Source organism: Pseudomonas sp. AU11447, assembly GCF_001672555.2.
Taxonomy (GTDB): domain Bacteria; phylum Pseudomonadota; class Gammaproteobacteria; order Pseudomonadales; family Pseudomonadaceae; genus Pseudomonas; species Pseudomonas nitroreducens.
In genome coordinates this window covers 57,672-111,685 of record NZ_LZDG02000047.1, presented here as the reverse complement: position 1 = coordinate 111,685, position 54,014 = coordinate 57,672, and the positions used below count along the sequence as shown (strand labels likewise).

Sequence of the window (54,014 nt, the reverse complement as noted above, 5' to 3'; positions counted from 1 at the left end):
CCACCACTGGATCGACGGCTTGATCTCATCGAGCTTCTTGAACGCACGGTCCACGCCCTCTTTCGTCGCCAGCACCTTGTACAGGTCTTCCTTCTTCACGCCGTCGGCCAGCAGGGCGATCTCCAGGGTGTACTTGGCGCCCTTGCGCAGCGAACGCTTGCCGGGGAATTTCTTGGTATCCCAGAAGTCCGTCCAGCCGGTGGGACCGTTGGCGAAGCGCTTGCCGTCGTAGACCATGGCCATCGACCAGACCAGCAGGCCGGCGCCACAGTCGGAGATGGTGCCGGGCACGTAGTCCTCGGCCTTGCCGAGAATCGCCGGGTCGAGCTGCTCGAACAGGCCGTCCTCGCAGCCGCGCAGCAGCTCCGGGCCTTCCACCTGGACGACATCCCAGTTGACGCTGCCGGTGTCGACCATGGCCTTGATCTTGCCCATTTCGCCGTTGTACTCGCCGGCGATCACCTTCATGCCTTCCTTCTTCTCGAAGGGTTTGTAGAAGGCTTCGGTCTGTACATCTTTGCTGGTGCCACCGAAGGAGATCACGGTCAGGTCAGCAGCCATGGCGCCGGACGCCACGCCCATGAGCAGGGCTCCCAGAATCGGGTTCTTCATTTCCACCTCTTGGCTTTGTTGTTGGCAGATTGCTTAAGCACGCAGGCGCCCGGCCTCTGCGGACCGGGGCACGATAACAGGGTCAGGTGCGATAGACGGCCTCACCATCCTCGATCAGGCGCAGCGCCGATTCCCAGGCCAGCAGGTGCAGGCCGTCGACCAGCGCTTCTTCTTCCTGCACGGCAACGCGTTCGCATACCGCGGGCGCCGGGTAGCGCAACTGGCGACCGCCGGCCAGGGCCTGGACCTGCGCCTGGCAGGCGCGCTCGAGGAAGTAGATCTGGTTGAAGGCTTCGGCGATGCAGCGCCCGGTGGCCAGCAGGCCGTGGTTGCGCAGGATCATCACCATGTGGCTGCCCAGGTCGTTGACCAGGCGCGAGCGCTCGTCCGGGTCCAGGGCGATGCCTTCGTAGTCGTGGTAGCCCAGGCGATTGTAGAACTTCAGCGCGTGCTGGCTGATCGGCAGCAGGCCGTCTTCCTGGGCGGACACCGCGATGCCGGCGGCGGTGTGGGTATGGATCACGCAGGCCACGTCTTCGCGGGCAGCGTGTACCGCGGAATGGATGTTGAAGCCGGCACGATTGACGCTTTTCGGGCCGAAGCGTGGATCGATGACATCGCCTGCATGGTCGACCTTGACCAGGTCGGAGGCGCGCATTTCGTGGAACAGCACGCCGTAGCGATTGATCAGGTAGTGGCCCGGCTCGCCCGGCACTCGTGCGGAGATATGGGTGTCGATGTGGTCGGTCCAGCGGAAGTGCGCGATCAGGCGATACAGCGCGGCGAGGTCGCAGCGGGCCTGCCACTCTTCGGCGGAAATACTCGACGGATCGATGTTGTAAGCTGTGTCACGCATGACGGGTGGTCCTTGTTGTTCTGTCAGGCTGTGCGGCGAATTGCCGCCGTCTGGGACCGAGTGTGCTGGGCGCGCCCCGCCCGCACCATGCACAGGCACCCTGCAGAATTTGCAGTGCTGTTATGGTCCACCGACCTGTACAGATCCTTCCTCACAAGAATCGGACCCTCGGATGCTGTTGCTCGACCCCACCTCGGACACTCCCCTGGTCACCCAGATCGTCGACGGCATCGCCCAGGCCATCGACGAGCAGCGCCTGCGTGCAGGCGCCAAGCTGCCCTCGATCCGCAAGTTCGCCCAGGCCAACGGCGTCAGCCACTTCACCGTGGTCGAGGCCTACGACCGGCTGGTGGCGCGCGGCTGCCTGAACGCGGTGCCCAATGCCGGCTTCTACGTGCGCGGCCCGGCGCTCGAGGACAGCGCCAGCGCCGAGGCACCGACGGAATTCGACTTCGACGCGCACCTGCTGCTGCACAAGGTCTTCCAGCCGCTGGGGATGGAGATTCGCCCCGGCGTCGGCCTGCTGCCGGAACACTGGCTGGATGGCGAAGGCCTGCAGCGCGGTTTGCGCAGCCTGGCGCGGGAAGAGCCGACGCAGTTCGGCAACTACGGCCACAGCAAGGGCAACCTGAAGCTGCGCGGCAAGCTCGCCGACCGCATGGGCGACGCCGGTGTCGCCGCCAATCCCGAACAGATCCTGCTGACCGCCGGCGCCAGCCAGGCGCTGGACCTCACCGTGCGCTACCTGGTGCAGCGCGGCGACCCGGTGCTGGTGGACGAACCCGGCTACCACAACCTGTTCCTCAACCTGCGCCTGCAAGGTGCGCAACTGCTCGGCGTGCCGCGCAGCGCCGATGGACTGGATCTCGACGGCCTCGAGCAACTGGCCCGCGAGCACCGGCCCAAGGTCTACTTCACCCAGGCGCGCCTGCAGAGCCCCACCGGCGGGAGCCTGTCCCTGGCCGCCGCACACCGCCTGCTGCAACTGGCGGAAAAGTACGACTTCCTCATCGTCGAGAACGATATCTACGCCGACCTCGACCCGGCCGGCCAGATGCTGCTGGCCAACCTCGACCAGTTGGCGCGGGTGATCTACATCGGCAGCCTGTCAAAAGTCATTGCACCCGCACTGCGCACCGGTTTCATCGCCGCCCACCCGGAGCTGATCGAAGAGCTGGTGCCGCTGAAGATGGTCAGCGGCCTGACCAGCTCGGAACTCACCGAAACGCTGGCCCTGGACATCCTCCTGCAAGGCCGCCACCGCAAGCACGTACGGCAGTTGCGCGACCAGCTTGGCGAAGCCCACGACAGCGTGGCGCGGCGCCTGGAAGCGGCCGGCCTGGAAGTCTTCCACGAACCCCGCGCCGGGCTGTTCCTCTGGGCCCGGCATCGCGCGGTGGACGACGCCACCTTGCTCGCCAGCCGCGCCAAGGAAGCGAAGATCCTGCTGTTCCCCGGCCAGCTGTTCATGCCCGATGGCCGCAGCGTACCGTGGATGCGCTTCAACGTGGCGCACTCCCTGGATGAGCGGCTGTATGCTTTTCTTTCCCAGCAGGGCTGAAGGCGGTCACAAAAAACACGGACGCCGAGTCCAAGGAAGAAGAGCCGGAATTTCCCCGGCCACGTCAGGAGGACACCGTGAAATTCCCAGCCATCGAACCCGAGCAACTGCAACGCGCCCAGCAGGGTGAACCCGCTGCCCTCGACGCACTGCTGCTGGCCTTGCAGGCGCCGGTCTACAACCTCGCCCTGCGCATGCTCGGCCGCCGCGAAGACGCCCAGGACGCCAGCCAGGAAATCCTCCTGCGCATCACCACCCACCTCGCCAGCTTCCGTGGCGACAGCCAGTTCTCCACCTGGGCCTTCCGCATCGCCAGCAATGCGCTGCTGACCGCGCGCACCAAGGTCCGCGAGACGCCCACCGTGTCGCTGGAAGCCCTGGCGGAGAAGCTCGACCTCGGCCTGCGCCTGGCCGAGGCCAATGAGCGCCCGCTGGAGCCAGCGGACAAGCTGGCCGCCGAACGCATCGCGCTGGCCTGCACCCAGGGCATGCTGATGTGCCTGGAGCGTGAACAGCGCCTGGCCTACGTGCTGGACATCGCCTTCGGCCTGGATTCGGAAACCGCCGCCGCCGTGCTGGAGGTCGAACCGGCGACCTACCGCAAGCGCCTGTCACGGGCGCGCCAGCGGCTGGACGACTTCATGCAACAGCATTGCGGGCTGGTGAATCCCCAGGCGCCCTGCTCCTGCGAGCGACAGGCGCTGGCCCTGCCGGCCGGCGTGAACGACACCCGCAAGGCCGAAAGCGAACTGCTCGCCCTCACCCGCCTGGCCGACGCCGCGGCGGTATTCCGCGCGCACCCGGATTACCAGGTGCCACAACGGGTGATCGAAACCGTGCGCGCCGTGCTGCAGCAGCACACCGGAGGCTGGCAATGAACGCTTTCGCCGATCTGGGCTATCCCGAGGGTTTCCAGCCGCTGCAACGGCGCAATCCGCTGCTGGACCTGCTCGGTCCCTTCCTGGTGCGTGGCGAAGGCGATTCGCTGGAGCTTGGCCTGCTGCTGGACGAACGCCACACCAACAGCCGCGGCGGCGTGCATGGCGGCATTCTCGCTACCCTGGCGGACATCGGCATGGGCTACGCCATGGCCTTCTCCAGCCAACCACCACAGCCGCTGGTCACCGCCAGCCTGACCTTGGACTACGTTTCCAGCGCCCAGGTCGGCGACTGGCTGAGCATCCGCCTGCTGCACAGCCGGCGCGGCAGGCAGATGGCCTTCGCCAATGCGCTGCTGTCGGTGGGTGACAAGGTGGTGGCGCAGGCCAGCGCGGTGTTCGCGGTGCCGGCGCAGCGCTGAGCCGCCGGATATCGCCGCAAATATCGCCAGAGTCCGCGCAAGGCCTTAGACTTGCCGCCCATCAGCAACCGCCAGCAAGAGATCACTATGGGCGCCCAGTGGAAAGCCAAACATAAAGAAGTCGCCGCCAACGCCAAGGGCCGCGTGTTCGGCAAACTGTCGAAGGAAATCATGATCGCCGCGCGCAATGGCGCCGACCCGGACATGAACCCGAAACTGCGTCTGGTCGTCGAGCAGGCGAAAAAGGCCTCGATGCCCCGCGACACCCTGGAGCGCGCGATCAAGAAGGGCGCCGGCCTGCTGGACGGCGCCGCCACCTTCGAGCGCGTGGTCTACGAAGGCTTCGCGCCGCACCGCGTGCCGGTGATCGTCGAGTGCCTGACCGACAACGTGAACCGCACCATCGCGGAAATCCGCGTGCTGTTCCGCAAGGGCCAGCTGGGCGCTTCCGGCTCGGTAGCCTGGGACTTCGATTACCTGGGCCTGGTCGAGGCCACCCCGGCCAGCGCTGACGCCGACCCTGAACTGGCTGCCATCGAAGCCGGCGCCCAGGACTTCGAGCCGGGCGAGGAAGACGGCGACACCCTGTTCCTCACTGACTCCACCGACCTTGACGCCGTCTGCCGCGCCCTGCCCGAGCACGGCTTCACCGTCGCCTCGGCCAAACTCGGCTACAAGGCGAAGAACCCGGTGAGCCTGTCTGGCGCGGAACTGGAGGAAGTCGAAGCCTTCCTCGACGCCCTGGACGGCAACGACGACGTGCAGAACCTTTACGTCGGCCTGGCGTAACGCAGAACGGGCGGCCCATTGGCCGCCCGTTTTCTTTGTAGACCGCGCATCCCGTAAGGCGGATAACGCCCCAAGCGTTATCCGCCGTCCTGCATACGGCGGACAAATCGTACCGATTCATGCGCCCTACGCTTTCCGTCCCATCAACACTTCCTGGCTGCTCTCAGCCTTCTCCCGCAGGAAGTCCCAAGTCGTGCGCATCCGCGCGATGTCCTTGAGCTCCGTGGGCATCAGCATCCAGAACGTCCGCACGAACTCGATCTCGCCAGCCAGCACCGGCTGCAGCGACGGGTCTTCGCTCGCCGCGAACGCCGGCAGGATCGCCAGACCCGCGCCCTCCGCCACCGCCCGCTGCTGAGCAAGGATGCTGGTGCAGCGCAGCGCCATGTGCAGCGGCCGGCCGATCTCGTCGAGGTATTGCAATTCCTTGCTGTACAGCAGGTCGTCGACATAGCCCACCAGCGCGTGCTCGCGCAGGTCGTCGCGCGTGCGAATCGGCCCGCGTTCGGCCAGGTAGTCCTTCGAGGCGTAGAGCCGCAGCACGTAGTCAGTCAACCGGGTGATCAGGTAAGGACCGCGACCAGGCCGCTCCAGGGTGATCACGATGTCCGCCTCGTGGCGCGACAGCTGTAGCGCACGCGGCACCGCCAGCAAATCGACGCCCAGGTGCGGGTGGCGCTGGTTCAGCTCCACCAGCTGCGAGGTCAGCAACGTCGAACCGTAGCCCTCGGTAGCGCCGATGCGCACCTTGCCGGAGAGATTGTCCTCGGTGCCGGCCAGGCGTTTCTCGATCACCTTGCAGGCGCTTTCCATTGCCTCGGCCTGGGGCAACAAACCATGTCCGGCTTCGGTCAGCCGATAGCCGGCAGGTTCACGCACCAGCAATTGTGCGCCGATGCTTTTCTCCAGTGCCTGCAGGCGGCGGGCCACCGTGGTGTGGTCCACGCCCAGGCGCCGCGCCGCTACCGTGAGTTTGCCGGCACGAGAGAGTTCGAGGAAAAACCGCAGATTGTCCCAGTCCATGCGCGCTCCTGTGTGCGCTCTCCATCTGCAAAAATGCAGACCATACTTGCACATCACCTCATTGAGCACATCAAAAATGCACTGTTAGGATCGGACCACACAAGAACAAAGCCTTCAGGCTGGGAGAACCACGATGACTGCACCTGCCGTCCCGACCGTCAAACTCTTCCTCGACGGCAAGCCCGTCGAGTCCACCACCTCCGAATGGCGCGACGTGATCAACCCCGCCACCCAGGAAGTCCTCGCCCGCGTGCCCTTCGCCACGCCCGAGGAAGTCGAGCGCGCGGTGGCCAGCGCCAAGGCCGCGTTCAAGACCTGGAAGAAGACCCCCATCGGCGCCCGCGCACGGATCTTCCTCAAGTACCAGCAACTGATCCGCGAGAACATGAAGGAGCTGGCGGCCATCCTTACCGCCGAACAGGGCAAGACCCTGCCCGACGCTGAAGGCGACGTGTTCCGCGGTCTGGAGGTGGTCGAGCACGCCTCGGCCATCGGCAACCTGCAACTGGGCGAGCTGGCCAACAACGTGGCCGGCGGCGTGGATACCTTCACCATTCTCCAGCCCATCGGCGTGTGCGCCGGCATCACCCCCTTCAACTTCCCGGCGATGATCCCGCTGTGGATGTTCCCGATGGCCATCGCCACCGGCAACACCTTCGTCCTCAAGCCCTCCGAACAGGACCCGATGGTGACCATGCGCCTGGTCGAACTGGCCCATGAGGCCGGCGTGCCGCCGGGTGTACTGAACGTCATCCATGGCGGCCCGGACGTGGTGAACGCCATCTGCGATCACCCGGACATCAAGGCCGTCTCCTTCGTTGGTTCGACCCGTGTCGGCACCCACGTCTACAACCGCGCCTCGCAGGCCGGCAAGCGCGTGCAGTGCATGATGGGTGCGAAGAACCACGCCGTGGTGCTGCCCGACGCCAATAAGGAACAGACGCTGAACGCCATTGCCGGCGCAGCCTTCGGCGCCGCCGGGCAACGCTGCATGGCAGTCTCGGTGGCGATCCTGGTGGGCGAAGCCAACGAGTGGATTCCCGACCTGGTGGCCAAGGCCAAGACCCTGAAAGTGAGTGGCGGCACCGAGGCCAACACCGACGTCGGCCCGCTGGTTTCCTGCGCGGCACTGGACCGCGTCAGCGGTCTGATCGAGCGCGGCACCCAGGAAGGCGCCACGCTGGAACTGGACGGCCGCAATCCGCAGGTGGCCGGCTACGGCAAGGGCAACTTCGTCGGCCCGACCGTGTTTTCCGGCGTTACCCCGCAGATGACCATCTACCGCGAGGAAATCTTCGGCCCGGTGCTCTGCGTGGTCTCCGTGAAGACCTTCGACGAGGCCATCGAGTTGATCAACGCCAACCCCAACGGCAACGGCACCGCGCTGTTCACCCGCTCCGGTGCGGCCGCACGGCACTTCAAGGAGGAAATCGACGTCGGTCAGGTGGGGATCAACGTGCCGATCCCGGTGCCGGTACCGCTGTTCTCCTTCACCGGCTCGCGCGGCTCCAAGCTCGGCGACCTCGGCCCATACGGCAAGCAGGTGGTGCAGTTCTACACCCAGACCAAGACCGTCACCGAACGCTGGTTCGACGAGAATGAGGTCGGTGGTGCGGTGAACACCACCATCAATCTGAAGTAAGACTGCCCGCCCGCCTGCCCCGAGCCGGCCCGGACTTCAGCAGGGATGCTGGTCCGGATTCGGCACCACGCGGGCGGGCACCCTTTCCGGCGCTCCGACCACGGAGCGCTTCCAGCACAAGAAGAAGAGGAAATCCCCATGCGCATCGGTTTCATCGGACTCGGCAACATGGGCGGGCCCATGGCCGCCAACCTGCTCAAGGCCGGCTTCGACCTGAGCGTCTTCGATCTTTCCGCCAAGGCCGTGGAAGCCGCCGTAGCCTTGGGCGCACGCGCGCTCGGCTCGCCAGCCGAAGTAGCTCGCGACGACGTCGAGGTGATCATCACCATGCTGCCGGCCGCCGCCCATGTGAAGCAGGTGTTCCTCGGCGACGATGGCCTGCTAGCCAACGTGCAATCCGGCGTGTTGCTGATCGATTCGTCCACCATCGACCCGCTGAACGCCCGCGAGGTCTCCGCCGCCGCCCTCGCCCACGGCAACCCCATGCTCGATGCGCCGGTTTCCGGCGGTACGGCTGGCGCCGCAGCGGGCACCCTGACCTTCATGGTCGGCGGCGAGCAGGCCGATTTCGAACGCGCGCGCCCGGTGCTGGCCGCCATGGGCAAGAACATCGTGCACTGCGGCGGCGCCGGCAACGGCCAGGTGGCCAAGGTGGCGAACAACCTGCTGCTGGGTATCTCCATGATCGGCGTGGCGGAAGCCATGTCCCTGGGCGTGAAGCTGGGCATGGACGCCGAAGTGCTGGCCGGCATCATCAACACCTCCAGCGGCCGCTGCTGGGCCTCGGAGATCAACAACCCGCTCACCGGAGCCCCGGCGGCGCGCGGTTACAGTGGCGGCTTCGGCACCGACCTGATGCTCAAGGACCTAGGCCTGGCCAGCGAGGCCGCGCGACAGATCCGCCAGCCGGTGCTGCTCGGTGCGCTGGCCCAGCAACTGTTCCAGACCTTCAGCAACCAGGGCAACGGCCAACTGGACTTCTCGGCGATCGTGAAGCTGTACCAACAGGGCTAGGTCCGCCAGGGCGTTCCGCTTTTCTGTAGGAGCGAGCTTGCTCGCGAACCTCTTCGCTACGAGGCCGGTTCGCGAGCAGGCTCGCCCCTACAAAGGTCCCACTCCGCGACACGTCGCCCGAGCCTTCATCTCGGCTATCATGCGCGCTCCGCCCCACCGGATGCCGCCGCATGATCCTCCGCCCGCAAACCCCGACTCTCTGGGTCCTGCTGTTCTCGCTCAAGGGCTCGATTATCCCGGCCATCTGGCGCAAGGTGCTCTACACGGTGCTGCTGAGCTCCCTGGTGGTGGCCACCCACGGCACGCTCTACCACTACAAGGTGATCATCACCTCTACGCCGTTCACGCTCTGGGGCCTGACGCTGGCGATCTTCCTCGGCTTTCGTAACAACGTCGCCTACCAGCGCTTCTGGGAGGCACGCACGCTCTGGGGCGAGCTGCTGATCGTGACGCGCAACCTGGCGCGGCAGACCCGTTCGCTGCTGCCCGACCTCGATGCCGATAGCCGCCGCCAACTGTGCAAGCCGCTGATCGCCTTCGGCTACACCCTGCGCGACCAGCTGCGCGGCACCGAACAAGGCGACGACGTGAAACGTGTGCTGGGCGACGACGCCGCAGCATTCGCCCATCGCCGCAACCCGGCAAACGCCCTGCTGGCAGACCTTGGCCAGCGCTTCGCCGACCAGGGCCGCGCGGCGGGCGCCAGCGACATCACTCTGGCCGCCATCGACCAGCAGATGACCCGCCTGTCGTACGTGCTGGGCGGCTGCGAGCGGATCAGCAACACGCCGATTCCCTATCCCTACATCCTGATGCTGCACCGCATCGTGCACGTCTACTGCTTCCTGCTGCCTTTCTGCCTGGTGGACAGCATCGGCTGGTTCACTCCGCTGGCCGTCTGCGTGCTGGCCTACACCTTCTTCGGCCTGGATGCCCTGGGCGACCAGATCGCCGACCCGTTCGATACCCAACCCAACGACCTGCCGCTGGACGCCATGAGCCGCAACCTGGAAATCACCGTGCTGGAAATCCTCGGTGAAACCGACCTGCCCGAACCGCTGAAACCGGTGGACGGCCTGCTGCTCTGAGCCAGCCCTGAGGACCCGAGAATGAGTCACCTGAAAGACGTACCGCTGAACAAGGCCTACCTGCTGCTCAACCACGGCCCGAGCACCATCGTCACCTGCGAGCACCAGGGCACGGCCAACGTCATGGCCGCCGCCTGGGTCATGCCGTTGGACTTCGACCCGCCCAAGCTGATGCTGGTGCTCGACCGCAACACCTGGTCACGTCATCTGGTGGAAGGCTCCGGCGCTTTCGTCATCCAGCTGCCAACGCGCCAGCAGGCCGAGCTGACCCTGGCGGTGGGGTCGAGCAACGGCGGCGAGGGCAACAAGTTCGAGCAACTGGACATTGGCGTTTCGCGCGCGAAGCAGGTCGACGCACCGGTGGTCGACGACTGTGTCGCCTACCTGGAATGCAAGGTGATCAGCGAGCCGCACAACCAGGAGAAATACGACCTGTTCATCGCCGAGGTGGTCGCCGCCTACGCCGATGAGCGCGCCTTCTCCAACGGTCGCTGGCATTTCCCCAGCGACGAACTGCGCACCATTCATTACCAGGCCGGCGGCGCCTTCTTCGCCACTGGCGAGGCGTTCCAGGTCAGCCGGGGCTGACCGGCTGCCAGGCGGCCGGCGCCGAACCCAGCTCAGAGGCCGGCAACTCCCAGAAAAGCGGCGAACCGGCGACCTGCAACGGCGGGCGCAGGCGGCGCGCATGGCCCCAGGGAGTGGCCTCGATGCCCGGCGCCAGATCGGCTGCGGTTTCCGCACCCAGCTCCGCCTGGTTCGGCGGCGCGGCACCCGCCTCCAGCAGGAACTGCGCTGTCCGCGCCAGCGACAGCCGCCAACGGCTACCCCGGCCGCTGCGCCGGCGCTCGGCCAGCCCACGCAAGGCGGCGGCGGCAATCAGGTAGCCGGTCGCGTGATCGAGCGCCTGAACGGGCAAAGGTACGGGCTTTTCCTCGCCACGCCACACGCGCCCAGCTTCGGCAATGCCGCTGCTCATCTGCACCAGGCTGTCGAAGCCGCGTCTTTCGCACCATGGGCCGGACCAGCCATAGGCATTCAGGCTGACGTCCACCAGCCCCGGCGCGATGGTGCGGCGCACGTCGGCACCGAAACCCAGGCGTTCCAGGGCATCGGCCCGATAGCCGTGGACCAGAACGTCGGCGCTGGCGAGCAGCGCCTGGAAACGCTCGCGACCTGCCGGCTGGCGCAGGTCCAGCCGCGCGCAATGCTTGCCCAGGGTGACTTCCGGCACCACGCCGGGCTCATCCCAGTCAGGCGGGTCGATGCGCAGTACCTCGGCACCGAAGCCGGCGAGGAATCGGGTGGCAACCGGGCCGGCCAGTACACGGGTCAGATCCAGCACCCGCAGGCCGGCCAGCGGGCGTTCGCGGTCGATCTCGATGTCCAGGGAGGGTCCGGACACCAGTTGGATATCGCGCAACACGATAGGCTCGCGAGCCACGGCGATGCCTTGCGGGTGCTGTTTCCAGGCATCCCACGAGCGCATCTCGGCCGCGCAGCCGCCCTCCCTGACGATCGCCAGTTCCAGCTCGCCCGCCGCCCAACCGGCCACGGCGCTGGCGACCTGATCGCGCTGATTCTCGACGCCGAGGACTCGAAGTGCGGCGGCGCGGTGGTGCGGCGCATTGGTGTGCAGGCGAATCCAGCCGTCGCGTGTGCGGTAGTTACCGGCAATGGCATCCCAGAGGTCGGGCACTGTCCAGCCCTGAGGCCGCAAGGAGGTGGAGAACCAGAAGGAGGCCAAACGGCGGTCCACGACCATGGAGGTCGCCGTGCCACCTTCCGGCTCCAGCCACTCGCCCAGTGCCAGCCCGGCGCTGGCGATGCTGGCGGCGGCCAGTTCGGTGACGAAGAATGCCGAAGGCAGGGAGCCTTCGCTGCGAGGGGCCAGGTGACTCAGCCGTTCGGCCTGGCCACCGAGGGCTGTCCAAAGTCGTTCCGCTAGAACCCGCTGCATCTCTATCTCCGCCTTTCCGTGGAGCTTCACCTTAGCCGCAGAGCGTCTGGCGGGCGAGCCGACCTTGGTCGACAGGCAATAAAAAGCCCGCAATCAAGCGGGCTTTTCGATGGGGAGCTAATCCCTTAGCTGGTTTTCATCCTCTGCCCCTGGGTGTGAAAAAAACGTGAAGAGCGGGACAGCCGAAACATTTTGTCGGAGATCGGATTTCTCGAAGCTGATGCTCAGCTCGAATAGTCCAGCGCGGTCCAGACGCGGCTGAGTCCATCGCTGATCCGGCAGCCCGAAAGGTCGTCCGCTTCGCCACGCGGGGACAGCCGCACGGTGGAGTCGCCCTCACCTTCGGTCAACCATTGCAGGCGACCGCAGTTGGGCGTGTCGATCACGTAGCTGGCAGCGATCGCCGAGCGCTCCTTCGGCAGACGGATGGCATCGCGTACCGTGCCGCGCTCCTCGATGCGCTTGCCGTCAGCCACCAGAACGGCCCAGGCCTCCTTGCCCTCGATGATGAGGTAGGCGCCATTGGCGCGCGGGACATCCGCCTGGGGTTGGGCGCAACCCGCAAGCATCGCCACACCGGCACAAAGCATCAGTTTCTGCAGCATCGCCATCGCTCCTGTTCGTCGAGCAATGCCCGCCAGGCCACTGGCGACGGGCACTTCAAGGTTTCTGTCAGACCGCGAGAGGGATACTAGGAGAAAATACTGTTCATGCATACAGTATTTTGCGAAAATTTTTTAAACCTCGACGAAAGGCCATAGTCCATTGGCTACGTCGATCACCTCGAATCACAGGGCATGGGCCTGAAACCCATTGAGGAGCAAGCGATGGTGAGTATCCATCAGCTGAAGTACACCGTGAACCACATGGCCATCGAGGAAGTCAGCGAAGCCGTGGCGGAACTGCTGTTGGAGGGGTTGGTCACAGAGGGCAAGACGCCTTTCAGCCGTACCCACTTCAACGTGTGCTTCGCGGAAATCGAGGCCCTGATGCAGCGCGCCGGCTATCACCGTCCGCTGGATGTGGTGGGTTACCAGGGCCAGGCCTACGCCATGTTCGACCCCAGCCGCTGGGATGCCGTGGAGGTGCTGCGCTGGCTGAAGGAGTACGTCGAGGAATCGAAAGCGCTCAGCACTGCCTGAGTGCGCTGGCATTTTCGCAAGTTGCGGTTGCGGGAGCAGCGACTTGCGAAGGCCTATCAGGCGCACTAATGTCCCATGCACTTTTTCCCGCTTGCCGAATCAAGGACGATTCCATGAGCGACTCCTCCTCCGACGACAGCTGGCTCTGGGCCTACCGCAAACTACGTAGCTGGGATGTGGGCCGGGTCAGCTCGGCGTTTCTCGCCACACTCTTCCATTGGCGCGGCGATACCGGGCTGTTCTACAGCCACGGCGGCCTGCGCAAATCCCGCCTGACGCGCGACGACCTGGTCGACTGACCCGGCTCACTGCTGCTGATAATTGCCGTTGCCTCGCGGATAGACCGTGCCATTGGGATATTCGATGCTCTGTCGGATGCCGCCGCTGCCCTGGTCGATGATGACCGTGTTCGAACGCGTCTCGCCGTAGCCACTGGGCACCCGCACGCCACCATAGCTGTCATTGCGTTGCCAGCTGGACGAGCTGTCTACGCTACCGCTTGCCCCCGGGCTGACATAGATGCGCTGGATCACCGGCGGCGACTGCTGCCATTGCGTCTGGTTCTGATAGCGCGGCGCACTTTGCGATTGCGCCTCCTGCCGGGTGAACGTCTGCGCGAAGGCTGGCATCGCCAATGCGAGGCAGGCAATGGCCGCCAAGGTTCTGCGCTCAATCATGATGATCATCCCGGATGACGGAAAGGTTCAGCTTACCAAGCCTTGCTCATCTCGAGCAGGCCGCACAGACAGATAATTTTAATATTTGTATATCAATAGCTTGTAAGAATATTTTGATGTCATATCTCTGATATATGCCCCGCAAGATGCACGGCAGGTGCGGCCGCCATCCGCAGCAGGGGAAAACTCATCAAAACATCGTGATAGCGCTTGTTCTTAAAGTGACTTATAGAAATTAATTTTCTTTAAAATCATGGCGTTATGGTTCATTTATGAAGCACGTTGAAAGGATTGGAAGCTCCATTGCCAAGCGTTCCCAGTCGCCGTAAGCCCTGCGCACCACGTCGGGGCGTTTCTCGTCACGCGACAGCCTTGCCATTCCATTGCCATGATTGGCAATTCTTTCTCAATCAGTAAGATGCAGCGACTTTCGTAAGGAATGCCTCATGTTCGGACGCTGCCTGGCCCTGCTGCTGATCCTCGCTGTTCCCACCGTTGCCTCTGCTGCCGCCCCACGCACCTTCGAGGAAGCCAAGAAGGTCGGACGCAAGCTGTACGCCCGCCAATCGGTGGAGTTCTATTGCGGCTGCCGCTACAACGGCACCAAGGTCGACCTGAAGAGCTGCGGCTACACCCCGCGCAAGAATGCCAACCGCGCCTCGCGCATCGAGTGGGAGCACATCGTTCCCGCCTGGGTGATCGGCCACCAGCGCCAATGCTGGCAGAGCGGCGGGCGGAAGAACTGCTCGCGCAATGACCGGGTGTACCAGAAGGCCGAGGCAGACCTGCACAACCTCGTGCCGAGCATCGGCGAGGTGAACGGCGACCGCGCCAACTACAGCTTCGGCTGGCTGCAGCAAAAGCCCTCGCAGTACGGCGCCTGCCCGATGGTGGTGGACTTCAAGGCACGCAAGGCCATGCCCCGCCCGCAGATTCGCGGCATGATCGCCCGCACCTACTTCTATATGAGCGACCGCTACGGCCTGAAGCTCTCCAACCAGGACCGCCAGCTGTTTACCGCCTGGAGCAAGCAGTACCCGGTGGAAGCCTGGGAGCGCCAGCGCAACCAGATGGTCGGCTGCGTGATGGGCTGGGGCAATCCCTACGTCGGCCCGATCGAGAGCGATCGCTGTCCGGCGCCGAAAGTGGCCAGGCGCTGAAGCCTGGCGACAGCCGCAGATACCCGCAGTAGACTCCGACGGCCGTCCACCGTGACGAGCTCACCTTCATCTGTCTGGAGTACGCAGCATGTCCCTCTCGATCTACCAGGCTTCCGTTCCCGTCTTCATCCGCATGCTCGGCAATCTCTCGGCGATTCTCGCCAAGGCCGCCACCCATGCCGAAGCCAAGTCCATCGACCCTTCCGTCCTGATCAACGCCCGTCTCGCCCCGGACATGTTCGCCCTGGGACGCCAGGTGCAGATAGCCTCCGACTCCGCCAAAGGCGCCGGCGCGCGCCTGGCCGGTGTCGAGGTGCCGAGCTTCGCCGATGACGAAACCACCTTCGCAGAGCTGCAAACGCGCATCGCGAAGACCATCGACTTCCTCAAGTCCCTGAAGCCCGAGCAATTCGAAGGCGCCGAAAACCGCACCATCGAGTTGAAGCTGCGCACTCGCGAAGTCAGCTTCAAGGGCTCGGACTTCCTGCTCGGGTTCGTCAACCCGAACTTCTATTTCCACATCACCACGGCCTACGACATTCTCCGCCACAACGGCGTGGAAGTCGGCAAGATGGATTATCTGGGCGGCGTCTGACCGCCTTGGGCGCCGGCATCCCGGCGCCTTTTCAGCCGCGCGGCAGGGGCAACGTGGTGGTGGACTTGATCTCCGAGAGCGCCACGATGGAGTTGATCTCCTGCACGCCCGGCACCTGGGACAGTCGCTCGAAGAAGAAGCGCTCGTAAGCCTCCACATCCTCCGTCACGATGCGCAGCATGAAGTCGACCGCGCCCATCAGGACGTGGCACTCCAGCACCTCGGGGAACTCCTGCATGGCCTGCGCAAAATCCGTCAGGTGATTGCGCCCATGGGCGTTGAGTTTCACCTGGGCGAATATCTGGGTGTTCAGGCCGATCTTCTTGCGATCCAGCAGAGTCACCTGCTTGCGGATCACACCCTCGTCCTTCAAACGCTGGATTCGGCGCCAGCACGGCGATTGCGACAGGCCGATGCGCTCAGCGATCTCGGCCGTCGAAAGCGTTGCCTCCTCCTGCAGTAACTCGAGGATCCTGCGGTCTTGGGCATCCAGCGTTATGGGCATATACAAATCTCAAATATCAGCAAGAAAGACTTATTAATGCACAAATAAGTCATCCATTGCAGAAATCAGGCAAATAATTCCTCTGGCGCGCCCGCAGAATATTCTTCACCTCTCCTGCATCGGCCAGCCGCCATGACGCTCCCCGCACTCCAACTCGTCGAACTCCCCCCGCCCCCACAAGACCGCCCCGTCCCCACCGAAGTGGCCGCCGACGTGCGCTATCTGATTCGCGCCGAGATCGATGCCGACATTCTCTGTCGCCTGCTGAACCAGTTTGCACTGCAGGGCCACGTGCCGGCCGAGGTGGAATCCTCCCGCCGGGAAGACTGGCTGGACATCGCCCTGCGCGTGAACACGCTGCCGCGCTATCGCGCCGAGGTGATCGCCCAGCGCATGCGCGGGATGGTCAGCGTGTGCTCGGTGGACCTGCATGTGCAGGGAGCAGAAACTGTCCTTTCAGCGACATAAGCTGACTTTCTGGCGTTAGCCGGTACATCCTCGCAGGCTTAGAGTGCGAACCTGACCTTCGTGGTCTTTCACACACAACAACGATGAGAGATGTGCCCATGGCTCGCCCACGCCTGCTCCCCGACAACTTCACCCTGGCGCTGATCGCCACCGTGACCGTTGCCAGCCTGCTGCCCTGCGAAGGCACCGCTGCCGTGATTTTCGGCTGGATCACCAACCTGGGCATCGCGCTGCTGTTCTTCCTTCACGGTGCCAAGCTGTCGCGCCAGGCGATCATTGCCGGCGCCACCCACTGGCGGCTGCACCTGCTGATATTCTCCTGCACCTTCATCCTCTTTCCCCTGCTCGGCCTGGCGCTCAAGCCCGCACTGTCGCCCCTGGTAACTCCGGACCTGTACCTGGGCATGCTCTATCTCTGCGCCCTGCCCGCCACCGTGCAATCGGCTATCGCCTTCACGTCGCTGGCACGGGGCAATATCCCGGCGGCTATCTGCAGCGCATCGGCCTCCAGCCTGCTGGGCGTCTTCGTCACGCCGCTGCTCGTGCAGTTGCTGATCGGCGCCCATGGCGATACCGGAATGTCGACGCTGGACGCCATCGGCAAGATCACCCTGCAACTGCTGGTGCCCTTCATTGCCGGCCAACTGCTGCGCCCGTGGATCGGCGCCTGGGTGGAGCGGAACAAGCCGGTCCTGCGCTACGTGGACCAGGGATCGATCCTGCTGGTGGTCTACACCGCCTTCAGCGCCGCCGTCATTCAGGGCCTGTGGCACCAGGTTCCGCTTCCGGCGCTGGCCGGCCTGGTCGTGGCCTGCTGCGTGCTGCTGGCACTGGCGCTGGTCGCCACCAACCTGCTGGGGCGCTGGCTGGGCTTCTCCCTGGAAGACAGGATCACCATCATCTTCTGCGGCTCGAAGAAGAGCCTGGCCACCGGCGTGCCCATGGCCTCGGTGCTGTTCGCCAGCAGCACCGTCGGCGTGATCCTGCTGCCACTGATGCTGTTCCACCAGATCCAGCTGATGGTCTGCGCCGTGCTCGCCCAGCGCTACTCCCAGCGCCAGGAAGACGGCCACGCACCGCTGGAGCGCGCCAACTGACGGCGCCCCGCCCACAAAAAAGCCGGTGCGGATGCACCGGCTTTTTCATTTCCGCCAGCGCCGTCAGGCACCGAGCGGAGTACGCAGCGTCACGAACTCTTCCGCCGCGGTCGGGTGAATGCCGATGGTTTCATCGAACACCCGCTTGGTTGCCCCGGCCTTGAGCGCAATGGCGATGCCCTGGAGGATTTCTCCGGCTTCCGGGCCGACCATATGGCAACCCAGCACCTTATCGGTGTCGGCATCGACGATCAGCTTCATCAGGGTGCGTTCCTGGCACTCAGTGAGCGTCAGCTTCATCGGACGGAAACGGCTCTCGAACAGCTTCACCCGGTGTCCGGCGCTGCGCGCTTCATCTTCAGTCAGGCCGACCGTGCCGATGTTGGGCAGGCTGAATACAGCGGTGGGAATCAGCTTGTAGTCTACCGGGCGGTATTCCTCCGGGCGGAATAGCTTGCGCGCCAGCGCCATGCCTTCAGCCAGTGCTACGGGGGTCAACTGCACCCGGCCGATCACATCACCGATGGCATGGATCGACGGCTCGCTGGTGCGATAGGCCTCATCGACCTTGATGTAACCACGATCGTCAAGCTCGACCGAGACATTCTCCAGGCCCAGGTTGTCCAGTTGCGGACGGCGGCCGGTTGCGTAGAACACGCAATCCGCCTCCAGCACGCGACCATCCTTGAGCGTCGCAGCCAGGGTGCCGTCGGCCTGCTTGTCGATGCGCGCGATGTCGCTGTTGAACTGCAGGTCCAGCCCCTTCTTCGTCAGCTCGTCGCGCAGGTGCTCGCGCACGCTGCGATCGAAGCCACGCAGGAACAGCTCCTTGCGATACAGCAGCGAAGTCTGCGCCCCCAGACCGTGGAAGATGCCGGCGAACTCCACGGCGATGTAACCGCCGCCGACCACCAGCACACGACGCGGCAGCTCCTTGAGGAAGAAGGCCTCATTGGAAGAGATCGCGTGCTCCTTGCCGGGAATGTCCGGCACCTGCGGCCAGCCACCGGTGGCAATGAGGATGTGCTTGGCGCGGAAACGCTGGCCGTCGACTTCCACGGTGTGCGCATCCTGCAGCCTGGCATGCCCCTCCAGCAGCGTGACGCCGCTGTTCACCAGCAGATTGCGGTAGATGCCATTGAGGCGATGGATCTCGCGATTCTTGTTGGCGATCAGGGTCGGCCAGTCGAACTTCGCTTCGCCCAGGGTCCAGCCAAAGCCGGCAGCCTGCTCGAAGTCCTCATGGAAATGCGCCCCGTACACCAGCAGCTTCTTCGGCACGCAACCGACGTTGACGCAGGTACCGCCAAGGTAGCGGCTTTCCGCCACGGCCACCTTGGCGCCAAAGCCCGCGGCAAAGCGCGCAGCACGCACACCGCCGGAACCCGCACCGATGACGAACAGGTCGAAATCGAAAGACATCATGGATCTCCGCTTGGATATGTCAGGCAGCATACCTCATGGCGCCTGACCTATCCTGCCATCAGCCGCTGCCAAAGGAGCATTCGCCATGCGCCCATCCCTGACCCACCTGGCCCTGCATGTACCTGATCTTGAGGCCTGCATAGCGTTCTACGAGCGCTTCTGCGGTATGCGCATCATCCACCAGCGCGAAGGCAAGGGCTCACGCATTGTCTGGATGGCGGAGTCCGGCAAGGAGCACAGCTTCATCTTCGTCATCATGCCTGGCGGACAGGCGCGACACCTGGCCTGCGATGACTACAGCCACTTCGGCTTCGCGGTGGACAGCCACGAGGAAGTCGACCGTATCGCCAGGGATGCCCAGTCGGCCGGCTGCCTGATCTGGGCTCCCCGGGAAGAGCCTTACCCGGTGGGTTATTACTGTGGACTGCGCGACCCGGCGGGCAACTACGTCGAGTTCAGCTATGGGCAGCCACTCGGGCCGGGATCGGAGGCCATGCCAATCCCGCGTTCGATGTGATGCCCGGCCGCACAAACGAAAAAGCCACCCGAAGGTGGCTTTTTCAAAGAGCGGAAAGGTCCGGAGTTACCAGGCCTTGCCAGTCTTGTAGAGGTGCTCGTAGCAGAAGTTGGTCGCCTCGATGTAACCCTCGGCGCTGCCGCAGTCGAAGCGCTTGCCCTTGAATTTGTAGGCCAGTACGCAACCGTCCTGGGCCTGCTTCATCAGAGCATCAGTGATCTGGATTTCACCGCCCTTGCCCGGCTCGGTCTGCTCGATCAGGTCGAAGATATCCGGAGTCAGGATATAGCGGCCGATGATCGCCAGGTTCGACGGGGCATCCTCGGGCTTAGGCTTCTCGACCATGGTGTTCACGCGGTAGATGTCGTCGCGGATCATCTCGCCGGCGATCACACCATACTTGTTGGTCTCTTCCGGCGGCACTTCCTGGATTGCCACGATGGAGCAGCGGAACTGGTTGTACAGCTTGACCATCTGCTTGAGGACACTGTCGCCTTCCAGGTTCAGGCACAGGTCGTCCGCCAGCACGACAGCGAAGGGCTCGTCGCCGATCAGCGGGCGGCCGGTCAGGATCGCGTGGCCCAGGCCCTTCATTTCAACCTGGCGGGTGTAGGAGAAGGTGCACTCGTCGATCAGGCGACGAATACCGACCAGGTACTTTTCCTTGTCGGTGTTGCGAATCTGGTGCTCCAGCTCATAGCTGATGTCGAAGTGGTCTTCGAGCGAGCGCTTGCCGCGGCCAGTGACGATACCAATTTCGCCGAGACCGGCTTCCAGCGCCTCTTCAACGGCATACTGGATCAGCGGCTTGTTCACCACCGGCAGCATTTCCTTGGGCATGGCCTTGGTGGCCGGGAGGAAGCGGGTACCGTAGCCGGCGGCCGGGAACAGACATTTCTTGATCATGGGAGTCCTTCGAGAGGGACAGGGGTGCGAGTTGCGCGCAGTCTAATCAGGCTGCGTCCGCCTTACAATGCCCCGGATTGCAAGCTGCACGACACTTCCGCGCACTTGCAACCGATGACACGCGCATCTGACCACCGGATTTCCGATTTAGTTCTCGAACTTACTGGCAAATGGTCAGCATCCCGGTCCTGCCCGCACCCTTTCTACGCTCTGGTTCCTTGCGCCACTTCGCTCCCGCAAAGCCGCTGCCGCACCACGCCCCAGATCGACAGCTCATCCCCCTCCTCGACCTTCAAGGTGGGAAAGCCATCGCTCGCTGCCTGGAGAGCGAAACAGCCATCGATGATGGCGAGCCGGCGAATCAGCGCCTCACCGTTCAGTGCCGCCACCACGATCTCACCCGGTGCCGCCAATTCGGAACGGTCGACCAGCAACAGGTCGCTGTCGTGAATGCCCGCCTGCGTCATCTCTTCGCCACACGCACGGACTATGTAGGTATGCAGAAGCACTGCGGTGGCCGCAGCGCCTGCACCCGACCGCAGCACATCTTGGACATCCAGAATGGCTTGTTGCATGACCCTTCTCCGAATACTGTATATACATACAGATATCAGATACCTGCCAGCCCGGCAAGCCATTGAATGGAACCTACGCAGAGATTGCCGCTCAACCGAAAGGACAGTACGCCCTTGGCGGTGGACTACCCTTAGGGAGGGGTGAGGATATCAAGATGAATCCAGGCACGTTCGTCACACTCATGATTCTCGGCTGGGTCCTGCTGGCACTGGTTACGCTGTGGGCCATCCTGCGCGTACCCATGCGCCGCGCCCGCATGCAGAAGTTCAAGCACAAGGCAAAAACCGCTTCACCGAGGCGTCACCTCCTCCCGCACTAGAAACGCCATCGTGCAAAATGCCATTGTATTTGCGCCACACCTTGCAGGCTGCATGGAAAGCAAGGCGCGGAATATTTTTAAATATTTGATTTTAAAGGATTTTTAATTTATCAGAGATTGGTACGCACCCTGCAATGAAAGGGATGAATCCGCCCACACATTGCCGAGGACGACGCCATGCCAATCGACCGCCTGCCTGCCGCCCAATATCTCTGCCAGGTCTTTTCCGATTTCGAAGTGAGTTTCACCGCTCGACCGGACGGCAACCTGATCATGACGCTGAGCAAGGAAGCGGGTGAACACATCGCCTGCCGGGTGGTGCGACTGGAAGAACAACGCAACGAAGAGCTGCTGATCAGCCTGGTAGGTCGCATCCGCCGCGATCTGGCAACCGAATACGGCCCGCTGCAGGAGCACGACGCCGATCACTTCAAGGAAGAAGTACCGCTGCAGAATTTTTATGAGGCCAGCGGACCTCTGCGCCAACGCCGCATCGTCAAGGCCGGCGCAAAACTGCGCTCGATGGCGCATATCGGCGCCTGAATCGCTGAATCGTTGAATCGTTGAATCGTTGAATCGTTGAAAATGAAAAACCCGGCCTAGGCCGGGTTTTTCATGTATGTCGCTCGCCTCGATTCAGACATGCAAACTGCAATGATTCGGGGCGAAGGGAAATGGTGCCCGGGGCCGGACTCGAACCGGCACGCCCAAAGGGCGAGAGATTTTAATTCACTCGCCCTTCCTTTATGTATGAAGAACTTAAGCAGCTTTCGGGTCCGCGACCGAATTCTCAAGGCACCCTTCTGGGCCACGCGTGGCAAGGAATCAAAATTCATTGCGGACCAGAATTCTCCCGCCTTGCCCGTCCTGGGCACGCCATCCCCTTCCCTCAGTATCAGCAGAACCATCCGACCTACCGATCACCAGCAGACAAGATAGTTTCGCAGGGTCTGCCCCCCTCTGGATTAAGAGTTCTTGTCTAGCGCGAACCTGCCGACCCTGCCCCCTCGTCACCCCACCTTTAATCTGCACATTCATACAGCATCCTTCCCCTCCCCTGACTCGGTAGGCGGAACATGTATTCCACCGAACACGAAGATGAACGGCGCCTGCTGAAGTCACGATGGGAGACTGGGGTGGGCGACCGCGTCGCCTTCCTCTACCGGACTGACGACCACTACCACTATCTGCTGGCTCAGGCGGAGGCCTACCAGCTCGGGCTGATCTGCCTGTCAGAGCGCCAGGAGATGGTCACCCACGCGCTCGCGCCTACTCCTGGAGAGTCGAGCACAACATCACCCGGGAAACTCACTGGTGCCTGGGCTGCTACTAGCATGTCTTGGTGAATGGCGAGGTAGTCGGCTCGATCAGAACCGAAGGACACTACCAGGACCTGCAACGGAAACTGCTCGGCAACATCGACGGGCAACCGCCGAAGCTGTACCTGCACGTCGGCCGATTCGACCGAAAGTACGCGGGGGGTCTACCCCACTCCATGCCATTGCGCCACTACTGCTAGCCAGTCAGGCGCCCCCGGAGCTTAAAGAGCAACGAGGTGAGCCAGGAGACCGGCGGCATGTGATTGTTGATTCTCTCATTGGCCTCCGTCATCTCCAGCATCAACTGATTCGCTTTCTGCTCAAGATCAGGGTCGTCGCTGCCATTCTCCACAAGCTCACCTAAAGCGTCGGACTTCGCCTTGAAGTCCGCAATCAGGCGCTGGTGCTCTTCAAGAAACTGCTTCTGCATCTTGTTCATCACCACTCCTTGGCTCGGCTGAATGCCGGTCTCTTCCGAAGCTAGATCAATCAACCATAAGGCGCCAATGCAGCGCGAGGATTCGTCATGCCCAGAAATCACGAAGAGCAGGCCGTGGCCGGCTTCGATCCCGCCACCCGTGAATGCCGCTTCGTCGGCTGGCGCCACCCCGAGGACGTTATCGAAGCCCTGGACCTGGGCTTGGTGCTCGTCCCCGTCGAGCAGGCGCGCGAGGTCTTCGGCCAGCCCATGGACCGTCTCATTGCCGTGCCGCGCGAGGGACGCATGTACCTCACCGGCCCCATGACCGGCCTGCCGGAGTTCAACTACCCGGCATTCCACGCCGAGGCCGCGCGCCTGCGCCAGCTCGGCTACCACGTCGAGAACCCGGCAGGCCACGGCATGATCGATGGCTTCGAGTGGGCCGACTACCTGCGCCTGGACCTGACGAAGCTCATCACCTGCCGGGCTGGGACAAGTCCAAGGGCGCCCGCCTCGAGTACCACGTCGCCAGCGAGCTGGGCATGCAGGTGTTCACCGCCAGCCAGATCACCGAACCAGCAAGCAGCGCAGCATGGAGGAGCGCCTCATCCTGTTCAACGGGCCAATGGTCCACGCCATCTTGGAAGGCAGAAAGACCGTTACGCGCCGGCCAGTAAAGGGCGGTCAGATTCCTACGGAAGACATGTCCATCCCAGCCGGAGGCCCACGCTGGAGCGCAATTGGCCAGAGCCATCCCCGTTGTGGGTACTGCGTTTTCGGCGAGAACGAAGCGGAATGCGCCCAGGAACTTGCCGCGCATGGTGTATGCCCCTATGGCGAACCAGGCGACCGCTTATGGGTGCGTGAGACCTATGCCGATATCGGCTGTCGCCTGACCTATCGTGCCGACACTGACGATGGCGCGCATTGCAAGGTGAGCAAGTGAACCCAGGCCATCCACATATTCCGCAAGGACACCCGACTCCTGCTGGAGGTCACAGCTGTACGCGTCGAACGCCTGCAGGACATCAGCGAGGAGCAGGCGATTGCCGCAGGCATCCACTACGACTGTCGCCGCTGGCTCCCTTCCGACGAGGGCGGGCCCGCTTTCGTTTGGCCACAGGATGCCTCCAGTACCTGTTCCAGTCGGTAACCGGTGGCGATGAATCCGATGCCAACCCCTGGGTCTGGGTCGTTGAGTTCAAACGAGTGACGCCATAACTCACCCCACCTTCTGCCGCGACACCGGCAAAGACTCCGAGAAATGCGACTGCCTGCGCTGCAGGCCTGTTCTCCAGGAGCGAGCACCATTCCGAGCCCTCGAAAGCAGCAAACTGCACGATCGACAAAACAGGCAAACCACTGGGGTAGCCTCCATACTCAGTGCATGCGCGCAACTGCAGGGTAAGTGAGGGCATATGAAGAGACTCACCGCGTTGTTCCTGCTTATGACTCTTGCCGCCAGTGTTCAGGCGTCTGACTTCTGCACTGGAGTGGGCCTGTTTGCTCATGCAGGCGCCACATACCGTGACCAGGGCAGCACCGAACAGCAAGCGATCGCAGACGCCGACAAACGTAGCGCTCAGTTCGACCCAGACACTCAGACGATCGTCAGGTACTTCGTACGCTTCGGTTACCGGGGGAATCAAACTCCCGAACAAGCAGACGCCAGTGCCGAGCTGAAATGCCAGCAATTCGAAGCATACGATCAGCACAAAGACGCGATGAATTAGAACGGCTCCGCGCTGCGCCCCCCCTGTACTGAATCTCCCCCACCCATTTCAACATCACCGGCCTGAGCTGGCGAGATGAGGTATTGCTCATGGAACCTATCGTCTTCCTCACCCATGAGGAGATTTGCCTGCTCACCGACGCACGGACGAAGGCCGGCCAGGTGCGCGTCTTGAAGCAGAACGGGATCAAGCACACCATCAAGATGAATGGATGGCCCTGTGTGATCTCGGCCAACCTTCTACCGGCGAAAGGTCGCCAGGCTGAAGAAACACCGAAATGGACGTCGCGGAAGGCCAGCTGATGGGAAGACGACCGAAGAAACCATGCGCGGTCACTCGCCTACGCGAGCGCACTAAGCCCAGCGGAAAGATCTATTACTACTACGATGCCGGCGGCAAGCCTCGGAAAGAGGTACCGCTCGGCTCCGACTACGGCCTGGCGATCATGAAGTACGCCGAGCTGGAGCGGGATCGCAATGCCGACAACCTGGCCGAGAAGGTCGTCACCCTACGCTACGTGTCGGTGCAGTACTTCCTGGACGTGGTGCCGAAGAATGACGCCCAGTACCTGGTGAAGCTGCTGGAGTTCTTCGACGACCCGCCCGGCCCGCTGGACTCGATCGAGCCGCAGCACGCTTACCAATACATGCGGTGGCGCAGCGACGCGTCGGTCAGCGCAAACCGCGAGAAGGCCCTGCTCAGCCACATGTGGAACTACGCGCGGAAGATGGGCTACACGAAGCTGGCCAACCCCTGCTCCGGGATCAGCGGCAATCCGGAGGCCGGCAGCGACAAGTCGGAATCGACCGGAGGCATCCTGAAAGTTCGGGACCAGCTCGGGCACACGACCGTCACAATGACCGAGCGCTACATCCGAGATCGGAAAGGCAAGAAGGTCACACCGACGAAGTGATTGCGGACCGAATCCAGAATTGCGGACCAAAACGATAGGAGGGAGGTGGAGCGCAACGGCCCGGAGACCGTTGATTTAGAAATGGTGCCCGGAGCCGGACTCGAACCGGCACGCCCAAAGGGCGAGAGATTTTAAGTCTCCTGCGTCTACCGATTTCGCCATCCGGGCGGCAGCGCGTTGCAGCGTATCCGGGCATGCACCCGGAAAGGGCTGGACTATATACAGCCCCAACTCCCCTGCGCAAGTTGCCGAACCTGGCAATTCCCGCAGAGGGCAGCTAAAGAAAAAGCCCTGTAAATCTTCGATTTACAGGGCTTTTCTATTGGAGGCTGAGGTCGGAATCGAACCGGCGTTCACGGATTTGCAATCCGGTGCATAACCACTCTGCTACTCAGCCATAACACGGATGAATCAAGGCGAATCATCAAAATCTGGAGCGGGAAACGAGACTCGAACTCGCGACCCCGACCTTGGCAAGGTCGTGCTCTACCAACTGAGCTATTCCCGCATTGTCGTGTTGACGGGCGCCATTCTAACGATTTGGAAATGCCTGTCAACTCCTTGATTCAAAAATACTTATTTCTCTTTTGGGGTGGTGTTCAGGTGCGGCCATGCAGCCAGCAGATAGTGCAGCATCGACCACAGGGTAAGGATGGCGGCCACGATGAGCAGCGCATAACCCACCAGGACCCAGAAAGTCATCAGCGGCGGATTGGCCAGGAGAATTACCAGCGCCAGCATCTGCGCCGCCGTTTTCCATTTACCCAGGCTGGAAACCGCTACGTGTGCCCTCGCCCCGATCTCCGCCATCCACTCGCGCAGCGCGGAAACGACGATCTCGCGACCGATGATGATGACGGCCGGCAGCGTCAGCCACAGATTTGCGTGCTCCTCCACCAACAGCACCAGCGCGGTAGCGACCATCAGCTTGTCTGCCACCGGATCGAGGAAGGCACCGAAGGGAGTGCTCTGCCCCAGCCGCCGCGCCAGGTAGCCGTCCAGCCAGTCGGTAGCGGCAGCAAGGGCAAATACGGCACTAGCGGCCAGATGGCTGGCCGGGAACGGAAGATAGAACAGCAGGATGAAGATCGGAATGAGCAGAACGCGAAGCAGTGTGAGCAGGTTCGGGATATTCATCGGGTCGGAAGGTCTGCGAGTTGAGCCGGCATTCTACTCGCTGTGCAGTGCAGCATAAATCTGCTCTGCCAGCTTTTTGCTGATGCCGGGGGCTTTGGCGATTTCATCGATACTGGCTCTGCCCAATTCCTGCAACCCGCCGAAATGCTTGAGCAGATCGCGCCGGCGCTTGGGTCCGACGCCAGCGACGTCTTCTAGTGTGGAGGTACGCCGCGCCTTGCCCCGCCGTGCACGGTGGCCAGTGATGGCAAAGCGGTGCGCTTCGTCGCGGATCTGCTGGATCAGGTGCAGCGCCGGCGAGTCGGCGGGCAAGGTGAATTCGTTCTCGGCATCATTGAGGTACAGGGTTTCGAGGCCAGGCTTGCGAGTGACGCCCTTGGCGACGCCGAGTAGCGTCAGCCCAACCACGGCCAGCTCCTGGAGCACTTCCTGGGCCATCGCCAACTGCCCCTTGCCGCCGTCCACCAGAAGGATGTCGGGCATCTTGCCCTCTCCTTCCTTCAATCGGCTGAAGCGACGGGTCAGCGCCTGGTGCATGGCGGCGTAATCGTCGCCGCCGGTGATGCCTTCGATATTGAAGCGGCGATAGTCCGACTTCAGTGCGCCCTCCGGGCCAAAGACCACACAGGAAGCCACTGTCGCCTCGCCACTGGAATGGCTGATATCGAAACACTCGAGCCGCTGCGGCGGCTCGGGCAGATCCAGCGCCTCTCCCAACGCATCGAAGCGCGCGGCCATGTGCTGGCGGTTGGCGAGGCGTGCCGCCAGCGCTTGCTCGGCATTCGTCACGGCAAGTTGCTGCCAGCGGGCGCGCGTAGTTCGCACGCGGTGACTGATTTCCAGCAGTCGCCCACGTGACGCCTCGATGGCGGAAGCCAGGATGGGGAAGTCTTCATGCACGGCATTGACGATCAGCTCGTTCGGCAGATCGCGCTCGTGATGACTGAGGTAGTACTGCCCGAGGAAGGCCAGCAGGACATCGCCCACTTCCTCCTCGATCGCCACCTGCGGGAAGAAGTTCTTGCTTCCCAGCACTCGACCGCCCCGCACGCTGATCAGGTGTACGCATGCGCCACCCGGCGTAACGATGGCCGCCACCACATCGACGTTACCGGTGCCGAACTCCATGCTCTGCTGGTCCTGCACGCGTCGCAGGATCTGCACCTGATCGCGCAGCTCCGCCGCCTTTTCGAAGTCCAGGCGCATCGCCGCCTCTTCCATGTTGGTGGAGAGTTCCTCGGCCAGCACATTGCTGCGCCCTTCGAGAAACATGATCGAGTGGCGTACGTCTTCGGCATACTCCTCCTCGCTCACCAGTCCGACACAGGGCGCCTTGCAGCGCTTGATCTGATATTGCAGACACGGGCGCGTGCGGTTGCGGTAGTAGCTGTCCTCACACTGGCGCACGAAGAAGGCCTTCTGCAGCAACGCCAGGCTTTCGCGAATGGCGCCAGCGCTCGGATAAGGCCCGAAGTACCGTCCTTTGGCCTTCTTCGCGCCGCGGTGAATGGTCAGGCGCGGATACTGATCCTCGCTCGACAGGAAGACGTACGGATACGATTTATCGTCGCGCAGCAGAATGTTGTAGGGCGGCCGCCATTCCTTGATCAGCGTCTGCTCAAGCAGCAGCGCCTCGGTTTCGTTGGCGGTGATGGTGGTCTCGACCTGGGCGATCTTCGCCACCAGGGCGGCCGTCTTTGGCGCCAGGCCAGTCTTGCGGAAGTAGCTGGAGAGGCGCTTCTTGAGGTCCTTCGCCTTGCCGACGTAGAGCAACTTTGCGTCGACGTCGAACATGCGATAAACGCCCGGCCGCCCGCTGCAGGTGGCAAGGAATGCCGCCGAATCGAACGGTTGCACCATGATCAGTTACTGGCGTCGACCATGCCGTGCCGGACAGCCAGCAACGCCAGTTCGACGTCACTGGTGATCGAGAGCTTCTCGAAGATGCGGTAGCGGTAGGTATTCACAGTCTTGGGCGAGAGGCACAGCTTGTCCGATATGCTCTGCACCTTGTGGCAGTTGGCGATCATCAGCGCGATCTGGATTTCACGCTCGGACAGGGTATCGAATGGCGATGCGTTCCTTTCCGGCTCGAAGGACTTCAGCGCGAGGTTCTGGGCGATCTGCGGGCTGATGTAGCGCTGGCCGGCAAAAACCTGGCGAATCGCCTGGACCATCTCATCCAGCGCTGCACCCTTGGTGAGATATCCCGCCGCACCAGCCTGCATCAGACGGGTCGGGAACGGGTCTTCCTCGCATACTGTCACCACCACGACGCGTACGTCGGGCTGGCTGCGCAGCAGCTTACGGGTGGCTTCGAGACCGCCGATGCCGGGCATCTTCACATCCATCAGGACGACGTCAGGCTTGAGTTCGCGAGCGAGCTGCAGCCCACGCTCACCGGAGTCAGCCTGCCCAACGACCTGCAGGCCATCGATATCAGCCAGCATGCGGGTAATTCCGGTGCGCACCAGATCGTGATCATCGACCACCAGCACCTTAATCACGCAGCACCCCTTGAGCAGAATGGAATGGTGAGACCCGAAAAGGGACTTCGAACAATTGCCGAACCTTAACAGAAAGCAGCCTTACGACCTAGCTTGGAAGCGGTTCGCCAAAATGCAAGCGCCAGAGATACGTGGCGCAGGAAGGGTAAATGCTGACAGATGCTTGGCGAAGCGTCTAGGACGGCCGTACCGGTAACCTAATTGCACTGTAAGAGCTGGAGCCGTCGTCGAAGTTTTCCATCTGATAGACGCTATCAACTCGACATCCATCGCATGGGATTGCCACGCCATATCGGCAACCGACGGATGACCCATGCCGCCACCGCGCTCGTGCGGCTCAGGCCTCTACGGCATCCAGCAGGGCCCAGGGCTTGTAGCCTGCGGCGCGCGCGGCTTTCTCCGCCTCCAGGATGGCCTCGGTACGGCTCAGCGAACGTGAGCGGTGCTCGAAGCGAAATGCGGGCCCGCTTGCGCCTCGCACACTGAGAACAATCAGGTAACCCCTCATGGGGTTGCTGACTTCCCGAGTGGTTTTCACTTTCTTCGGAGCAACGCCCAGCGCTTCGCGCATCTGCCGCTCGAGATCTTCGACTTGGTTCATTCAGGATTTTCCGGGAAGGGGAACTTGAAGTTTAACTGAGACGATCAGCGCCCTACAGAAACATCTATCGGGATGACTGACTTTTCCGATGTTGTTTAACTTGTGCGATGAGTGCGATGCGTAACGGAGAGGCGAGCCCACAAAAAGCATCCCCCTCCCAGAAACGCGAAAGCCCCGCAGTGCGGGGCTTTCAACGTTGTAATAGTGGCGGAAGCGTAGAGATTCGAACTCTAGGACAGTTGCCCGTCGACGGTTTTCAAGACCGTTGCCTTAAACCACTCGGCCACGCTTCCACATGAGCGGGCCGCAATATTACCGGATCGCAACACACTGTCAAACTCTGATGATTCAGCGCGCTTTTCCCTCTGTTATGATGAGCATCACTACGGTCATGGATCCGTATCCCGCTTAACAGGAGTGTCACGACATGCAAGAACGGCAATATCTCGACTCCACAGCCGTGGAGCAGAAAGAGGTCAGCGGCGTCCTGCGCAATACCTACGGCCTGCTGGCCCTGACCCTGGCCTTCAGTGGCCTGGTAGCCTTCGCCTCGCAACAGATGCGCCTGCCGTACCCGAGTTTCTTCGTGGTGCTGCTCGGCTTCTATGGCCTGTTCTTCCTCACCGTGAAGCTGCGCAACAGCGCCTGGGGCCTGGTCAGCACCTTTGCCCTGACCGGCTTCATGGGCTACACCCTCGGCCCGATCCTGAACATGTACTTGGGCATGGCCAATGGCGCGAGCATCATTTCCTCCGCCTTCTTCATGACCGCCCTGGTGTTCTTCGGCCTGTCCGCCTACGTGCTGACCACCCGCAAGGACATGAGCTTCCTGTCCGGCTTCATCACCGCAGGCTTCTTCGTCCTGCTGGGCGCCGTGCTGGTCTCGCTGTTCTTCCAGATCAGCGGCCTGCAACTGGCCATCAGCGCCGGCTTCGTGCTGTTCTCCTCGGCGATGATCCTGTTCCAGACCAGCGCAATCATCCACGGTGGCGAGCGCAACTACATCATGGCGACCATCAGCCTGTATGTGTCGATCTACAACCTGTTCATCAGCCTGCTGCAGATCTTCGGCATCATGGGCAGCGACGACTGATCAATACAGCGCCACGGAAAAAGCCCGTTTCGACGGGCTTTTTTCATTTCAGGCGCGGCAAAAAAAGGCGCAGCGCCGTATCATCCTGCGAAAATTCGCCGCCAAGGCCAGCTCCATGAAGTTCGTCATCGCCCTCTTCTCTCCTCCGCACTCGCCAGCCGCCCGGCGCGCCCTGCGCTTCGCCGAAGCTACGCTGGCTGGCGGCCACGAAATCTCCCGACTGTTCTTCTATCAGGACGGAGTGCACAGTGCCGCGGCCAACACCGTGGCCAGCCAGGATGAACTGGATGTTACGGCGGCCTGGACGCGCTTCGTTGCCGACAACCAGCTTGACGGCGTTGTCTGCATCGCCGCAGCGCTGCGCCGCGGCGTACTGAATAGCGAGGAAGCCAACCGCTACTCCCGTCCCGCCGCCAACCTGCAGGCACCCTGGGATCTTTCCGGCCTCGGCCAGTTGCATGAAGCAGCGCAACAGACGGACCGGCTGGTCTGCTTTGGAGGCAACTGATGGCCAAGTCCCTGCTGATCATCAGCCGCCAGGCCCCCTGGGCCGGCCCCGCTGCCCGCGAGGCGCTGGATATCGCCCTGGCCGGCGGCGCGTTCGACTTGCCGATCTCGATGCTCTTCCTCGATGACGGCGTGCTCCAGCTGGCACCTGGCCAGCGCCCTGCCGGTATTGAGCAAAAAGACCTGCAAGCCAATCTGCAGGCCTTGCCGCTTTTTGGCGTCGAGGAGCTCTATGCCAGCGCGCGCAGCCTGACCGAGCGCGGCCTGGACGCCAGCAGCCTCACGCTGGCCACACAGGTACTGGATGACAACGCCCTTCGCGGCCTGCTGCAAACCCACGACCAGGTGATCACGATCTGATGGCTACCCTCCACCTGCTCTCGCACTCCCCCTTCAATGACAGTCGGCTCGACAGCTGCCTGCGCCTGCTGGGCGCCGATGACGGCATCATGCTGACCGGTGACGCGGTATACGCGCTCCGCACGGGCACGCAGCCGGCACAGGCGCTGGAGCAACTGCCGGCAAGCAACACTCTGTTTGCCCTGCAGGAAGACCTGCAAGCGCGCGGGCTCGACGCCGTCGCCTCCCGAGTCGACAGCGTGGACTACCCCGGCTTCGTCGAACTCTGCACCCGCTTCAACAAGGTAAACGCCTGGCTATGAGTACCTTATTGGTCAATGGCCAAGCCCTGCCGCTGGACAAGGACGGCTACCTCGCCGACCTGAACGACTGGAGCGACGCCGCCGCCGAAGCCCTGGCGCACAACGAAGGCATCCACCTGACACCCGAGCATTGGGAAGTCCTCCTGCTGCTGCGCGAGTTCTACGGTGAGTTTCAGCTCTCCCCGGCCAACCGCCCGCTGATCAAATACGTTGCCCAGAAGCTGGGCGCGGAAAAGGGCAACAGCCTGCACCTCAACCTCCTGTTCAAGGGCACCCCGGCCAAGCTTGCCGCCAAGCTCGCCGGCCTGCCGAAGCCGACCAATTGCCTATGACCGCCGCCCCGCTCGTCCTGCAGACACCCACCGAACACCCCTTCGCCCAGTTCGTCCGCATCCTCGGCAAAGGCAAGCGCGGCGCGCGCGGACTGACCCGCGAGGAAGCCCGCGAAGCGCTGGGCCTGATCCTCGACGACAAGGTCGAGGAGGCGCAACTGGGCGCCTTCCTGATGCTGTTGCGGCACAAGGAAGAAAGCGCCGAAGAGCTGGCCGGCTTCACTGAGGCCGTCCGCGAGCGCCTGCAAGCGCCGAAGATCGCCGTGGACCTGGACTGGCCGAGCTACGCCGGCAAGAAGCGTCACCTGCCCTGGTACCTGCTGGCGGTGAAATGCCTGGGCGGCAGCGGCACCCGCATACTTTTGCATGGCGCAGGCGCCCACACCGCCGGCCGCCTCTACACCGAGCAATTGCTCGAGCTGCTGGGCCTGCCGCTGTGCCGCGACTGGAGCGCAGTCAGCCAGGCACTGGATACCCAGGGCGTCGCCTTCGCCCCGCTGGTGGACTGGATGCCGCGACTGCAGCGAATGATCGACTGGCGCAATACCCTCGGCCTGCGCTCACCCATTCATTCCTCGGTGCGCCTGATCAACCCTCTGGGCGCAACCTGCGTGCTGCAAAGCATTTTCCATCCCGGCTACCAGGCCGTACACCGCGAAGGCAGCCGCCTGCTGGGCGACTACGCCATCGTCATCAAAGGCGAAGGCGGCGAGATCGAAGTGAACCCGGACGCCTCTTCGCACCTGTACGGCTGCCGCGATGGCAATGACTGGGACGAAGAATGGCCCGCGCTTTCACCGCTGCGCCACGTCAAGCCGGAAAGCCTCGACCCGCAGCATCTGGCCGCGGTCTGGCGCGGCGACGCAGAGGACGTCTACGGCGAGCTGGCCGTCCGCGCAACCATGGCCCTTGCCTTGCGCGCGCTCGGGCTGCAGCGAGACGAAGCCTTCGCAGAGGCCGATAGACGCTGGACTGAGCGCAACAGATCGATTTAGTCGATAGCTGGAATCCTGTTTTTGCGCTAAACAATCGAGCCAGAGCCGATAGACTGGTCCCATCTTCCCGCTTTCTGGAGCACTCAAGATGGGACAGTTGATTGATGGCCGCTGGCAAGATCAGTGGTATGACACCAGCAAGGACGGCCGCTTCCAGCGCGAAAATGCGCAGCGCCGCAATTGGGTCACCGCCGACGGCCAGCCCGGCCCCACCGGCGAAGGCGGCTTCCGCGCCGAGGCCGGCCGCTATCACCTCTACGTATCCCTGGCCTGCCCCTGGGCTCACCGCACGCTGATCTACCGCCAGCTCAAGGGCCTCGAATCGCTGATCGACGTGTCGGTCGTCAGTTGGTTGATGCTGGAAAACGGCTGGACCTTCGACAAGGCGTTCGGCTCCACCGGCGACAAGCTCGACGGCCTCGACTTCCTCCATCAGCGCTATACCCGGGACGACCCGCACTACACCGGCCGTGTCACCGTACCAGTGCTGTGGGACAAGCATGAGCAGCGCATCGTCAGCAACGAATCGGCGGAGATCATCCGCATGTTCAACACGGCCTTCGATGGCATTACCGGCAACAAACTGGATCTCTACCCGGAGCCGCTGCGCGCGCAGATCGATGAGCTGAACGAGCGTATCTACCCGGCCGTGAACAACGGTGTTTACCGTGCGGGCTTCGCGACGACGCAGGACGCCTACGAAGAAGCCTTCAAGACATTGTTCAATGAACTGGACTGGCTGGAGGAGCGCCTGGGCGAGCAGCGCTACCTGGCGGGCGAATACCTGACCGAAGCCGATGTGCGCCTGTTCACTACGCTGATCCGCTTCGACGCGGTCTACCACGGCCACTTCAAGTGCAACCTGCGGCGCCTGGCGGACTATCCGAACCTGTCCGGCTGGCTGCGCGAGCTGTATCAACTGGACGGCGTTGCCGGGACAGTGGATTTCCAGCACATCAAGCATCACTACTACGGCAGCCATCGCACCATCAATCCGACAGGCATCGTGCCACTGGGACCCCAGCAGGACTTCACCACTCCGCACGGGCGCGAGCATCTACCGGGCAAGGGTATCGCGCGCAAGAGCTAATCGGCGGCTGCCCCCGTTGTAGGAGCGAGCTTGCTCGCGAATCATGCCCAAGAGCGATGGCGTCAAGCGGTTCGCGAGCAAGCTCGCTCCTACAAGGTCAAGAGCGGCTCAGATCGGTTTTTCGATACCGTCGTAGACCTTCTGCAGCGCGTCCAGTCGCTCCTGGTAACGCTGCTTCAGGCAGGACTTGTTGGCGCCGCAGGCGCGGCGCTGCTCCAGCCAGGCGAGCTGGGAGTCGCCCAGGTTGCCGCGCATGCCCATGGCAAACAGACCGCGCAACAAGCGGTAGGTAGTCGCTACCTGCACATCCATCTCGGATAGCTGGCGATCCGCACAGATGGCTTTCTCGTCGGCCTGCCTGGCCTTCTTGCAATCGAAACTTGCGGCGGACACCGGTAACGCAGCGAAACCCAGGACGCACACAACGCCCAGGATCGCTACGCGCGAGGCTCTCACTGCCGCCCCTCGAACCAGGCAAGCTTCTCTCGCAGTTGCACCACTTCCCCGACTATCACCAGGGTCGGCGCATGCACTTCGTGCTCGGCCACCAGCTCCGGCAGGTTCGCCAGGGTGCCAGTGAATACGCGCTGATGCACGGTGGTGCCCTGCTGAACAAGAGCAGCCGGCGTGTCAGCAGAGCGGCCGTGACGCACCAGCTGCTCGCAGATTACCGGCAAGCCGACGAGGCCCATGTAGAACACCAGGGTCTGGCCCGGAGCGACCAGATCGTTCCAGGGCAGGTCGGTGGTGCCGTCCTTCAAGTGCCCAGTCACGAAGCGCACGGACTGCGCGTAATCGCGGTGTGTCAGCGGAATACCGGCATAGGCCGCGCAGCCGCTTGCCGCGGTAATGCCCGGCACCACCTGGAACGGGATGCCATTGGCCGCCAGTTCGTCGATTTCCTCGCCACCGCGACCGAAGATGAACGGATCACCGCCCTTCAGGCGCAGTACGCGCTTGCCCTGCTGGGCCAGCTCGACCAATTGGCGGTTGATCTCATCCTGCGGCACGGCGTGGTCCGCGCGGCGCTTGCCGACATACAGGCGGTCCGCATCGCGGCGGCACAGCTCGAGGATGGCCGGCGCAACGAGGCGGTCATAGAGCACCACGTCGGCCTGCTGCATCAGGCGCAGGGCGCGGAAGGTCAGCAGGTCCGGATCGCCAGGGCCGGCGCCGACCAGATAGACCTCGCCACGGGATTCGGGCTGCGGCGCTTCAAGCTTGTCCGCCAGCAGACGCTCGGCTTCGTTCGGCTGGCCGGCGAGCATGCGCTCGGCGACAGGCCCCTGGAACACGTCTTCCCAGAACTTGCGGCGCTGCTGCAGGTCCGGCAGGCGCTGCTTCACGCGCTCGCGGAAGCGGCTGGCCAGGCCGGCCAGTTGGCCATAGGTCGCGGGAATCCAGGTTTCCAGCTTGGCGCGCAGCAGGCGCGCCAGCACCGGCGCGTCGCCACCGCTGGACACGGCCACCACCAGCGGCGAACGGTCAACGATGGCCGGGAAGATCACGCTGCACAGGGCCGGTGCGTCGACCACGTTGACCGGTACGCCGCGCTCGTTGGAATCTCGGGACACCTGGGCGTTGAGCGGCTCATCGTCGGTGGCGGCGATGACCAGCACGCAATCCTGCAGGTCGCCCTGGGCGTAGGGGCGCAGGAGCAATTCGCCCGCGCCCTCCTCGACCAGCTCTCGCAGCTCGGAGTGCACCTCCGGCGCCACCACACGCAGCACCGCGCCGGCGTCATTCAGCAGGCGCGCCTTGCGCAGTGCGACATCACCGCCGCCGACCAGTAGCGCGCGACGTCCGCGCAGGATGTGGAACAGCGGCAGGAAGTCCATCTCAGCCGATTACCTCGATGCCAGCCATGTACGGCTTGAGCACTTCCGGCACACGAATCGAACCGTCGGCCTGCTGGTAGTTCTCCAGCACGGCGACCAGGGTACGGCCCACGGCCAGGCCCGAACCGTTGAGGGTATGGACCAGCTCCGGCTTGCCGGTTTCCGGGTTGCGATAGCGCGCCTGCATGCGGCGGGCCTGGAAGTCGCCGCAGTTGGAGCAGGAGGAAATCTCGCGGTACTTGTCCTGGCTCGGCACCCAGACTTCGAGGTCGTAGGTCTTGGCGGCACCAAAGCCCATGTCGCCAGTGCACAGCGCCAGGGCGCGGTACGGCAGCTCCAGCGCCTGGAGGACCCTCTCGGCGTTGCCGACCAGGCTTTCCAGGGCTTCCCAGGACTTGGACGGCTCGACGATCTGCACCATCTCGACCTTGTCGAACTGGTGCTGGCGGATCATGCCGCGGGTATCACGGCCCGACGCGCCGGCTTCGCTGCGGAAGCACGGGGTGTGGGCGACGAACTTCAGAGGCAGCTCCTTCGCGTCGAGGATCTGGCCGGCCACGATGTTGGTCAGCGAGACCTCGGCAGTCGGGATCAGGTACAGATCGGCTTCGTCTTCACGCTGGATCTTGAACAGGTCTTCCTCGAACTTCGGCAGTTGGCCGGTGCCCTGCAGCGCCGGAGCTTGTACCAGGTACGGGGTATAGGCCTCTTCGTAGCCGTGCTCGCGGGTGTGCAGGTCGAGCATGAACTGCGCCAGGGCGCGGTGCAGGCGGGCGATCGGGCCGCGCATCAGGGCGAAGCGGGCGCCGGACAGTCGCGCGGCGGTCTCGAAGTCCAGCCAACCGTGCTGCTCGCCCAGGGCGACGTGGTCCTTGATCTCGAAGTCGAAGGTGCGTGGGGTGCCCCAGCGACGGACTTCGACGTTCTCTTCTTCATCGGCACCGACCGGCACGGATTCGTGCGGCAGGTTCGGGATATTCAGCAGCAGGCTGTCCAGCTCGGCCTGGATGGCATCCAGCTCGCGCTTGCCCGACTCCAGCTCCTCGGCCATGCGATTGACTTCGGCCTTCAGCGGCGCAACGTCCTCGCCATTCTTCATGGCCTGGCCGATTGCCTTGGAGCGCGAGTTGCGCTCGGCCTGGAGGGTCTCGGTGCGGGTCTGCACGGCCTTGCGCTGGCTCTCCAGCGCTTCGATGCGCGCTACGTCCAGGGTGAAGCCACGGGTGGCCAGGCGTTCGGCCACTTCCTGCGGCTGGGTACGAACCAGTTTGGAATCGAGCATGGTGTCTTCTCGTGTCTAGTGTCAGGCGGCGCTCAAGGGCACCACTTCAGGATTTTCTGCGACGGCGGGAACTGGCCTTGTCGAGGCTGGCCAGGTGGCGCAGCTTTTCGCCGATCTTCAGTTCGAGCCCGCGCGGCACGGGTTGGTAATACTGGCGCGGTTCCATCGACTCGGGGAAGTAGTCTTCTCCGGCCGCATAGGCATCCGGCTCATCATGGGCATAGCGATACTCGTCGCCATAGCCCAGGTTCTTCATCAGCTTGGTCGGTGCGTTGCGCAAATGCAGCGGCACTTCCAGCGAACCGCTCTCCGCCACATCACGGCGTGCCGTGTTGTAAGCGTTGTAGACGGCATTGCTCTTCGGCGCACAGGCCAGGTAAACGATAGCCTGTGCAATCGCCAGCTCGCCCTCCGGGCTGCCGAGGCGTTCCTGCACGTCCCAGGCGTGAAGGCACAGGGTCAGCGCGCGCGGATCGGCATTGCCGATATCCTCGCTGGCCATGCGCACCACTCGGCGGGCGATGTACAGCGGATCGCAGCCACCATCGAGCATGCGCGAATACCAGTACAGCGCGCCATCGGGGCTGGAGCCACGCACCGACTTGTGCAGCGCGCTGATCTGGTCGTAGAAGGCCTCGCCGCCCTTGTCGAAGCGCCGGCGCGAGTCGCCCAACAGGTTCTGCAGCAACTCGGCGCTGATCTCGCTGTTGTCTTCAGCGAGGTCGGAAGCGTTCTCCAGCAGATTGAGCAGGCGCCGGCCATCGCCGTCGGCGGCGGCCATGAGGATCGCAAAACTGTCGTCGGGCAGGCTCAGGTTGCGCTTGCCCAGGCCCTTTTCCTCGGTCAATGCGCGCTCTACCAACCGCCGCAGGGCCGCTTCGTCCAAGCTTTTCAGCACGTAGACGCGGGCGCGGGAGAGCAGTGCGTTGTTCAACTCGAAGGACGGGTTCTCGGTGGTCGCACCGATGAAGATCAGCGTGCCGTCTTCAACGTAAGGCAGGAACGCATCCTGCTGGCTCTTGTTGAAGCGGTGCACCTCATCGACGAAGAGGATGGTGCGACGGCCGTACTGCGCGGCATGCTGCTTGGCCACTTCCACCGACTGGCGGATTTCCTTCACGCCCGAGAGCACCGCCGAGATGGTCTCGAAGTGCGCGTCGGTGACCTGCGCCAGCAGCTTCGCCAGGGTGGTCTTGCCGACTCCGGGCGGGCCCCAGAAGATCATCGAGTGCAGTGCGCCCTGCTCCAGCGCCTCACGCAGCGGCTTGCCACGGGCGAGCAGATGCTCCTGGCCGACGTACTCGTCCAGGCTGGTCGCGCGCAGCCGCGCGGCCAGGGGCTGGGAAACGGGGGCGGAGCGGAACAGGTCCACGGTATTACCTATCGATCAATCCGGCACGCGGCCGGTCATTCCTGGATGACGTCGACGCCCTTGGGCACTTCGAAGACGAACTGCTTGGTGTCCATCGGCTCGTTCATCTTCACGTCGAAGAACAGGATATTGGTGCGCTGGCCGACGCTGTCGATCAGCTGCATGTCATTCACCACACCGCTGCGGAAGGAAATCCGCAGGCTGTCGAACAGCGTGTCCTTGGACTTGGGCTTGAGGGTGAAGTCGACCACGTTGCCGCCATCCTTCGCGGTGATATCGAAGCTCTGACCGATCTTCGACACGTCACCGGAGAGCAGCAGCGCCGGGGTCTGGGTCAGGCGCTGGTCGAGCTTCTGGATGGTCACCTGCTCCAGGTCCGGGTCGTACAGCCAGATTTTCTCACCGTTGGAGATCAGCAGCTGCTCGTTCGGCGCATCGGTGTGCCAGCGGAACAGGCCAGGGCGCTTGAGGCCCAGGGTGCCGGCGGTTTCCTGCAGGCGGGTGCCGCTGCCGTCCAGGGTCAACTGGGAGAAGCGCGCGGTCATTGTCTGGGCCTTGGTGAGCATCCCGCTCAGGCGCTGCGCAGCAGCATCGTCGGCATGGGCCTGGGCGCCGGCGAAGGCCAGCGCAGCAACGAACAACAGGCGGATCAGACGCATCGAAATCCTCGAAGTCGAATCAATCACGGATCGGGGCCGGCGCGATCACTTCACGCGAGCCATTGGTATTCATCGCGGTGACCACGCCGGCCATTTCCATGGCCTCGATCATCCGCGCGGCGCGGTTGTAGCCAATCTTCAGCTTGCGCTGCACGGCAGAGATGGAAGCCCGGCGGCTTTCGGTCACGAAGCGCACGGCTTCGTCGTAGAGCGGATCGTCCTCGCTGCCTTCGCTGCCTTCGCCGCCACCGCCACCTTCGAACGAACCACCACCGCCTTCATCGGCGCCGGCGAGAATGTCCTCGATGTAGTTCGGTGCGCCACGCAGCTTCCACGCCTCAACGACACGGTGCACTTCGTCATCGGAAACGAAGGCGCCATGGACACGAATCGGCAGGCCGGTACCCGGCGGCAGATACAGCATGTCGCCGTGGCCCAGCAGTTGCTCGGCGCCGCCCTGGTCGAGAATGGTGCGCGAGTCGATCTTGCTGGACACCTGGAAGGCGATACGGGTTGGGATGTTCGCCTTGATCAGGCCGGTGATCACATCCACCGACGGACGCTGGGTCGCCAGAATCAGGTGGATGCCTGCCGCACGCGCCTTCTGGGCGATACGGGCGATCAACTCTTCCACCTTCTTGCCGACGATCATCATCATGTCGGCGAATTCGTCCACGACGACCACGATGGTCGGCAGGGTCTGCAGCAGCGGCGCTTCGTCTTCCATGCTCTCGCGGCGGTATAGCGGGTCGGTCAGCGGGGTGCCGGCCTCCTCCGCGTCCTTCACCTTGCGGTTGAAGCCAGCCAGGTTACGCACGCCCATGGCCGCCATCAGCTTGTAGCGGCGCTCCATCTCGGCGACGCTCCAGCGCAGCGCGTTGGCGGCCTCCTTCATGTCGGTGACGACCGGGCAGAGCAGGTGCGGAATGCCTTCGTAGATCGACAGTTCCAGCATCTTCGGGTCGATCATGATCAAGCGCGCCTCTTCCGGCGTGGACTTGAACAGGATCGATAGCAGCATGGCGTTCACGCCCACCGACTTACCGGAACCGGTAGTACCGGCCACTAGCAGGTGCGGCATCTTCGCCAGATCGGTGATGATCGGATGACCGCCGATATCGTGGCCCAGGGCCAGCGGCACGGTGGACTTATGCTCATCGTACTCAGGCGTCATCAGCACTTCGGAGAAGCGCACCATCTGCCGGTCTTCGTTGGGAATCTCGATGCCCACGGTGGTCTTGCCGGGGATGACTTCCACCACGCGCACGCTGATCACTGCCAGCGAACGCGCCAGGTCCTTGGCCAGGTTGGAGATACGGCTGACCTTCACGCCGGCGGCCGGCTGGATTTCGAAACGGGTGATCACCGGGCCCGGATGCACGGACTCAACGATGACTTCGACGCCGAACTCCTTGAGCTTGATCTCCAGCAGGCGCGACATGGCCTCCAGGGATTCGGGCGAATAGCTCTGCTTCTTTTCCGAGGCCGGGTCGAGGATCGACAGCGGCGGCAGCGTGCCTTCCACGGCGGTATCGACGAACAGCGGCGCCTGCTTCTCTTTCAGCACGCGCTTGCTCGGCTCGGCCGGCTTGGTAGGCGGCGGCGGGACGTCGATCTTCGGCGCTACGCGCTTCTCGCGCTCCTGCACGCTCTTGACCAGCGCTTCCTCGCGCTCGATCAGGCGCTCCTTGACCTTGGCCTGCTCGCGGCGATCGGCAACGATGGGCGCGGCGACCTCGGCCACGCGCTCGTCGACTTCACGCAATTGAGCGACGAGTTGCTTGTGCTCGCTGCGGGCACTCCACCAGCGGTTGGTGGCGTTGTGGATCAGTTCGAAGAGGTCGAGGGTGATCTTGCCGGTGACGTCCATCACCTTGAACCAGGACAGGTCGGCGAACACCGTCATGCCGAACAGGAACAGCGCCAGGAACAGCAGCGTGCTGCCCTGCACGTTCAGCGCATTGACGCCCAGCTGGCCGAGGCTTTCACCCAGGGCGCCGCCCGCGGTGGCCGGCATGTGGGCACCGCTGGTATGGAAATGGATATAGGCCAGGGCTGAACCGGACAACACCAGGAATACCAGGCCGATCAGGCGCCAGGAGAACAGCCAGCCACTCCACTCCCAGGGCAGGTGACGCTTGCGGAAGACCTGATAGGTCTTCACCGCCAGCAGCAGCGGGAACAGGTAGGCGAAATACCCCAGCACCATGAACAGGATGTCGGCGCTCAGCGCCCCCAGGCGACCGGCAGCGTTCTGCACCTGCTCGACGTGACTGGAATGGCTCCAGCCCGGATCGGAGGAATCGTAGGTGAGCAGCGCCATCCAGAGGTAAAGGCAGAGCGCGCCAAGCGCGATCAGGGCCCCTTCCTTCAGACGGTAATGCAATTGCTGGCGCCAGGCGGCGGCATGGCTTGCTGTGGTGTCCTTCAAAACGCTTCTAATCCTGCGCTATACGCGCTTCCGAGAGTCGTTGGGCCGCAAAACGGGCCTATTGTACGGCTTTGGCCGGCCGATGCCAGCGACCCCGGATGTGCCTGACTGCGCTTTTGCCGGCTTTCCGGGGTTCGGTGTAGCATAGCCCAACACCGCTTTTCGGCTGCTCAATTGGAGCATGCATTCTCTTACGTGACAAAGGCTTATGGAGTCTTTTTATGAGTGAAGTCAAGCATTCGCGCCTGATCATCCTGGGCTCCGGCCCCGCGGGCTACACCGCGGCCGTGTATGCCGCGCGCGCCAACCTCAAGCCTGTTGTCATAACCGGCATCCAGCCCGGCGGCCAGCTCACCACCACCACCGAGGTCGACAACTGGCCCGGCGACGTCGAAGGCCTGACCGGTCCTGCCCTGATGCAGCGCATGGAGCAGCACGCCAAGCGTTTCGACACCGAGATCGTCTACGACCACATCCACACCGCCGAGTTGCAGCAGAAGCCCTTCACCCTCAAGGGCGACAGCGGCACCTACACCTGCGACGCGCTGATCATCGCCACCGGCGCCTCGGCCCAGTACCTGGGCATGTCCTCGGAAGAAGCCTTCATGGGCAAGGGCGTTTCCGCCTGCGCCACCTGTGACGGTTTCTTCTACCGCAACCAGGTCGTCTGCGTGGTCGGTGGCGGCAACACCGCCGTGGAAGAAGCGCTGTACCTGTCCAACATCGCCAAGGAAGTCCACCTGATCCACCGCCGCGATAAGCTGCGCTCGGAGAAGATCCTCCAGGACAAGCTGTTCGAAAAAGCCAAGAACGGCAACGTGCGCCTGCACTGGAACACCACCCTGGACGAAGTCCTGGGCGACAACATGGGTGTCGTGGGCGTACGTCTGAAGGACGCCAACAGCGGCGAAACCCGCCAGCTTGACCTCGCCGGCGTATTCATCGCCATCGGCCACAAGCCCAACACCGACCTGTTCAAGGGCCAGTTGGAGATGCATGACGGCTACCTGAAGATCAAGGGCGGCGCCGAAGGCAACGCGACCCTGACCAGCATCGACGGCGTGTTCGCCGCCGGCGACGTGGCCGACCACGTGTATCGCCAGGCGATCACTTCTGCCGGCGCCGGCTGCATGGCCGCGCTGGACGCCGAAAAGTTCCTCGACGACAACTGATCGGTGCCAGGGGAGGCTCGCCCTCCCCTCCTCCCTATGCTCAAGTGGCTTTCCCGCAGCAATTTCGACTTTCCGCCCCTCGACAAGGCCCTGCGCGAGCCCAACGGCCTGCTCGCGGCCGGCGGTGACCTCAACCCGCAGCGCCTGATCCAGGCCTACCGCCATGGCTGCTTCCCCTGGTTCCAGGACGGGCAACCCATCCTCTGGTGGTCGCCCGACCCACGCACCGTGCTATTCCCCGAAGAACTGCACGTTTCCCGCAGCCTCGCCAAGTTCATCCGCCAGCAGCAGTACCAGGTCACCATCGACCAGGCGTTCGAGCAGGTCATCCACGGCTGCGCCGGCCCGCGCGATTACACGGACGGCACCTGGATCACCACCCCGATGCAGGATGCCTATTGCCAGCTGCACCGCCTGGGCGTCGCCCATTCGGCCGAAGCCTGGCAAGGCAATGAACTGGTTGGGGGCCTCTACGGCCTGGCCATCGGCCGCCTGTTCTTCGGCGAGTCCATGTTCAGCCGCGCCGACAATGCCTCCAAGGTGGCCTTCGTGACCCTGGTGCAGCGCCTGAAGGCAGCGGGCTTCGTGCTGATCGATTGCCAGATGCCGACGCAGCACTTGCACAGTTTTGGCGCTCGTGCCATTTCCCGCGGCGAATTCGCCAACTACCTGCGCCGTCATCTCGACGAAACACCTTCGCAGGACTGGACTTCGCAAGCGGACCTGCTCAGCCTGTCTTAAACTTGCCTGAGGGACCTCGCAGGGGTTGAAGATGACCGAGCTCGCCCGCCTGAAGTTTTACGCCACACAACCGCATCCATGCAGCTATCTGCCCGAAGAACAGGCCACAACGCTGTTCCTCGACCCCAGCCAGCCCATGGATGCGCAGTTGTACGCCTCACTGTCAGAGGTTGGCTTCCGGCGCAGCGGCGAACACCTCTACCGGCCGCACTGCCAGCATTGCACCGCCTGCATCCCCGCGCGCATCCCCGCAGCCGGATTCCAGCCGAGCCGCCAGCAGAAGCGCATCATCAAGCGCAACGCCGATCTGGAAGTAATCCGCAAGCGCCCGGCCTTCACCGAGGAGTACTATGCGCTGTACATGCGCTACATCGAGCAGCGCCACGCCGATGGAGACATGTACCCGCCCAGCCGCGACCAGTTCGCCACCTTCCTGGTGCGCGACCTGCCGTTCAGCTGTTTCTTCGAGTTCCGCCTGCAGGGCCGCCTGCTCGCCGTCGCCGTGACCGACGTGCTGCCCAACGGTCTTTCAGCCGTCTACACCTTCTACGATCCGGACGAAGAACGCCGCAGCCTGGGACGCTTCGCCATTCTCTGGCAGGTCGGCGAGACCGAGCGACTGGGTCTGCACGCTGTCTATCTTGGGTACTGGATCAAGAACTGCCGCAAGATGAACTACAAGACCCAGTACCGCCCGATCGAACTTTTCGTGAATCAGCGCTGGGTCGCATTGAACTGACCCGAAAACACCCATTGGCGTTGTGGGGCGATTTCAGGCACACTATGTGCCTTTTTTAATGGCCTGAAACACTTCAGGCAATCTTAGATACCGAGGGTTCTACTGCATGTCGAAAGAAGACAGCTTCGAAATGGAAGGCACTGTCGTCGACACCCTGCCCAACACCATGTTCCGCGTGGAGTTGGAAAACGGGCACGTCGTTACCGCGCACATCTCCGGGAAGATGCGCAAGAATTACATCCGCATCCTGACCGGCGACAAAGTTCGCGTTGAACTGACGCCCTACGACCTCTCCAAGGGTCGTATCACCTACCGCGCTCGCTGATAGACGGTAGGTACCGGTACAAACCGGCACATAGAAAAACGCCCGGCATTGCCGGGCGTTTTTGTTTGGGCCTTACTTTTCAACGTCAGGCCGGTTCTGCAGCGATCACCTCGAACTCGAAGGCCAGCTCGCCATCCTTCAGGTCCACATGGGCCACGCCACCGTGCTCGGCCAGCTCGCCGAACAGGATCTCCTCGGCCAATGGCCGCTTGATCTTGTCCTGGATAAGCCGCGCCATCGGGCGAGCCCCCATCTGCGGGTCGTAGCCCTTGTCCGCTAGCCAGACGCGCGCCGAGTCACTGACCTCGATCTGCACGTGCTTGTCCTCCAGCTGCGCCTGCAGCTCGGTGAGGAACTTGTCGACGATGCTCTTGATGGTCTCGTGACTCAGGCGACCGAACTGGATGATGGTATCCAGGCGGTTGCGGAACTCCGGCGTGAAGCTCTTCTTGATCACTTCCATGGCGTCACTGGTGTGATCCTGCTGCGTGAAACCGATGGAAGCCCGCGCCGCGGTTTCCGCGCCAGCGTTGGTGGTCATGATCAGGATGACGTTGCGGAAATCCGCCTTGCGGCCGTTGTTGTCGGTCAGGGTGCCGTGGTCCATCACCTGCAGCAGCAGGTTGAAGACCTCCGGGTGCGCCTTCTCGATCTCATCCAGCAGCAGCACACAGTGCGGCGTCTTGGTGATCGCCTCGGTGAGCAGACCACCCTGGTCGAAACCAACGTAGCCCGGAGGCGCGCCGATCAGGCGAGAGACGGTATGCCGCTCCATGTACTCGGACATGTCGAAGCGCACCAGCTCGACACCCAGCGCCTTGGCCAGCTGGCGAGCCACCTCGGTCTTGCCGACACCGGTCGGGCCGGAGAAGAGGAAGGAACCAACGGGCTTGTCCGGCGACTTGAGGCCGGCGCGTGACAGCTTGATGGCAGTGGACAGCGACTCGATGGCCGCCGCCTGACCGAACACAGTCAGCTTCAGGTCGCGCTCGAGGTTGCGCAGCAGCTCCTTGTCGGAACTGGACACGTGCTTGGGCGGAATCCGAGCGATCTTCGCCACGATGTCCTCGACCTGCGGGACTTCGATGCGCTTCACACGCTTCTCTTCCGGCTGCAGGCGCTGGTAGGCACCAGCTTCGTCGATCACGTCGATGGCCTTGTCCGGCATGTGCCGGTCATTGATGTAGCGGGCGGCCAGTTCGGCGGCTGCGCGCAGCGCCTCATCGCTGTACTCGATGTGGTGGTGCTGCTCGAAGCGCGGCTTCAGGCCTTTCAGGATGCCGAAGGTGTCTTCGACGGACGGCTCGGTGACGTCGACCTTCTGGAAGCGACGCGCCAGCGCACGATCCTTCTCGAAGATGCCGCGGAACTCCTGGAAGGTGGTGGAACCGATGCAACGGATCTCACCGGAGGACAGCAGCGGCTTGAGCAGGTTGGAAGCATCCATCACCCCGCCTGATGCAGCACCGGCGCCGATAATGGTGTGGATCTCGTCGATGAACAGCACCGCATGCGGGCGCTTGCGCAGCTCATTGAGCAGCGCCTTGAAGCGCTTCTCGAAGTCGCCGCGGTACTTGGTGCCCGCCAGCAGCGCACCCAGGTCCAGGGAGTACACGACGCTGTCGGACAGCAGGTCCGGTACCTGGCCGTCGACGATGCGCTTGGCCAGGCCTTCGGCGATGGCGGTCTTGCCGACACCAGCCTCACCCACCAGCAGCGGGTTGTTCTTGCGGCGACGGGCCAGGATCTGCGCGACGCGCTCGACTTCCGACTCGCGACCGACCAGCGGGTCGATACGCCCCTGGCGCGCCAGGTCGTTCAGGTTGCTGGCATAGGCATCCAGCGGATGACTGGAAGTGGAGGACTCGCCGCCCTCCTCGTCCTGCATCTCCTGCTCGCTGTCCTGATGCTCGGCATGGCCCGGCACCTTGGAGATGCCGTGGGCGATGTAGTTGACCACGTCGATCCGCGCGACGCTCTGCTGCTTGAGCAGGAACACCGCCTGGCTTTCCTGCTCGCTGAAGATGGCGACCAGCACGTTGGCGCCGGTGACTTCGCGCTTGCCGGAACTCTGCACGTGGAATACGGCACGCTGCAGGACACGCTGGAAGCCCAGGGTTGGCTGGGTTTCGCGATCCTCGTCGTGCTGGGGAATCAGCGGCGTGGTGGAATCGATGAACTCCTGCAGGTCTCGCCGCAGCTTGTCCAGATTCGCACCGCACGCCTTCAGAACCGTCGCGGCAGCTTCATTATCCAGAAGCGCCAACAGCAAGTGCTCAACGGTCATGAACTCATGCCGCTTCGCCCGCGCCTCCTTGAAGGCGAGATTGAGGGTGACTTCGAGCTCTCGATTCAACATGACTTCACCTCGCTCCCAAACATCCGCATCAACCTTCTATCTCAATTTCGCACAACAGTGGATGTTGGCTCTCCCTCGCATATTGATTGACCTGCATGGCTTTGGTTTCCGCGACATCACGGGTAAAGGTCCCGCAGTTCGCCTTGCCCTGGGTATGCACAGTCAACATGACCTTGGTTGCCTGCTCTCGGTTCATGTTGAAGTACAGCTCGAGCACCTCAACCACGAAATCCATCGGGGTGTAGTCATCGTTGAACATGATGACCCGATACATGGACGGCGCTTTCAGGGCTGGCTTGGCTTCCTCAACCGCCAACCCCGTTCCGTCGTCTTCCAATGGATCCGGGCGGTCCTGATTGAATGTTAGTCGAATCTGGCTACTTGCATGCATGCTGGAATAAAAGCTTTGCGAGTGGGTGAATGAGTGGGCCGGCCGGAGTTTGAATCGCCTCTCAGGCCCAGACGACGCCGCCTTGACTAACGGCAAAAGGGTGTTACAACCAAAGGATACCCCCCGGAGGGTATCAGGAGTTCCGGACGCCAGTCTTTACAAAAAGGCATAGCGGAATAGTAGTGGATGATACTCCAGCGATGGAGTCCTTTGCAGAGGGATATCAGCATGCTCAGCGGTAAGGTCAAGTGGTTCAACAACGCCAAGGGCTACGGTTTCATCCTGGCTGATGGCCGAGATGAGGACCTGTTTGCTCACTACTCGGCAATCCAGATGGATGGCTACAAGACACTCAAGGCCGGCCAACCCGTCAGTTTCGAGATTCTGCAAGGTCCGAAGGGGTTGCACGCAGTGAACATCCAGCCCGTCAACGCCAATGCATCCACCCCGTCCGCACAAGCTGCCCCGAGCAGCGAGGTACAGAACCTCACGGCGGAAGCCTGATTCGTCAAGGATCAGACGAAACGAAAAAGGCCGGCAGCAAGCCGGCCTTTTTCATGGGCGAAGCATTACCCGGTTACATCTTGGCGATGATCGCGTCGCCGAACTCCGAGCAGGACAGCAGCTTGGCGCCGTCCATCAGGCGCTCGAAGTCGTAGGTGACGGTTTTCGCAGCAATGGCCCCGTTCACGCCATCGATGATCAGGTCGGCCGCTTCCGGCCAGCCCATGTGGCGCAGCATCATCTCGGCGGAGAGGATCACCGAACCCGGGTTGACCTTGTCCAGGCCGGCGTACTTGGGCGCAGTACCGTGCGTCGCCTCGAACATGGCCACCGAATCGGACAGGTTGGCGCCCGGCGCGATGCCGATACCACCCACCTCCGCCGCCAGGGCGTCGGACAGGTAGTCGCCGTTCAGGTTGAGCGTAGCGATCACATCGTACTCGGCCGGGCGCAGCAGGATCTGCTGCAGCATGGCGTCGGCGATCACGTCCTTCACCACGATGCTCTTGCCGGTAGCGGGATTCTTGAACTGCATCCACGGGCCGCCGTCGAGCAACTGGGCACCGAACTCGTCGCGAGCGATCTCGTAGCCCCAGTCCTTGAAAGCACCCTCGGTGAATTTCATGATGTTGCCCTTGTGGACGATGGTGACCGAATCACGGTCATTGTCCACGGCGTACTGCAGGGCCTTGCGCACCAGGCGCTTGGTGCCTTCCTGGGAAACCGGCTTGATGCCGATGCCGCAGTTGTCGGTGAAGCGGATCTTCTTGACGCCCATTTCCTCGGTGAGGAATTTGATGACCTTCTGGGCCTCGGGGGAGCCGGCCTTCCATTCGACGCCGGCGTAGATGTCTTCGGAGTTCTCGCGGAAGATCACCATGTCCACATCGCCGGGCTTCTTCACCGGGCTGGGCACGCCTTCGAACCAACGCACCGGGCGCAGGCAGACATAGAGGTCGAGCTGCTGGCGCAGGGCCACGTTCAGGGAGCGGATGCCACCACCGACCGGCGTGGTCAGCGGGCCCTTGATGGAGACGACATAGTCGCGAACGGCATCCAGGGTTTCCTGGGGCAGCCAGGTGTCCTGGTCATAGACCTGGGTGGCCTTCTCGCCAGCGTAGACTTCCATCCACGCGATCTTGCGGTCGCCTTTGTAGGCTTTCTCGACGGCAGCGTCGACGACCTTGATCATGACCGGACTGATATCGACACCAATGCCATCACCCTCGATGAAGGGGATGATCGGGTTCTTCGGTACATTCAAGGACATATCGGCGTTGACGGTGATTTTGTCACCGGCCGGCACCTGGATCTTTTGGTATCCCATGCTGAACTCCGCTTTTTGGTTGAAACCTTCTTGCAGCCACTGAGGGTAGCTCACAAGTCGGTAATCGAACTACATCATTCCTTAGTCTAAAAAAGGGACACGCTTCACCCTGCCTTTAGGGTGGTATACTGGCCGTCATGACTTAATGGTCATCGAGGTCCGAGCAGTCTGGGACCAGACTCTCTCCTCGCAGCGGCGCACGTCCCCACCAGGATCCCGCCGTACAACGCTCTACTGGCGCCCCAATATCCCCGCGGCAAATCTCGAAGGTCGGTCAACCACTTCGTTGAACGCAAGCGTGTACCAACGCGATTCGAGACTCTGTGCGCGCCCAGCAAAGAAGAGAGTTAGAACGAGATGTCCATCCGCTCGAAGATCACCTACACCTTCACCGACGAAGCACCCGCCCTTGCCACCTATTCGCTTCTTCCTATCGTAAAAGCCTTTGCCGCTTCCGCCGGCATCGACGTCGAGACCCGCGACATCTCTCTTTCGGGCCGTATCCTGGCCTCCTTCGCTGACAAGCTCGGCGACAAGGCCATCGAAGACGATCTGGCCTACCTGGCCCAACTGGCCACCGACGCAAAAGCCAACATCATCAAGCTGCCGAACATCTCCGCTTCGGTACCGCAGCTCAAGGGCGCCATCGCCGAGCTGCAGAAGCTGGGCTACGCCATTCCGGACTTCCCGGAAGACCCGCAGACCGACGAAGAGAAAGACACCCGCGCCCGCTACGCCAAGGTCCTGGGCAGCGCCGTGAACCCGGTCCTGCGCGAAGGCAACTCTGACCGCCGCGCCCCGGCCGCCGTGAAGGCCTACGCCCGCAAACACCCGCACAGCATGGGCAAGTGGAGCATGGCTTCGCGCTCCCACGCCGACTACATGCGTGGCGGCGACTTCTTCTCCAGCGAGCAGTCGGTCACCATTCCGAAGGCCGGTGAAGTCCGCATCGAGTTCGTCGGCAAGGACGGCAAGGTCGAGACCAAGAAGACTCTGAAGATGCAGGACGGCGAAGTCCTCGACAGCATGTTCATGAGCTGCAGCAAACTGCGCGCCTTCTTCGAGAAGACCCTGCAGGACTGCAAGGAAACCGGCGTCATGTGGTCCCTGCACGTCAAGGCCACCATGATGAAGATCTCCCACCCGATCGTCTTCGGCCACGCCGTCACCGTCTACTACAAGGACGTGTTCGAGAAGTACGGCCAGCTGTTCGAAGAGCTGGGCGTGAACCCGAACAACGGCATCTCCAGCGTCTACGACAAGATCAAGTCGCTGCCGGCCTCGCAGCAGGAAGAAATCCTGCACGACATCCACGAGGTGTACAGCCACCGTCCGGAAATGGCGATGGTTGACTCGGTCAAGGGCATCACCAACCTGCACATCCCCAGCGACGTGATCGTCGACGCCTCCATGCCGGCCATGATCCGCAACTCGGGTCAGATGTGGGGCAAGGACGGCAAGCAGAAAGACACCAAAGCGGTAATGCCGGAAAGCACCTACGCCCGCATCTACCAGGAAATGATCAACTTCTGCAAAACCAACGGCGCGTTCGACCCGACCACCATGGGCAGCGTGCCGAACGTCGGCCTGATGGCGCAGAAGGCCGAGGAATACGGCTCCCACGACAAGACCTTCGAACTCGAAGCTGACGGCGTGATGCGCGTTGTCGACGCCGACGGCAAGGTCCTGATGCAGCACGAAGTACAGGCCGGCGACATCTGGCGCGCCTGCCAGACCAAGGACGCCCCGATCCGCGACTGGGTCAAGCTGGCCGTCACCCGTGCCCGCGCCTCCAACACCCCGGCCATCTTCTGGCTGGACCCGGAGCGCGCCCACGACAACGAGCTGCGCAAGAAGGTCGAGCTGTACCTGAAAGACCACGACCTGACCGGCCTGGACATCAGCATCAAGGGCTACAACGAAGCCATCCGCACCAGCATGGAGCGTCAGCTGCGCGGCCTGGACACCATCTCGGTGACCGGTAACGTCCTGCGCGACTACCTGACCGACCTGTTCCCGATCATGGAACTGGGCACCTCGGCCAAGATGCTCTCCATCGTTCCGCTGATGGCGGGCGGCGGCATGTATGAAACCGGCGCCGGCGGCTCGGCTCCGAAACACGTACAGCAACTGGTGGAAGAGAACTACCTGCGCTGGGATTCCCTGGGCGAGTTCCTGGCTCTTGCCGTCTCCTTCGAAGAAGAAGGCATCAAGACCGACAACGCCAAGGCCAAGGTACTGGGCAAGACCCTGGACATCGCCACCGGCAAGCTGCTCGACAACAACAAGTCGCCGTCGCGCAAGATCGGTGAGATCGACAACCGCGGCAGCCACTTCTACCTGGCCATGTACTGGGCCCAGGCCCTGGCCGAGCAAAATGACGACGCCGAGCTGAAGGCTCACTTCGCCACCCTGGCCAAAACCCTGACTGAGAAGGAAGCGGCCATCGTCGCCGAACTGAACGGCGTTCAGGGCAAGCCGGCGGAAATCGGCGGCTACTACCGTTCCAACCCGGAGCTGACCAGCCAGGTCATGCGTCCGAGCGCGACCTTCAACGCCGCGATCGACGCACTGGCGTAAGCCACTTCGCGTGACACCAGAACCCCCGGGCCTTCCCGGGGGTTCTGCTTTCTGCGCCCCGCCACGTTAAACTCGCGCCTTTCGAACCACGAGAACAGATTCATGCGCTGGCTAGCACACGTCACCGTCGCCACTATCGTCGAAGACCAGGGCCGCTTCCTGCTGGTGGAGGAAATGTCCGCTGACAAAAAACAGGTCTTCAACCAGCCGGCCGGCCACCTGGAGGCCAACGAAACGCTGCTCGAGGCCGCCGTGCGCGAAACCCTCGAGGAAACTGGCTGGGACGTGGAGCTGACCGCCGTCACCGGCATCTACCTCTATACCGCCCCCAGCAACGGCGTGACCTATCAGCGCGTCTGCTTCGCCGCCCGCCCGCTGCGCCATCACCCCGAGCGCGCACTGGATGACGGCATCCTCGGCGCCCGCTGGCTGACGCGCGACGAACTGGCTGCCCAGCCAGAACGCTGGCGCAGTCACCTGGTACTGCGCTGCATCGACGACTACCTGGAGGGTGAGCGCTTCCCGCTGAGCCTGATCCGCGCCTGAGCCGGCAGCCGAGCCTGAGCCGCTCGGCTCTGGTAGAATCCCCGCCTTTACCTGCACCTGTGATGCGCCACCATGTCTGATTCCCTGAAAGCTCCGCAGAACACCCGCGTCATCGTCGGCATGTCCGGCGGCGTGGACTCCTCCGTCTCCGCCCTGCTCCTCAAGGAACAGGGCTACCAGGTGGAAGGCCTGTTCATGAAGAACTGGGAAGAGGACGACGGCACCGAGTACTGCACCGCGATGACCGACCTGGCCGACGCCCAGGCCGTCTGCGACCGCATCGGCATCAAGCTGCACACTGCCAATTTCGCCGCAGAATACTGGGACAACGTCTTCGAGCACTTCCTCGAGGAATACAAGGCCGGCCGCACGCCGAACCCGGACATCCTCTGCAACCGCGAGATCAAGTTCAAAGCCTTCCTCGATTACGCCGTCGCCCTGGGCGCCGACCTGATCGCCACCGGCCACTACGTGCGCCGCCGCGACATCGACGGACGCAGCGAACTGCTCAAGGGCCTGGACCCGAACAAGGACCAGAGCTACTTCCTCCACGCCGTGGGCGGCGAGCAGATCGGCAAGACGCTGTTCCCGGTTGGCGAGCTGGAAAAGCCCGAGGTCCGCGCCATCGCCGAGAAATACGGTCTGGCCACTGCAAAGAAGAAGGACTCCACCGGCATCTGCTTCATTGGCGAGCGCCGCTTCAGCGACTTCCTCAAGCAGTACCTGCCGGCCCAGCCAGGCGACATCGAGACCACCGACGGCCAGGTCATCGGCAAGCATGTCGGCCTGATGTACCACACTATCGGCCAGCGCCAGGGCCTGGGCATCGGCGGCCTGAAGAATGCCGATGACAGCCCCTGGTACGTGCTGGAGAAGGACCTGGTGCGCAACGTCCTGGTCGTCGGCCAGGGCAACGATCATCCATGGCTGTTCTCCCGCGCCCTGCACGCCTCGCACATCTATTGGGTCAACCCCATCGACCTGGACCAGCCAAAGGCTCTGCGCGCCAAGGTACGTTACCGCCAGGCTGACCAGGACTGCGTGCTCGAGCGCACCGAGAGCGGCTACCGCGCCGTGTTTGACGAGCCGCAGCGCGCCGTGACCCCAGGCCAGTCCGTCGTCTTCTATGACGGCGAAGTCTGCCTCGGTGGCGGCGTCATCGAATCCGCTGAACCCGCGTTCGCTAAGGACCGTACATGAGCGATC

At 62.9% G+C, this 54,014-nt stretch carries 59 protein-coding genes, 5 tRNA genes and 2 pseudogenes (2 of these 66 cut by a window edge); 37 read left to right on the top strand and 29 right to left on the bottom strand.

Annotation, left to right across the window (positions count from 1 at the left end; translation table 11 throughout):
- Together A6723_RS17400 and A6723_RS17395 are read right to left on the bottom strand one after the other, a co-directional pair.
- On the bottom strand, positions 1 to 612 hold the 5' portion of the coding sequence (locus tag A6723_RS17400) for an ABC transporter substrate-binding protein (protein ID WP_054907043.1). It extends 417 nt beyond the left edge of the window; the window shows 612 of its 1,029 coding nt (coding positions 1-612); it begins with the start codon at positions 610 to 612; its stop codon lies beyond the left edge, outside the window.
- 82 nt (positions 613 to 694) lie between these two features.
- Entirely contained in the window at positions 695 to 1,468 is a 774-nt protein-coding gene (locus A6723_RS17395; protein ID WP_024764407.1) for a class II aldolase/adducin family protein, read from the bottom strand.
- A gap of 172 nt (positions 1,469 to 1,640) precedes the next feature.
- Here A6723_RS17395 and A6723_RS17390 point away from each other — a divergent pair, with 172 nt between their 5' ends.
- From A6723_RS17390 to A6723_RS17375, 4 genes are all read left to right on the top strand, one after another.
- Positions 1,641 to 3,029 carry a PLP-dependent aminotransferase family protein gene (locus A6723_RS17390; RefSeq protein ID WP_054911285.1) on the top strand — a complete coding sequence of 463 codons (1,389 nt, stop codon included), beginning with the start codon at positions 1,641 to 1,643 and terminating at the stop codon, positions 3,027 to 3,029.
- A gap of 77 nt (positions 3,030 to 3,106) precedes the next feature.
- Positions 3,107 to 3,907, top strand: a complete 801-nt coding sequence (locus A6723_RS17385) for an RNA polymerase sigma factor (protein ID WP_054911286.1) — start codon at positions 3,107 to 3,109, stop codon at positions 3,905 to 3,907.
- Positions 3,904 to 4,329, top strand: a complete 426-nt coding sequence (locus tag A6723_RS17380; RefSeq protein WP_054911287.1) for a PaaI family thioesterase — start codon at positions 3,904 to 3,906, stop codon at positions 4,327 to 4,329. The genes A6723_RS17385 and A6723_RS17380 overlap by 4 nt, the downstream gene beginning before the upstream one ends.
- 87 nt (positions 4,330 to 4,416) lie before the next feature.
- On the top strand, positions 4,417 to 5,118 hold the full coding sequence (locus tag A6723_RS17375) for a YebC/PmpR family DNA-binding transcriptional regulator (RefSeq protein ID WP_024764403.1): 702 nt from the start codon (positions 4,417 to 4,419) through the stop codon (positions 5,116 to 5,118).
- Between the two features lie 126 nt (positions 5,119 to 5,244).
- On the opposite strand, the gene A6723_RS17370 is transcribed toward A6723_RS17375, so the two are convergent.
- The gene (locus A6723_RS17370; RefSeq protein ID WP_024764402.1) at positions 5,245 to 6,141 is read right to left on the bottom strand and encodes a LysR family transcriptional regulator; all 897 of its coding nucleotides are present in this window, start codon (positions 6,139 to 6,141) and stop codon (positions 5,245 to 5,247) included.
- A gap of 133 nt (positions 6,142 to 6,274) precedes the next feature.
- Here A6723_RS17370 and A6723_RS17365 point away from each other — a divergent pair, with 133 nt between their 5' ends.
- The 4 genes from A6723_RS17365 to A6723_RS17350 all read left to right on the top strand — a co-directional run bounded on the left by A6723_RS17365 (position 6,275) and on the right by A6723_RS17350 (position 10,473).
- On the top strand, positions 6,275 to 7,783 hold the full coding sequence (locus tag A6723_RS17365) for a CoA-acylating methylmalonate-semialdehyde dehydrogenase (protein WP_054911288.1): 1,509 nt from the start codon (positions 6,275 to 6,277) through the stop codon (positions 7,781 to 7,783).
- A 138-nt stretch (positions 7,784 to 7,921) separates the two neighbouring features.
- Positions 7,922 to 8,797, top strand: coding sequence for a 3-hydroxyisobutyrate dehydrogenase (gene mmsB / locus A6723_RS17360; RefSeq protein ID WP_054911289.1), 876 nt, complete (start codon positions 7,922 to 7,924; stop codon positions 8,795 to 8,797).
- A 170-nt stretch (positions 8,798 to 8,967) separates the two neighbouring features.
- A complete protein-coding gene (locus A6723_RS17355; protein ID WP_064979818.1) occupies positions 8,968 to 9,885 on the top strand; it encodes a bestrophin family protein in 918 nt (305 codons plus the stop codon).
- Positions 9,886 to 9,906: 21 nt separating this feature from the next.
- Complete coding sequence (locus A6723_RS17350; RefSeq protein WP_054909402.1) at positions 9,907 to 10,473, top strand: flavin reductase family protein; 567 nt, start codon at positions 9,907 to 9,909, stop codon at positions 10,471 to 10,473.
- Here A6723_RS17350 and A6723_RS17345 read toward each other — a convergent pair.
- Positions 10,460 to 11,845 (bottom strand): CoA transferase, encoded by a 1,386-nt coding sequence (locus tag A6723_RS17345; protein ID WP_054909403.1) that lies wholly within the window; start codon positions 11,843 to 11,845, stop codon positions 10,460 to 10,462. The two genes, A6723_RS17350 and A6723_RS17345, sit on opposite strands and share 14 nt — an antisense overlap.
- 224 nt (positions 11,846 to 12,069) lie before the next feature.
- Positions 12,070 to 12,450 carry a hypothetical protein gene (locus tag A6723_RS17340; protein WP_054909404.1) on the bottom strand — a complete coding sequence of 127 codons (381 nt, stop codon included), beginning with the start codon at positions 12,448 to 12,450 and terminating at the stop codon, positions 12,070 to 12,072.
- 222 nt (positions 12,451 to 12,672) lie between these two features.
- Here A6723_RS17340 and A6723_RS17335 point away from each other — a divergent pair, with 222 nt between their 5' ends.
- Together A6723_RS17335 and A6723_RS17330 are read left to right on the top strand one after the other, a co-directional pair.
- The gene (locus tag A6723_RS17335; protein ID WP_054909464.1) at positions 12,673 to 12,987 is read left to right on the top strand and encodes a hypothetical protein; all 315 of its coding nucleotides are present in this window, start codon (positions 12,673 to 12,675) and stop codon (positions 12,985 to 12,987) included.
- 113 nt (positions 12,988 to 13,100) lie between these two features.
- Positions 13,101 to 13,286, top strand: coding sequence for a hypothetical protein (locus tag A6723_RS17330; RefSeq protein WP_054909405.1), 186 nt, complete (start codon positions 13,101 to 13,103; stop codon positions 13,284 to 13,286).
- 6 nt (positions 13,287 to 13,292) lie between these two features.
- On the opposite strand, the gene A6723_RS17325 is transcribed toward A6723_RS17330, so the two are convergent.
- Positions 13,293 to 13,664 (bottom strand): hypothetical protein, encoded by a 372-nt coding sequence (locus A6723_RS17325; RefSeq protein WP_139093008.1) that lies wholly within the window; start codon positions 13,662 to 13,664, stop codon positions 13,293 to 13,295.
- Between the two features lie 446 nt (positions 13,665 to 14,110).
- On the opposite strand from A6723_RS17325, the gene A6723_RS17320 reads away from it, so the two are divergent.
- Both A6723_RS17320 and A6723_RS17315 read left to right on the top strand, forming a co-directional pair.
- Positions 14,111 to 14,824, top strand: a complete 714-nt coding sequence (locus tag A6723_RS17320) for an endonuclease (RefSeq protein WP_054909406.1) — start codon at positions 14,111 to 14,113, stop codon at positions 14,822 to 14,824.
- 88 nt (positions 14,825 to 14,912) lie between these two features.
- Positions 14,913 to 15,419, top strand: a complete 507-nt coding sequence (locus A6723_RS17315; protein ID WP_054909407.1) for a DUF1993 family protein — start codon at positions 14,913 to 14,915, stop codon at positions 15,417 to 15,419.
- 31 nt (positions 15,420 to 15,450) lie between these two features.
- On the opposite strand, the gene A6723_RS17310 is transcribed toward A6723_RS17315, so the two are convergent.
- On the bottom strand, positions 15,451 to 15,924 hold the full coding sequence (locus tag A6723_RS17310) for an Lrp/AsnC family transcriptional regulator (RefSeq protein ID WP_054909408.1): 474 nt from the start codon (positions 15,922 to 15,924) through the stop codon (positions 15,451 to 15,453).
- A gap of 213 nt (positions 15,925 to 16,137) precedes the next feature.
- On the opposite strand from A6723_RS17310, the gene A6723_RS17305 reads away from it, so the two are divergent.
- Both A6723_RS17305 and A6723_RS17300 read left to right on the top strand, forming a co-directional pair.
- Positions 16,138 to 16,392 carry a hypothetical protein gene (locus tag A6723_RS17305; RefSeq protein ID WP_064979825.1) on the top strand — a complete coding sequence of 85 codons (255 nt, stop codon included), beginning with the start codon at positions 16,138 to 16,140 and terminating at the stop codon, positions 16,390 to 16,392.
- Between the two features lie 98 nt (positions 16,393 to 16,490).
- The gene (locus A6723_RS17300) at positions 16,491 to 17,489 is read left to right on the top strand and encodes a bile acid:sodium symporter family protein (RefSeq protein WP_054909410.1); all 999 of its coding nucleotides are present in this window, start codon (positions 16,491 to 16,493) and stop codon (positions 17,487 to 17,489) included.
- A gap of 63 nt (positions 17,490 to 17,552) precedes the next feature.
- On the opposite strand, the gene gorA is transcribed toward A6723_RS17300, so the two are convergent.
- On the bottom strand, positions 17,553 to 18,911 hold the full coding sequence (gorA, locus tag A6723_RS17295; RefSeq protein ID WP_054909411.1) for a glutathione-disulfide reductase: 1,359 nt from the start codon (positions 18,909 to 18,911) through the stop codon (positions 17,553 to 17,555).
- A gap of 88 nt (positions 18,912 to 18,999) precedes the next feature.
- Between gorA and A6723_RS17290 the strand changes: the two genes are divergently transcribed.
- Positions 19,000 to 19,431 carry a VOC family protein gene (locus tag A6723_RS17290; RefSeq protein WP_054909412.1) on the top strand — a complete coding sequence of 144 codons (432 nt, stop codon included), beginning with the start codon at positions 19,000 to 19,002 and terminating at the stop codon, positions 19,429 to 19,431.
- 66 nt (positions 19,432 to 19,497) lie between these two features.
- Here A6723_RS17290 and galU read toward each other — a convergent pair whose 3' ends face one another.
- On the bottom strand, positions 19,498 to 20,337 hold the full coding sequence (galU, locus tag A6723_RS17285; RefSeq protein ID WP_024767166.1) for a UTP--glucose-1-phosphate uridylyltransferase GalU: 840 nt from the start codon (positions 20,335 to 20,337) through the stop codon (positions 19,498 to 19,500).
- Between the two features lie 203 nt (positions 20,338 to 20,540).
- The gene (locus A6723_RS17280) at positions 20,541 to 20,912 is read right to left on the bottom strand and encodes a LexA family transcriptional regulator (RefSeq protein ID WP_054909413.1); all 372 of its coding nucleotides are present in this window, start codon (positions 20,910 to 20,912) and stop codon (positions 20,541 to 20,543) included.
- Between the two features lie 497 nt (positions 20,913 to 21,409).
- On the opposite strand from A6723_RS17280, the gene A6723_RS17275 reads away from it, so the two are divergent.
- Positions 21,410 to 21,775: a DUF3509 domain-containing protein gene (locus A6723_RS17275; protein WP_054909414.1), complete on the top strand. Its 366-nt coding sequence runs from the start codon at positions 21,410 to 21,412 to the stop codon at positions 21,773 to 21,775.
- 132 nt (positions 21,776 to 21,907) lie between these two features.
- Here A6723_RS17275 and A6723_RS32150 read toward each other — a convergent pair.
- Positions 21,908 to 22,051, bottom strand: a tRNA-Leu gene (locus A6723_RS32150).
- A 696-nt stretch (positions 22,052 to 22,747) separates the two neighbouring features.
- On the bottom strand, positions 22,748 to 23,368 hold the full coding sequence (locus A6723_RS32690; protein ID WP_256233966.1) for a hypothetical protein: 621 nt from the start codon (positions 23,366 to 23,368) through the stop codon (positions 22,748 to 22,750).
- Here A6723_RS32690 and A6723_RS32685 point away from each other — a divergent pair.
- The 5 genes and pseudogenes from A6723_RS32685 to A6723_RS17240 all read left to right on the top strand — a co-directional run bounded on the left by A6723_RS32685 (position 23,276) and on the right by A6723_RS17240 (position 25,618).
- Positions 23,276 to 23,649: pseudogene (locus A6723_RS32685) on the top strand (DUF4406 domain-containing protein). The gene A6723_RS32690 and the pseudogene A6723_RS32685 sit on opposite strands and share 93 nt — an antisense overlap.
- Positions 23,565 to 24,193 (top strand): annotated as a pseudogene (locus A6723_RS31330) (hypothetical protein). The pseudogenes A6723_RS32685 and A6723_RS31330 overlap by 85 nt, the downstream one beginning before the upstream one ends.
- Before the next feature lie 197 nt (positions 24,194 to 24,390).
- Positions 24,391 to 24,705: a hypothetical protein gene (locus A6723_RS17250; protein WP_054909419.1), complete on the top strand. Its 315-nt coding sequence runs from the start codon at positions 24,391 to 24,393 to the stop codon at positions 24,703 to 24,705.
- 89 nt (positions 24,706 to 24,794) lie between these two features.
- Entirely contained in the window at positions 24,795 to 25,007 is a 213-nt protein-coding gene (locus A6723_RS17245) for a DUF4224 domain-containing protein (RefSeq protein ID WP_054909420.1), read from the top strand.
- Positions 25,007 to 25,618: a hypothetical protein gene (locus A6723_RS17240; protein WP_082450757.1), complete on the top strand. Its 612-nt coding sequence runs from the start codon at positions 25,007 to 25,009 to the stop codon at positions 25,616 to 25,618. Before A6723_RS17245 ends, A6723_RS17240 begins: the two co-directional genes overlap by 1 nt.
- A gap of 82 nt (positions 25,619 to 25,700) precedes the next feature.
- Here A6723_RS17240 and A6723_RS17235 read toward each other — a convergent pair.
- From A6723_RS17235 to A6723_RS17200, 8 genes are all read right to left on the bottom strand, one after another.
- Positions 25,701 to 25,786: transfer RNA gene (locus tag A6723_RS17235), tRNA-Leu, on the bottom strand.
- Positions 25,787 to 25,941: 155 nt separating this feature from the next.
- Positions 25,942 to 26,015, bottom strand: a tRNA-Cys gene (locus A6723_RS17230).
- Positions 26,016 to 26,050: 35 nt separating this feature from the next.
- Positions 26,051 to 26,126, bottom strand: a tRNA-Gly gene (locus tag A6723_RS17225).
- 68 nt (positions 26,127 to 26,194) lie between these two features.
- Positions 26,195 to 26,755 carry a CDP-diacylglycerol--glycerol-3-phosphate 3-phosphatidyltransferase gene (gene pgsA, locus A6723_RS17220; RefSeq protein ID WP_024767418.1) on the bottom strand — a complete coding sequence of 187 codons (561 nt, stop codon included), beginning with the start codon at positions 26,753 to 26,755 and terminating at the stop codon, positions 26,195 to 26,197.
- 33 nt (positions 26,756 to 26,788) lie between these two features.
- Positions 26,789 to 28,615, bottom strand: coding sequence for an excinuclease ABC subunit UvrC (gene uvrC, locus A6723_RS17215; RefSeq protein ID WP_054909422.1), 1,827 nt, complete (start codon positions 28,613 to 28,615; stop codon positions 26,789 to 26,791).
- 2 nt (positions 28,616 to 28,617) lie between these two features.
- A complete protein-coding gene (gene uvrY / locus A6723_RS17210) occupies positions 28,618 to 29,262 on the bottom strand; it encodes a UvrY/SirA/GacA family response regulator transcription factor (RefSeq protein ID WP_017517075.1) in 645 nt (214 codons plus the stop codon).
- 337 nt (positions 29,263 to 29,599) lie between these two features.
- Positions 29,600 to 29,863 carry a hypothetical protein gene (locus A6723_RS17205; RefSeq protein WP_226045085.1) on the bottom strand — a complete coding sequence of 88 codons (264 nt, stop codon included), beginning with the start codon at positions 29,861 to 29,863 and terminating at the stop codon, positions 29,600 to 29,602.
- A gap of 205 nt (positions 29,864 to 30,068) precedes the next feature.
- Positions 30,069 to 30,156 (bottom strand) — tRNA-Ser (locus tag A6723_RS17200).
- A gap of 134 nt (positions 30,157 to 30,290) precedes the next feature.
- On the opposite strand from A6723_RS17200, the gene A6723_RS17195 reads away from it, so the two are divergent.
- The 7 genes from A6723_RS17195 to A6723_RS17165 all read left to right on the top strand — a co-directional run bounded on the left by A6723_RS17195 (position 30,291) and on the right by A6723_RS17165 (position 34,542).
- Positions 30,291 to 30,956 (top strand): Bax inhibitor-1/YccA family protein, encoded by a 666-nt coding sequence (locus tag A6723_RS17195; RefSeq protein ID WP_024765156.1) that lies wholly within the window; start codon positions 30,291 to 30,293, stop codon positions 30,954 to 30,956.
- A 115-nt stretch (positions 30,957 to 31,071) separates the two neighbouring features.
- Entirely contained in the window at positions 31,072 to 31,464 is a 393-nt protein-coding gene (gene tusD / locus A6723_RS17190; RefSeq protein ID WP_054909423.1) for a sulfurtransferase complex subunit TusD, read from the top strand.
- A complete protein-coding gene (gene tusC / locus A6723_RS17185) occupies positions 31,464 to 31,823 on the top strand; it encodes a sulfurtransferase complex subunit TusC (protein WP_054909424.1) in 360 nt (119 codons plus the stop codon). Before tusD ends, tusC begins: the two co-directional genes overlap by 1 nt.
- Positions 31,823 to 32,125 carry a sulfurtransferase complex subunit TusB gene (tusB, locus tag A6723_RS17180; protein WP_054909425.1) on the top strand — a complete coding sequence of 101 codons (303 nt, stop codon included), beginning with the start codon at positions 31,823 to 31,825 and terminating at the stop codon, positions 32,123 to 32,125. Before tusC ends, tusB begins: the two co-directional genes overlap by 1 nt.
- A complete protein-coding gene (locus A6723_RS17175; RefSeq protein WP_054909426.1) occupies positions 32,122 to 32,457 on the top strand; it encodes a TusE/DsrC/DsvC family sulfur relay protein in 336 nt (111 codons plus the stop codon). The genes tusB and A6723_RS17175 overlap by 4 nt, the downstream gene beginning before the upstream one ends.
- Positions 32,454 to 33,452, top strand: a complete 999-nt coding sequence (locus tag A6723_RS17170) for a glycosyl transferase family protein (RefSeq protein WP_054909427.1) — start codon at positions 32,454 to 32,456, stop codon at positions 33,450 to 33,452. Before A6723_RS17175 ends, A6723_RS17170 begins: the two co-directional genes overlap by 4 nt.
- An 88-nt stretch (positions 33,453 to 33,540) precedes the next feature.
- The gene (locus A6723_RS17165) at positions 33,541 to 34,542 is read left to right on the top strand and encodes a glutathione S-transferase family protein (protein ID WP_054909428.1); all 1,002 of its coding nucleotides are present in this window, start codon (positions 33,541 to 33,543) and stop codon (positions 34,540 to 34,542) included.
- Between the two features lie 108 nt (positions 34,543 to 34,650).
- Here A6723_RS17165 and A6723_RS17160 read toward each other — a convergent pair whose 3' ends face one another.
- Genes A6723_RS17160 through ftsK form a run of 6 tightly spaced genes read right to left on the bottom strand, consistent with a single transcriptional unit; the run spans position 34,651 to position 42,124 of the window.
- Positions 34,651 to 34,935, bottom strand: coding sequence for a lysozyme inhibitor LprI family protein (locus tag A6723_RS17160; protein WP_371914061.1), 285 nt, complete (start codon positions 34,933 to 34,935; stop codon positions 34,651 to 34,653).
- A 59-nt stretch (positions 34,936 to 34,994) separates the two neighbouring features.
- On the bottom strand, positions 34,995 to 36,380 hold the full coding sequence (gene cysG, locus A6723_RS17155) for a siroheme synthase CysG (RefSeq protein WP_054909429.1): 1,386 nt from the start codon (positions 36,378 to 36,380) through the stop codon (positions 34,995 to 34,997).
- Position 36,381: 1 nt separating this feature from the next.
- Positions 36,382 to 37,662, bottom strand: coding sequence for a serine--tRNA ligase (gene serS / locus A6723_RS17150; RefSeq protein ID WP_054909430.1), 1,281 nt, complete (start codon positions 37,660 to 37,662; stop codon positions 36,382 to 36,384).
- A gap of 46 nt (positions 37,663 to 37,708) precedes the next feature.
- Positions 37,709 to 39,034 (bottom strand): replication-associated recombination protein A, encoded by a 1,326-nt coding sequence (locus tag A6723_RS17145; RefSeq protein WP_045214802.1) that lies wholly within the window; start codon positions 39,032 to 39,034, stop codon positions 37,709 to 37,711.
- 35 nt (positions 39,035 to 39,069) lie between these two features.
- Positions 39,070 to 39,693 carry an outer membrane lipoprotein chaperone LolA gene (gene lolA / locus A6723_RS17140; protein WP_054909431.1) on the bottom strand — a complete coding sequence of 208 codons (624 nt, stop codon included), beginning with the start codon at positions 39,691 to 39,693 and terminating at the stop codon, positions 39,070 to 39,072.
- Positions 39,694 to 39,712: 19 nt separating this feature from the next.
- Positions 39,713 to 42,124, bottom strand: a complete 2,412-nt coding sequence (gene ftsK, locus A6723_RS17135) for a DNA translocase FtsK (RefSeq protein ID WP_054909432.1) — start codon at positions 42,122 to 42,124, stop codon at positions 39,713 to 39,715.
- A 221-nt stretch (positions 42,125 to 42,345) separates the two neighbouring features.
- On the opposite strand from ftsK, the gene trxB reads away from it, so the two are divergent.
- The 4 genes from trxB to infA all read left to right on the top strand — a co-directional run bounded on the left by trxB (position 42,346) and on the right by infA (position 45,101).
- On the top strand, positions 42,346 to 43,296 hold the full coding sequence (trxB, locus tag A6723_RS17130; RefSeq protein ID WP_054909433.1) for a thioredoxin-disulfide reductase: 951 nt from the start codon (positions 42,346 to 42,348) through the stop codon (positions 43,294 to 43,296).
- A 36-nt stretch (positions 43,297 to 43,332) separates the two neighbouring features.
- Entirely contained in the window at positions 43,333 to 44,037 is a 705-nt protein-coding gene (gene aat / locus A6723_RS17125) for a leucyl/phenylalanyl-tRNA--protein transferase (RefSeq protein WP_054909434.1), read from the top strand.
- A 31-nt stretch (positions 44,038 to 44,068) separates the two neighbouring features.
- Positions 44,069 to 44,776 (top strand): arginyltransferase, encoded by a 708-nt coding sequence (locus tag A6723_RS17120; RefSeq protein WP_024765142.1) that lies wholly within the window; start codon positions 44,069 to 44,071, stop codon positions 44,774 to 44,776.
- 106 nt (positions 44,777 to 44,882) lie between these two features.
- A complete protein-coding gene (gene infA / locus A6723_RS17115; protein WP_002553999.1) occupies positions 44,883 to 45,101 on the top strand; it encodes a translation initiation factor IF-1 in 219 nt (72 codons plus the stop codon).
- Between the two features lie 85 nt (positions 45,102 to 45,186).
- Here the strand turns inward: infA and clpA are convergent, their stop codons facing one another.
- Together clpA and clpS are read right to left on the bottom strand one after the other, a co-directional pair.
- Complete coding sequence (gene clpA, locus A6723_RS17110; protein ID WP_054909435.1) at positions 45,187 to 47,460, bottom strand: ATP-dependent Clp protease ATP-binding subunit ClpA; 2,274 nt, start codon at positions 47,458 to 47,460, stop codon at positions 45,187 to 45,189.
- 28 nt (positions 47,461 to 47,488) lie between these two features.
- Complete coding sequence (clpS, locus tag A6723_RS17105; protein WP_037012443.1) at positions 47,489 to 47,851, bottom strand: ATP-dependent Clp protease adapter ClpS; 363 nt, start codon at positions 47,849 to 47,851, stop codon at positions 47,489 to 47,491.
- A 228-nt stretch (positions 47,852 to 48,079) separates the two neighbouring features.
- On the opposite strand from clpS, the gene cspD reads away from it, so the two are divergent.
- Positions 48,080 to 48,355: a cold shock domain-containing protein CspD gene (gene cspD / locus A6723_RS17100; protein ID WP_054909436.1), complete on the top strand. Its 276-nt coding sequence runs from the start codon at positions 48,080 to 48,082 to the stop codon at positions 48,353 to 48,355.
- Positions 48,356 to 48,428: 73 nt separating this feature from the next.
- Here cspD and icd read toward each other — a convergent pair whose 3' ends face one another.
- Entirely contained in the window at positions 48,429 to 49,682 is a 1,254-nt protein-coding gene (icd, locus tag A6723_RS17095; RefSeq protein ID WP_054909467.1) for an NADP-dependent isocitrate dehydrogenase, read from the bottom strand.
- 357 nt (positions 49,683 to 50,039) lie between these two features.
- Here icd and A6723_RS17090 point away from each other — a divergent pair, with 357 nt between their 5' ends.
- The 4 genes from A6723_RS17090 to hflD form a co-directional block, all read left to right on the top strand.
- Positions 50,040 to 52,262 carry an NADP-dependent isocitrate dehydrogenase gene (locus A6723_RS17090; RefSeq protein WP_054909437.1) on the top strand — a complete coding sequence of 741 codons (2,223 nt, stop codon included), beginning with the start codon at positions 50,040 to 50,042 and terminating at the stop codon, positions 52,260 to 52,262.
- Between the two features lie 102 nt (positions 52,263 to 52,364).
- Entirely contained in the window at positions 52,365 to 52,808 is a 444-nt protein-coding gene (locus tag A6723_RS17085) for an NUDIX hydrolase (protein WP_054909438.1), read from the top strand.
- Positions 52,809 to 52,880: 72 nt separating this feature from the next.
- A complete protein-coding gene (gene mnmA / locus A6723_RS17080) occupies positions 52,881 to 54,008 on the top strand; it encodes a tRNA 2-thiouridine(34) synthase MnmA (RefSeq protein WP_175405558.1) in 1,128 nt (375 codons plus the stop codon).
- A protein-coding gene (gene hflD / locus A6723_RS17075; RefSeq protein ID WP_024765136.1) for a high frequency lysogenization protein HflD crosses the window boundary here: on the top strand, positions 54,005 to 54,014 show its start. 611 nt of this gene lie beyond the right edge of the window; only the first 10 of its 621 coding nucleotides appear in the window; the start codon lies at positions 54,005 to 54,007; its stop codon lies off the right edge, out of view. Before mnmA ends, hflD begins: the two co-directional genes overlap by 4 nt.

Coding starts and splice junctions, on each gene's coding strand:
- A6723_RS17315 (WP_054909407.1), top strand. CDS start 14,913: ATGTCCCTCTCGATCTACCAGGCTTCCGTTCCCGTCTTCATCCGCATG.
- A6723_RS17325 (WP_139093008.1), bottom strand. CDS start 13,664: ATGATTGAGCGCAGAACCTTGGCGGCCATTGCCTGCCTCGCATTGGCG.
- infA (WP_002553999.1), top strand. CDS start 44,883: ATGTCGAAAGAAGACAGCTTCGAAATGGAAGGCACTGTCGTCGACACC.
- mnmA (WP_175405558.1), top strand. CDS start 52,881: ATGTCTGATTCCCTGAAAGCTCCGCAGAACACCCGCGTCATCGTCGGC.
- cysG (WP_054909429.1), bottom strand. CDS start 36,380: ATGGACTTCCTGCCGCTGTTCCACATCCTGCGCGGACGTCGCGCGCTA.
- A6723_RS17380 (WP_054911287.1), top strand. CDS start 3,904: ATGAACGCTTTCGCCGATCTGGGCTATCCCGAGGGTTTCCAGCCGCTG.
- A6723_RS17350 (WP_054909402.1), top strand. CDS start 9,907: ATGAGTCACCTGAAAGACGTACCGCTGAACAAGGCCTACCTGCTGCTC.
- A6723_RS17245 (WP_054909420.1), top strand. CDS start 24,795: ATGGAACCTATCGTCTTCCTCACCCATGAGGAGATTTGCCTGCTCACC.
- A6723_RS17330 (WP_054909405.1), top strand. CDS start 13,101: ATGAGCGACTCCTCCTCCGACGACAGCTGGCTCTGGGCCTACCGCAAA.
- tusD (WP_054909423.1), top strand. CDS start 31,072: ATGAAGTTCGTCATCGCCCTCTTCTCTCCTCCGCACTCGCCAGCCGCC.
- pgsA (WP_024767418.1), bottom strand. CDS start 26,755: ATGAATATCCCGAACCTGCTCACACTGCTTCGCGTTCTGCTCATTCCG.
- A6723_RS17170 (WP_054909427.1), top strand. CDS start 32,454: ATGACCGCCGCCCCGCTCGTCCTGCAGACACCCACCGAACACCCCTTC.
- A6723_RS17240 (WP_082450757.1), top strand. CDS start 25,007: ATGGGAAGACGACCGAAGAAACCATGCGCGGTCACTCGCCTACGCGAG.
- A6723_RS17085 (WP_054909438.1), top strand. CDS start 52,365: ATGCGCTGGCTAGCACACGTCACCGTCGCCACTATCGTCGAAGACCAG.
- A6723_RS17090 (WP_054909437.1), top strand. CDS start 50,040: ATGTCCATCCGCTCGAAGATCACCTACACCTTCACCGACGAAGCACCC.
- A6723_RS17375 (WP_024764403.1), top strand. CDS start 4,417: ATGGGCGCCCAGTGGAAAGCCAAACATAAAGAAGTCGCCGCCAACGCC.
- aat (WP_054909434.1), top strand. CDS start 43,333: ATGCTCAAGTGGCTTTCCCGCAGCAATTTCGACTTTCCGCCCCTCGAC.
- A6723_RS17290 (WP_054909412.1), top strand. CDS start 19,000: ATGCGCCCATCCCTGACCCACCTGGCCCTGCATGTACCTGATCTTGAG.
- tusB (WP_054909425.1), top strand. CDS start 31,823: ATGGCTACCCTCCACCTGCTCTCGCACTCCCCCTTCAATGACAGTCGG.
- A6723_RS17205 (WP_226045085.1), bottom strand. CDS start 29,863: ATGAACCAAGTCGAAGATCTCGAGCGGCAGATGCGCGAAGCGCTGGGC.
- A6723_RS17335 (WP_054909464.1), top strand. CDS start 12,673: ATGGTGAGTATCCATCAGCTGAAGTACACCGTGAACCACATGGCCATC.
- tusC (WP_054909424.1), top strand. CDS start 31,464: ATGGCCAAGTCCCTGCTGATCATCAGCCGCCAGGCCCCCTGGGCCGGC.
- clpA (WP_054909435.1), bottom strand. CDS start 47,460: ATGTTGAATCGAGAGCTCGAAGTCACCCTCAATCTCGCCTTCAAGGAG.
- A6723_RS17320 (WP_054909406.1), top strand. CDS start 14,111: ATGTTCGGACGCTGCCTGGCCCTGCTGCTGATCCTCGCTGTTCCCACC.
- A6723_RS17120 (WP_024765142.1), top strand. CDS start 44,069: ATGACCGAGCTCGCCCGCCTGAAGTTTTACGCCACACAACCGCATCCA.
- cspD (WP_054909436.1), top strand. CDS start 48,080: ATGCTCAGCGGTAAGGTCAAGTGGTTCAACAACGCCAAGGGCTACGGT.
- A6723_RS17345 (WP_054909403.1), bottom strand. CDS start 11,845: ATGCAGCGGGTTCTAGCGGAACGACTTTGGACAGCCCTCGGTGGCCAG.
- A6723_RS17165 (WP_054909428.1), top strand. CDS start 33,541: ATGGGACAGTTGATTGATGGCCGCTGGCAAGATCAGTGGTATGACACC.
- A6723_RS17340 (WP_054909404.1), bottom strand. CDS start 12,450: ATGCTGCAGAAACTGATGCTTTGTGCCGGTGTGGCGATGCTTGCGGGT.
- A6723_RS17310 (WP_054909408.1), bottom strand. CDS start 15,924: ATGCCCATAACGCTGGATGCCCAAGACCGCAGGATCCTCGAGTTACTG.
- A6723_RS17280 (WP_054909413.1), bottom strand. CDS start 20,912: ATGCAACAAGCCATTCTGGATGTCCAAGATGTGCTGCGGTCGGGTGCA.
- A6723_RS17195 (WP_024765156.1), top strand. CDS start 30,291: ATGCAAGAACGGCAATATCTCGACTCCACAGCCGTGGAGCAGAAAGAG.
- A6723_RS17275 (WP_054909414.1), top strand. CDS start 21,410: ATGCCAATCGACCGCCTGCCTGCCGCCCAATATCTCTGCCAGGTCTTT.
- A6723_RS17395 (WP_024764407.1), bottom strand. CDS start 1,468: ATGCGTGACACAGCTTACAACATCGATCCGTCGAGTATTTCCGCCGAA.
- serS (WP_054909430.1), bottom strand. CDS start 37,662: ATGCTCGATTCCAAACTGGTTCGTACCCAGCCGCAGGAAGTGGCCGAA.
- A6723_RS17365 (WP_054911288.1), top strand. CDS start 6,275: ATGACTGCACCTGCCGTCCCGACCGTCAAACTCTTCCTCGACGGCAAG.
- A6723_RS17175 (WP_054909426.1), top strand. CDS start 32,122: ATGAGTACCTTATTGGTCAATGGCCAAGCCCTGCCGCTGGACAAGGAC.
- mmsB (WP_054911289.1), top strand. CDS start 7,922: ATGCGCATCGGTTTCATCGGACTCGGCAACATGGGCGGGCCCATGGCC.
- lolA (WP_054909431.1), bottom strand. CDS start 39,693: ATGCGTCTGATCCGCCTGTTGTTCGTTGCTGCGCTGGCCTTCGCCGGC.
- galU (WP_024767166.1), bottom strand. CDS start 20,337: ATGATCAAGAAATGTCTGTTCCCGGCCGCCGGCTACGGTACCCGCTTC.
- A6723_RS17250 (WP_054909419.1), top strand. CDS start 24,391: ATGAAGAGACTCACCGCGTTGTTCCTGCTTATGACTCTTGCCGCCAGT.
- A6723_RS17355 (WP_064979818.1), top strand. CDS start 8,968: ATGATCCTCCGCCCGCAAACCCCGACTCTCTGGGTCCTGCTGTTCTCG.
- A6723_RS17300 (WP_054909410.1), top strand. CDS start 16,491: ATGGCTCGCCCACGCCTGCTCCCCGACAACTTCACCCTGGCGCTGATC.
- A6723_RS17370 (WP_024764402.1), bottom strand. CDS start 6,141: ATGGACTGGGACAATCTGCGGTTTTTCCTCGAACTCTCTCGTGCCGGC.
- uvrC (WP_054909422.1), bottom strand. CDS start 28,615: ATGGTGCAACCGTTCGATTCGGCGGCATTCCTTGCCACCTGCAGCGGG.
- clpS (WP_037012443.1), bottom strand. CDS start 47,851: ATGCATGCAAGTAGCCAGATTCGACTAACATTCAATCAGGACCGCCCG.
- icd (WP_054909467.1), bottom strand. CDS start 49,682: ATGGGATACCAAAAGATCCAGGTGCCGGCCGGTGACAAAATCACCGTC.
- trxB (WP_054909433.1), top strand. CDS start 42,346: ATGAGTGAAGTCAAGCATTCGCGCCTGATCATCCTGGGCTCCGGCCCC.
- gorA (WP_054909411.1), bottom strand. CDS start 18,911: ATGTCTTTCGATTTCGACCTGTTCGTCATCGGTGCGGGTTCCGGCGGT.
- A6723_RS17390 (WP_054911285.1), top strand. CDS start 1,641: ATGCTGTTGCTCGACCCCACCTCGGACACTCCCCTGGTCACCCAGATC.